This is a genomic window from Methylobacterium sp. DB0501 (assembly GCF_011043735.1).
In the GTDB taxonomy this organism is placed as follows: Bacteria; Pseudomonadota; Alphaproteobacteria; order Rhizobiales; family Beijerinckiaceae; genus Methylobacterium; species Methylobacterium alsaeris.
In genome coordinates this window covers 1-56,340 of sequence record NZ_JAAKGV010000026.1, presented here as the reverse complement: position 1 = coordinate 56,340, position 56,340 = coordinate 1, and the positions used below count along the sequence as shown (strand labels likewise).

At 67.5% G+C, this 56,340-nt stretch carries 50 protein-coding genes and 3 pseudogenes (1 of these 53 only partly in view); 36 read left to right on the top strand and 17 right to left on the bottom strand.

Features of this window, described 5'->3' with window-relative positions; translation table 11 throughout:
• Positions 1-628: pseudogene (locus G4G93_RS29745) on the top strand (HWE histidine kinase domain-containing protein) (it extends 1,919 nt beyond the left edge of the window).
• Positions 629-800: 172 nt separating this feature from the next.
• On the opposite strand, the gene G4G93_RS29740 reads toward G4G93_RS29745, so the two are convergent.
• The 3 genes from G4G93_RS29740 to G4G93_RS29730 are packed head-to-tail and all read right to left on the bottom strand — an operon-like array spanning position 801 to position 2,152.
• Positions 801-1,475, bottom strand: coding sequence for a hypothetical protein (locus tag G4G93_RS29740; RefSeq protein ID WP_165090174.1), 675 nt, complete (start codon positions 1,473-1,475; stop codon positions 801-803).
• Positions 1,476-1,479: 4 nt separating this feature from the next.
• Positions 1,480-1,872, bottom strand: a complete 393-nt coding sequence (locus tag G4G93_RS29735) for a type II toxin-antitoxin system VapC family toxin (protein ID WP_165090171.1) — start codon at positions 1,870-1,872, stop codon at positions 1,480-1,482.
• Positions 1,865-2,152, bottom strand: coding sequence for an AbrB/MazE/SpoVT family DNA-binding domain-containing protein (locus G4G93_RS29730; RefSeq protein WP_165090169.1), 288 nt, complete (start codon positions 2,150-2,152; stop codon positions 1,865-1,867). Before G4G93_RS29730 ends, G4G93_RS29735 begins: the two co-directional genes overlap by 8 nt.
• A gap of 216 nt (positions 2,153-2,368) precedes the next feature.
• On the opposite strand from G4G93_RS29730, the gene G4G93_RS29725 reads away from it, so the two are divergent.
• Entirely contained in the window at positions 2,369-2,929 is a 561-nt protein-coding gene (locus G4G93_RS29725) for a recombinase family protein (protein ID WP_165090166.1), read from the top strand.
• 145 nt (positions 2,930-3,074) lie between these two features.
• Here G4G93_RS29725 and G4G93_RS29720 read toward each other — a convergent pair.
• From G4G93_RS29720 to G4G93_RS29710, 3 genes and pseudogenes are all read right to left on the bottom strand, one after another.
• A pseudogene (locus tag G4G93_RS29720) lies at positions 3,075-4,280 on the bottom strand (MFS transporter); the annotation flags it as partial.
• Between the two features lie 318 nt (positions 4,281-4,598).
• Positions 4,599-5,753, bottom strand: a complete 1,155-nt coding sequence (locus tag G4G93_RS29715) for an acyl-CoA dehydrogenase family protein (RefSeq protein ID WP_165090161.1) — start codon at positions 5,751-5,753, stop codon at positions 4,599-4,601.
• 48 nt (positions 5,754-5,801) lie between these two features.
• Positions 5,802-6,584, bottom strand: coding sequence for an IclR family transcriptional regulator (locus G4G93_RS29710; protein WP_264051544.1), 783 nt, complete (start codon positions 6,582-6,584; stop codon positions 5,802-5,804).
• Between the two features lie 308 nt (positions 6,585-6,892).
• On the opposite strand from G4G93_RS29710, the gene G4G93_RS29705 reads away from it, so the two are divergent.
• From G4G93_RS29705 to G4G93_RS36820, 9 genes are all read left to right on the top strand, one after another.
• Positions 6,893-7,678, top strand: coding sequence for an enoyl-CoA hydratase (locus G4G93_RS29705; protein ID WP_165090155.1), 786 nt, complete (start codon positions 6,893-6,895; stop codon positions 7,676-7,678).
• A 3-nt stretch (positions 7,679-7,681) separates the two neighbouring features.
• Positions 7,682-9,226, top strand: coding sequence for a 3-hydroxyacyl-CoA dehydrogenase (locus tag G4G93_RS29700; protein ID WP_165090152.1), 1,545 nt, complete (start codon positions 7,682-7,684; stop codon positions 9,224-9,226).
• A 165-nt stretch (positions 9,227-9,391) separates the two neighbouring features.
• Entirely contained in the window at positions 9,392-10,630 is a 1,239-nt protein-coding gene (locus G4G93_RS29695; RefSeq protein ID WP_165090150.1) for a CaiB/BaiF CoA-transferase family protein, read from the top strand.
• A gap of 92 nt (positions 10,631-10,722) precedes the next feature.
• Positions 10,723-11,928, top strand: a complete 1,206-nt coding sequence (gene pcaF / locus G4G93_RS29690) for a 3-oxoadipyl-CoA thiolase (protein WP_165090147.1) — start codon at positions 10,723-10,725, stop codon at positions 11,926-11,928.
• Between the two features lie 268 nt (positions 11,929-12,196).
• Positions 12,197-13,870, top strand: a complete 1,674-nt coding sequence (locus G4G93_RS29685; RefSeq protein ID WP_165090144.1) for an electron transfer flavoprotein-ubiquinone oxidoreductase — start codon at positions 12,197-12,199, stop codon at positions 13,868-13,870.
• A 78-nt stretch (positions 13,871-13,948) separates the two neighbouring features.
• Complete coding sequence (locus G4G93_RS29680; RefSeq protein ID WP_165090141.1) at positions 13,949-14,698, top strand: electron transfer flavoprotein subunit beta/FixA family protein; 750 nt, start codon at positions 13,949-13,951, stop codon at positions 14,696-14,698.
• Between the two features lie 70 nt (positions 14,699-14,768).
• Positions 14,769-15,722, top strand: a complete 954-nt coding sequence (locus tag G4G93_RS29675) for an electron transfer flavoprotein subunit alpha/FixB family protein (protein ID WP_165090138.1) — start codon at positions 14,769-14,771, stop codon at positions 15,720-15,722.
• Positions 15,723-16,036: 314 nt separating this feature from the next.
• On the top strand, positions 16,037-16,243 hold the full coding sequence (locus G4G93_RS29670; RefSeq protein WP_165090136.1) for a hypothetical protein: 207 nt from the start codon (positions 16,037-16,039) through the stop codon (positions 16,241-16,243).
• 119 nt (positions 16,244-16,362) lie between these two features.
• Positions 16,363-16,605: an SH3 domain-containing protein gene (locus tag G4G93_RS36820; RefSeq protein ID WP_165090133.1), complete on the top strand. Its 243-nt coding sequence runs from the start codon at positions 16,363-16,365 to the stop codon at positions 16,603-16,605.
• Positions 16,606-16,615: 10 nt separating this feature from the next.
• Here the strand turns inward: G4G93_RS36820 and G4G93_RS29660 are convergent, their stop codons facing one another.
• Positions 16,616-17,047 (bottom strand): hypothetical protein, encoded by a 432-nt coding sequence (locus G4G93_RS29660; protein ID WP_165090130.1) that lies wholly within the window; start codon positions 17,045-17,047, stop codon positions 16,616-16,618.
• Positions 17,048-17,208: 161 nt separating this feature from the next.
• On the opposite strand from G4G93_RS29660, the gene G4G93_RS29655 reads away from it, so the two are divergent.
• The 7 genes from G4G93_RS29655 (at position 17,209) to G4G93_RS29620 (ending at position 22,046) form a co-directional block, all read left to right on the top strand.
• Positions 17,209-17,802, top strand: coding sequence for a hypothetical protein (locus G4G93_RS29655; RefSeq protein WP_165090128.1), 594 nt, complete (start codon positions 17,209-17,211; stop codon positions 17,800-17,802).
• Between the two features lie 459 nt (positions 17,803-18,261).
• Positions 18,262-18,519 (top strand): type II toxin-antitoxin system prevent-host-death family antitoxin, encoded by a 258-nt coding sequence (locus G4G93_RS29645; RefSeq protein WP_165090125.1) that lies wholly within the window; start codon positions 18,262-18,264, stop codon positions 18,517-18,519.
• Position 18,520: 1 nt separating this feature from the next.
• Positions 18,521-18,943 (top strand): hypothetical protein, encoded by a 423-nt coding sequence (locus tag G4G93_RS29640; RefSeq protein ID WP_165090123.1) that lies wholly within the window; start codon positions 18,521-18,523, stop codon positions 18,941-18,943.
• Between the two features lie 243 nt (positions 18,944-19,186).
• Positions 19,187-19,357: a hypothetical protein gene (locus G4G93_RS29635; protein ID WP_165090121.1), complete on the top strand. Its 171-nt coding sequence runs from the start codon at positions 19,187-19,189 to the stop codon at positions 19,355-19,357.
• Between the two features lie 234 nt (positions 19,358-19,591).
• A complete protein-coding gene (locus G4G93_RS29630; protein WP_165090118.1) occupies positions 19,592-20,095 on the top strand; it encodes a MucR family transcriptional regulator in 504 nt (167 codons plus the stop codon).
• Between the two features lie 547 nt (positions 20,096-20,642).
• Positions 20,643-20,963 carry a DUF736 domain-containing protein gene (locus G4G93_RS29625; RefSeq protein WP_165090116.1) on the top strand — a complete coding sequence of 107 codons (321 nt, stop codon included), beginning with the start codon at positions 20,643-20,645 and terminating at the stop codon, positions 20,961-20,963.
• Positions 20,964-21,314: 351 nt separating this feature from the next.
• A complete protein-coding gene (locus G4G93_RS29620) occupies positions 21,315-22,046 on the top strand; it encodes a hypothetical protein (RefSeq protein WP_165090114.1) in 732 nt (243 codons plus the stop codon).
• Here the strand turns inward: G4G93_RS29620 and G4G93_RS29615 are convergent.
• Complete coding sequence (locus G4G93_RS29615) at positions 22,043-22,657, bottom strand: IS630 family transposase (protein WP_246737109.1); 615 nt, start codon at positions 22,655-22,657, stop codon at positions 22,043-22,045. The two genes, G4G93_RS29620 and G4G93_RS29615, sit on opposite strands and share 4 nt — an antisense overlap.
• A complete protein-coding gene (locus G4G93_RS29610) occupies positions 22,654-23,097 on the bottom strand; it encodes a helix-turn-helix domain-containing protein (protein WP_165090112.1) in 444 nt (147 codons plus the stop codon). Before G4G93_RS29610 ends, G4G93_RS29615 begins: the two co-directional genes overlap by 4 nt.
• Before the next feature lie 160 nt (positions 23,098-23,257).
• On the opposite strand from G4G93_RS29610, the gene G4G93_RS29605 reads away from it, so the two are divergent.
• Positions 23,258-23,866 (top strand): class I SAM-dependent methyltransferase, encoded by a 609-nt coding sequence (locus G4G93_RS29605; protein ID WP_165090110.1) that lies wholly within the window; start codon positions 23,258-23,260, stop codon positions 23,864-23,866.
• Positions 23,867-24,242: 376 nt separating this feature from the next.
• On the top strand, positions 24,243-25,586 hold the full coding sequence (locus G4G93_RS29600) for an IS1380 family transposase (RefSeq protein WP_165090108.1): 1,344 nt from the start codon (positions 24,243-24,245) through the stop codon (positions 25,584-25,586).
• Positions 25,587-26,095: 509 nt separating this feature from the next.
• Here the strand turns inward: G4G93_RS29600 and G4G93_RS29595 are convergent.
• The 3 genes from G4G93_RS29595 to G4G93_RS29585 form a co-directional block, all read right to left on the bottom strand.
• Complete coding sequence (locus G4G93_RS29595) at positions 26,096-32,344, bottom strand: SIR2 family protein (protein WP_165090106.1); 6,249 nt, start codon at positions 32,342-32,344, stop codon at positions 26,096-26,098.
• Positions 32,345-32,414: 70 nt separating this feature from the next.
• Complete coding sequence (locus tag G4G93_RS29590; protein ID WP_165090103.1) at positions 32,415-33,023, bottom strand: transposase; 609 nt, start codon at positions 33,021-33,023, stop codon at positions 32,415-32,417.
• Positions 33,024-33,046: 23 nt separating this feature from the next.
• A complete protein-coding gene (locus G4G93_RS29585) occupies positions 33,047-33,490 on the bottom strand; it encodes a helix-turn-helix domain-containing protein (RefSeq protein WP_165090101.1) in 444 nt (147 codons plus the stop codon).
• 250 nt (positions 33,491-33,740) lie between these two features.
• Here G4G93_RS29585 and G4G93_RS29580 point away from each other — a divergent pair, with 250 nt between their 5' ends.
• The 4 genes and pseudogenes from G4G93_RS29580 (at position 33,741) to G4G93_RS29565 (ending at position 39,626) form a co-directional block, all read left to right on the top strand.
• A complete protein-coding gene (locus G4G93_RS29580) occupies positions 33,741-36,473 on the top strand; it encodes a RyR domain-containing protein (protein ID WP_165090098.1) in 2,733 nt (910 codons plus the stop codon).
• Positions 36,474-37,036: 563 nt separating this feature from the next.
• A pseudogene (locus G4G93_RS29575) lies at positions 37,037-37,528 on the top strand (AAA family ATPase).
• Positions 37,529-37,842: 314 nt separating this feature from the next.
• Positions 37,843-38,847, top strand: a complete 1,005-nt coding sequence (locus G4G93_RS29570) for an ArdC family protein (RefSeq protein ID WP_165090096.1) — start codon at positions 37,843-37,845, stop codon at positions 38,845-38,847.
• Positions 38,847-39,626, top strand: a complete 780-nt coding sequence (locus G4G93_RS29565) for a hypothetical protein (RefSeq protein ID WP_165090094.1) — start codon at positions 38,847-38,849, stop codon at positions 39,624-39,626. Before G4G93_RS29570 ends, G4G93_RS29565 begins: the two co-directional genes overlap by 1 nt.
• Before the next feature lie 428 nt (positions 39,627-40,054).
• Here G4G93_RS29565 and G4G93_RS29560 read toward each other — a convergent pair whose 3' ends face one another.
• Both G4G93_RS29560 and G4G93_RS29555 read right to left on the bottom strand, forming a co-directional pair.
• Positions 40,055-40,213 (bottom strand): hypothetical protein, encoded by a 159-nt coding sequence (locus G4G93_RS29560; protein WP_165090091.1) that lies wholly within the window; start codon positions 40,211-40,213, stop codon positions 40,055-40,057.
• Between the two features lie 72 nt (positions 40,214-40,285).
• Positions 40,286-40,516 carry a hypothetical protein gene (locus tag G4G93_RS29555; protein ID WP_165090089.1) on the bottom strand — a complete coding sequence of 77 codons (231 nt, stop codon included), beginning with the start codon at positions 40,514-40,516 and terminating at the stop codon, positions 40,286-40,288.
• Positions 40,517-40,887: 371 nt separating this feature from the next.
• Between G4G93_RS29555 and G4G93_RS29550 the strand changes: the two genes are divergently transcribed.
• The 6 genes from G4G93_RS29550 to G4G93_RS29525 all read left to right on the top strand — a co-directional run bounded on the left by G4G93_RS29550 (position 40,888) and on the right by G4G93_RS29525 (position 45,394).
• Positions 40,888-41,157 (top strand): hypothetical protein, encoded by a 270-nt coding sequence (locus tag G4G93_RS29550; protein ID WP_165090087.1) that lies wholly within the window; start codon positions 40,888-40,890, stop codon positions 41,155-41,157.
• A 96-nt stretch (positions 41,158-41,253) separates the two neighbouring features.
• Entirely contained in the window at positions 41,254-41,733 is a 480-nt protein-coding gene (locus G4G93_RS29545; protein WP_165090084.1) for a hypothetical protein, read from the top strand.
• Positions 41,734-41,952: 219 nt separating this feature from the next.
• Positions 41,953-44,115, top strand: a complete 2,163-nt coding sequence (locus G4G93_RS29540; RefSeq protein WP_165090081.1) for a ParB/RepB/Spo0J family partition protein — start codon at positions 41,953-41,955, stop codon at positions 44,113-44,115.
• A gap of 188 nt (positions 44,116-44,303) precedes the next feature.
• Positions 44,304-44,609: a DUF4326 domain-containing protein gene (locus tag G4G93_RS29535; RefSeq protein WP_165090078.1), complete on the top strand. Its 306-nt coding sequence runs from the start codon at positions 44,304-44,306 to the stop codon at positions 44,607-44,609.
• Positions 44,610-44,744: 135 nt separating this feature from the next.
• Positions 44,745-44,990: a type II toxin-antitoxin system VapB family antitoxin gene (locus G4G93_RS29530; protein WP_165090076.1), complete on the top strand. Its 246-nt coding sequence runs from the start codon at positions 44,745-44,747 to the stop codon at positions 44,988-44,990.
• The gene (locus G4G93_RS29525) at positions 44,990-45,394 is read left to right on the top strand and encodes a type II toxin-antitoxin system VapC family toxin (RefSeq protein ID WP_165090072.1); all 405 of its coding nucleotides are present in this window, start codon (positions 44,990-44,992) and stop codon (positions 45,392-45,394) included. The genes G4G93_RS29530 and G4G93_RS29525 overlap by 1 nt, the downstream gene beginning before the upstream one ends.
• Before the next feature lie 3 nt (positions 45,395-45,397).
• Here G4G93_RS29525 and G4G93_RS29520 read toward each other — a convergent pair whose 3' ends face one another.
• Complete coding sequence (locus G4G93_RS29520) at positions 45,398-45,871, bottom strand: MucR family transcriptional regulator (protein ID WP_165090069.1); 474 nt, start codon at positions 45,869-45,871, stop codon at positions 45,398-45,400.
• 283 nt (positions 45,872-46,154) lie between these two features.
• Between G4G93_RS29520 and G4G93_RS29515 the strand changes: the two genes are divergently transcribed.
• The 3 genes from G4G93_RS29515 to G4G93_RS29505 all read left to right on the top strand — a co-directional run bounded on the left by G4G93_RS29515 (position 46,155) and on the right by G4G93_RS29505 (position 52,886).
• Positions 46,155-50,537 carry a strawberry notch family protein gene (locus G4G93_RS29515; RefSeq protein WP_165090067.1) on the top strand — a complete coding sequence of 1,461 codons (4,383 nt, stop codon included), beginning with the start codon at positions 46,155-46,157 and terminating at the stop codon, positions 50,535-50,537.
• A gap of 26 nt (positions 50,538-50,563) precedes the next feature.
• Positions 50,564-51,622, top strand: a complete 1,059-nt coding sequence (locus tag G4G93_RS29510) for a toprim domain-containing protein (protein WP_165090065.1) — start codon at positions 50,564-50,566, stop codon at positions 51,620-51,622.
• A gap of 337 nt (positions 51,623-51,959) precedes the next feature.
• The gene (locus G4G93_RS29505; RefSeq protein ID WP_165090063.1) at positions 51,960-52,886 is read left to right on the top strand and encodes a DUF2493 domain-containing protein; all 927 of its coding nucleotides are present in this window, start codon (positions 51,960-51,962) and stop codon (positions 52,884-52,886) included.
• A 319-nt stretch (positions 52,887-53,205) separates the two neighbouring features.
• On the opposite strand, the gene G4G93_RS29500 is transcribed toward G4G93_RS29505, so the two are convergent.
• The gene (locus tag G4G93_RS29500) at positions 53,206-53,586 is read right to left on the bottom strand and encodes a DUF4267 domain-containing protein (RefSeq protein WP_165090061.1); all 381 of its coding nucleotides are present in this window, start codon (positions 53,584-53,586) and stop codon (positions 53,206-53,208) included.
• Positions 53,587-53,927: 341 nt separating this feature from the next.
• Between G4G93_RS29500 and G4G93_RS29495 the strand changes: the two genes are divergently transcribed.
• Both G4G93_RS29495 and G4G93_RS29490 read left to right on the top strand, forming a co-directional pair.
• Positions 53,928-54,179, top strand: coding sequence for a type II toxin-antitoxin system Phd/YefM family antitoxin (locus G4G93_RS29495; protein ID WP_165090059.1), 252 nt, complete (start codon positions 53,928-53,930; stop codon positions 54,177-54,179).
• Positions 54,172-54,579: a hypothetical protein gene (locus tag G4G93_RS29490; RefSeq protein WP_165090057.1), complete on the top strand. Its 408-nt coding sequence runs from the start codon at positions 54,172-54,174 to the stop codon at positions 54,577-54,579. The genes G4G93_RS29495 and G4G93_RS29490 overlap by 8 nt, the downstream gene beginning before the upstream one ends.
• A gap of 64 nt (positions 54,580-54,643) precedes the next feature.
• Here the strand turns inward: G4G93_RS29490 and G4G93_RS29485 are convergent, their stop codons facing one another.
• On the bottom strand, positions 54,644-55,048 hold the full coding sequence (locus G4G93_RS29485) for a hypothetical protein (protein ID WP_165090055.1): 405 nt from the start codon (positions 55,046-55,048) through the stop codon (positions 54,644-54,646).
• Between the two features lie 873 nt (positions 55,049-55,921).
• On the opposite strand from G4G93_RS29485, the gene G4G93_RS29480 reads away from it, so the two are divergent.
• Positions 55,922-56,095 (top strand): hypothetical protein, encoded by a 174-nt coding sequence (locus G4G93_RS29480; protein WP_165090053.1) that lies wholly within the window; start codon positions 55,922-55,924, stop codon positions 56,093-56,095.
• Positions 56,096-56,340 lie beyond the last annotated feature (245 nt).

Here is a 56,340-nt window from a genome sequence, read left to right as displayed (position 1 = left end):
GATCGATGCCGGCGGCACCTGCGACATCACCTGGCGCGAGAGCGGCGGTCCGGAGGTCCGTCCCCCGAGCCGCAGCGGCTTCGGGTCCGTTCTGATCGACCGCAGCATCCCCTACGATCTCGGCGGATCGAGCGCCGTCGAGTACCGGCCCGAGGGGCTGCGGGGCCACTTCAGGATCCCGGCAAGGTATCTGACGGTGTCCAAAGCCAGGGACGTCGCGCGGCCCGTACCGTCCGTTCTCCCTCCCGCTCTCGACGTCGAAGACTTGGCCGAGCTGTGCGTGATGATCCTCGAGGACCAACTCGTCATCGCGGTCGGCCTCGAACAGATCCTGGCCAACGCCCGGATCGAGCACGTCGTCACGGCAGGCTCCGAGTCGGAAGCGTTGAAGCTTCTCGCTGCCCGGACGCCGGATGTCGCGGTGCTGGACATCAACCTCGGGGTGGGAACGTCGATCGCCGTCGCGGAGGAGCTGCGGCGGCGCAACGTCCCGTTCCTGTTCGCGACCGGCTATGGCGACAGCGCCAACATCCCTGCCCAACTGAAGGACGTGCCGGTGGTCCGCAAGCCGTACGAGGCTGCCTCGATCCTGGCGAGTCTGCAGGCCCTCGTTCAGCGCTCATCCTGACCGACCGAGAGAGGAGCGCTCCGAGACGCCATCGCCGCGTGGGCCAGCCGGCCGCGCCGCCGGTCGACCGAGCCGGAACTCCTCTGGGGACCGCTGCGGCTACCACCTTGACCAGGACTCAAGGCCCGTGCGCCGCTCACCAGTCGGAACGCGGCGACACGCTCTCGGGATTTCAGGCGAAGGGCTTCCAGTTGGTCTCCTGCGTGACGTCGAGGACCGAGCCGGCCGGGGTGATCCGGAGCCGGGTCGGCGGGTCGCCGGCGAGCAGCCCGCGCTTCACGAGGCCGCGGCAGATCCCGAGGACCACGAGGTAGTCGAGCGGGCACACGCCCCAGGGGGCATGGAAATCGAACGCCTCCTCGGGATGCTGCTGGCCGTAGGCCACCAGGCGCAGCGCCGACAGGGAGAGCGGCTTGGGCTCCATGCTCCGCGGCCGTGTCGGCGGCTCGCCCCGCAGGAGGCGGGCCACCTTCCGGCCGTCGGTCGTCAGCCGCACCATGAGGGACCGGATCGCCCGGCGGCTGCGCGTGTCGATCAGGCCGGTATGCTCGTGTCGCGTGGTCAGCAGGCCGCGCTCGGCCAGCGCCGCCCATGTGGCGCCGGTCCCCTGGCTGACCATGCCGGACTGCGTCAGCTTGGCCCGCAGCAGGCGGGATCCTGGCCCATCGAGCCACTTGTGACCGACAGGCCCGTACTCGATCCAGCGCCAGCGCCGGGCCGGAGGACCGCCCGGCCCGCGATGCGTCGCCTCGCGGGCCTGATCCTCGTCGTAGGTGGCGAGCAGATAGGCCCGCTGCCGCTCGTTGAGCCCTGCGGCGATCACCACGAGGGCCGCGGCGCCCGCCATCGGTTCAGCGCAGCAGCTCGATCGTGACGCCGACGACGGCACCGTCCACCCGCGACCAAGCCCGATCGGTCGTGAACGCAGGGGCATCGAGCTGTCCCGCCACCGCCAGGCAGGCGCGATCGCCGAGCGAGAGGCCGGCCGCCCGGGTGAGCGTCCGCAGGCGCGCGGTCTCGCGCGCATGAGCCATCTCGAAGGGCAGGATCGTGAGCTGCAGCCCCTCGAAGATCGCGTCGACGGTATCCTCCGGCATCCCGAGATCGACGAGCTTGGTCATCACCTCCGCGGCGTTGACCGCGGAGATCCGCGCGCCGGGCAGGTGGGCCGCCACGCGATCGGCACCCGGCTCGTCGAATATGACGGCCAGCACCGCCGAGGCATCCAGAACCGGATCAGTCATGCCCGGCATCCGCTTCCCCGCCCTCCTCACGGGCCGCTTCAGCCCGACGCTCCGCGAGGAATTCGTCGACTACGGACGCTCGTCCTTGGGCAAATGGAGCAGCCAGGGCGCGAATGCGTCTGAGGGCTTGGTCGGCCGTCGTGATACGGATGCCATCCTCATCCTGAGTGAGGATCACACGCCCCGGTCCGGTCAGTCCTAGGCCGCGACGCATCTCGGCAGGGAGGTTCATCCTTCCATTCTCGGCCACCTGTACGGTTCGGCGAATTAGCTCTGCCATCAGCGTTAGCCCTGCCACCTATCCAGGGAGTAAGAATGCATCTCTCCCTAAGCGGCATTCTCGCATCAAGGCGCAGTTATGTCACGGTCTGAATGGAGCAGATGGGTATACCCAAAAGAGTCGTGACCTTGAGACGCAAAACGGCGTCTTATTAGGGTTGTTTTTGGGGTTTTGCGACGCTAAGCATGCAGGGTCTAGATCCATCCGGGACGCTTCATGGCTCGTATCGGCTACGCACGCGTCTCCACCACTGATCAGGACCTCACGATCCAGCTCGACGCCCTCAAGGCGGCCGGGTGCGACCCGATCCGGGCGGAGAAAGTCTCCGGCACCTCGACCACCGGCCGGACCGAGTTGTCGATCGTGCTGGATTTCATCGGCAAGGGCGACACCCTCGTCGTCACCCGCATCGATCGGCTCGCCCGCTCCATCGGCGACCTCCAGGACATCGTGCGCACCCTGAAGGCCAAAGGCGCCCGCCTGCAGGCCACCGAGCAGCCGATCGACACCGGCACGGCCACCGGCAAGGCCTTCCTCGACATGCTCGGGGTCTTCGCCGAGTTCGAGACCAACCTGCGGCGCGAACGCCAGATGGAAGGGATCGCCAAGGCCAAGGCCGCCGGCGTCTACAAGGGCCGGACCCCCTCGATCAATCCCGCCGAGGTATGTGCCCTGAAGGCCGAGGGCTTGGGGCCTGCCGAGATCGCACGGAAGCTCAGCATAGCCCGGGCCAGCGTCTATCGTGCACTCAGAACATCCCAGTCAGGGCTGACATAGATCTAATAGCTTGCCCTATGTATGGCAAGAATGCAGCTTTCGGTTCTTCTTGCGATGCGGACGGGCAATGTTGGTGTCGACGCCTTGAGCGGCGCACCATCATTGTCCGTCCGACTTGAGCCGTTTCTGCCGAGTGCTAACCCACTTATTGGGTCTTCGGATCGAACTGCTTCTCGCGAATGAAGAGGGCGGGGATCAGTCCGCAGACGAGATACGCAGCCCCCATGACCAGGAACCCGAAGCCGATCGAGAACTGGCTCGCGAGAAACCCGATGACGATCGGGGCGAGGGCCGCGCCGATCCGGCCGAGGTTGTAGGCACCGCCCACCGCCGTTCCGCGATAGCGGGCTTGGAAACTCTCGGCCATATAGGTCGCGTTGACACCGTAGGGGACACCATAGAGGAAGCCGAACACCACCAGCATCCAGAGAATGTTGTCTGGAGTGTGCCAGAGCACGATCACGGGAAGAAAGACGGCGGTCCCGAGAGCACCGAGGGCAAAAACAGCACGACGGCCGAGTTTGTCCGCCGCCACGCCGGCGACGATCTTACCCAGGATCATCGCCGTGTAGCTGCCGACGAGATAGGACGTCACTGAACTGAACTTCATGTTCATCTCTGTCTGCAGGTAGGCCGGAAGCCAATTGTTGACCCCATAATAACCGAACTGGAGCAATCCGGCCGTGGCCGCCCAGAACAGGAACATGCTTCGGGTGCGCGGGTCGCCGAAGACAGCCTTGAACGCGCTCTCGCTAGGCTGGGCCTGCGTCTCCACGGTGCCGGCCGTCTCTAGCCGTTCAGCCTTGGCCTTCACCCAACTCTCCGGCTCCGGGACAAGTTTGCGCATGAAAAGCGACAGGATGACGGGAATGATCGCGATGAAGAACAGCCACCGCCAGCCGTGGATGGGCAGGATCCAGCCAGCCAGCAAGGTTGCCACGACATAGCCGACAGACCACCCAGCCTGCAGGGTGCCGAGCACGGTCGTCCGGTACTTGGTCGGTACGTATTCCGCCATCAGCGTGTTGCAGGCTACGTAGAGTGCCCCAAGTCCGAGGGAGGACCCGAACCTTACGACGGCGAACTGCAGGTAGCTTTGCGTGAAGCCGAGCAGGGCGGTGCCGACCGAGAACAGCATGATCGTCCACGCGACGGTCCGGACCCGGCCGAAGCGATCGCACGCCCAGCCGCCATAGATGCCGCCGAGCGCCATGCCGGCGAGGGTGACGCTGCCGAGGCTGCCGGCTTCCACGCTGGTGAGCCCGAACTCGGCCTTGATGCTCGTCAAGGCGTAGGCCAGCAGCATCAGATCGGCGCCATCGATCAACAGCGCGAGAAAACAGAAGACGAAGGCGTACATCCATGTCCTGTCACGCGCGATCTCATCCTTTGCGCGTGCGCTCCCGGCAGTAGTCGTTTGCATCGATATCCTCCCCTTGCATTGATGGTTGCGTTCTGTCTGCAGCGGACATAGGTCTTCCTTCGGACGCACAGTGCGGGTCCGCTACAGCCATTCTCAAATCGAGTTCTGTGATGGGTTGGGAGGCAGCCGCAAAATCCCGACCTGCCCGCCTCCGCTTCTCTGTCGTGTGCGCCTCAGTCGAGGCGTGTCGCACGACGCAGGATCTACAGCCGAACGTGATCGTTCACGCCGTGCTCCGGCATTGTCTTAACTCGTGATCTCTCGGATCATGTTGCGGGCGATGATGATTTGCTGGATTTGTGTCGTTCCTTCATAGATCCGGAACAGCCGGACATCCCGATAGAATCGCTCGATCGAATAGTCGCTCACGTAGCCGGCGCCGCCATGGATCTGAACGCAGCGATCGGCGACACGTCCGCACATCTCAGACGCGAACATCTTCGCGCACGAGGCCTCCGTGCCGACATCGAGGCCTTCGTCGCGGCGTCGCGCCGCATCGCGGACCATGCATTTGGCGGCGTAAATCTCAGCCTTGCTGTCCGCCAGCATCGCCTGGATCAACTGGAACTCGGAGATCGGTTTCCTGAATTGTCGGCGTTCGGTGGCATAGAGCAGGGCATCGGCAAGCATCCGTTCGGCTGCAGCCACGCTCAACGCTGCGATGTGCAGCCGCCCCTTGTCGAGGACCTTCATGGCAGTCTTGAAGCCGATCCCTTCGACGCCCCCGATCAAGTTGCCGACCGGTACGGCGACGTCGTCGAAGATAACGTCGCTGGTGAGGGCGCCCTTCTGCCCCATCTTGCGATCGGCCTTGCCGACGGAGAGGCCAGGACTGTGGCGATCCACGATGAAAGCGCTGATGCCCGCGGCGCCCGCAATCGCCGGCGTCGTCCGAGCCATCACCGTGAACAGGTCGGCGACCGGCGCGTTCGTGATGAAACGCTTCGTGCCGTTCAGAACATAGACGTCGCCGTCGCGGACTGCGGTGCACCTCAGAGAGGCGGCGTCAGAGCCGGAATCGGGCTCGGTTAGGCAGAAAGAACTGAGCAAGTCCCCGTTCGCGAGCCGAGGAAGATAGACATCTTTCTGGGCATCCGTGCCGTCGATCAAGATGCCGAGCGAACCGATCCCGTTATTCGTTCCGATGTATGACCGATAGGCCGGGGAGGCGCGGCCGAGTTCGAACACGACCTCCACCTCCTCTTCCATCGTCAGACCGAGACCGCCATACATCTCCGGAATGGTCAGCCCGAAGAAGCCCAGAGATTTCATCTGCTCGATGATGTCTTCAGGAATGGCGTCGTGTTCCGCGACTTCTTCCTCGCGTGGGATCAGGACCTCCGTCACGAACTGACGGACGGAATTCGTGATCATCTCCAGTGTGTTTTGATCCCTGATCATACGCCTTTCCTCTTCGATTGTCTCTCGAGCGATGGTTTGAGAACTCCGTCACCCTATCGATGAAGGGACAGCGGAGCTGATGTTGCGAACCATTCCGACCAAGCGCGCGCCGATATCGTCTTCGAGCTTCTCGCGTGAAAGCTGAAAACTCGGGCCGCCACAGTTGAAGGCCAAGAGACCATATTGGCTATGGACCAAAGGCACCGCGACCGCATTCACATCCTTGTGCCACTCCCCGATCGACAGGCAGTAGCCGTAGTCCTCATAGTCACGCAGTGCCCGGTCCAAGCCCTTCCGCACGGTTGGCCATCCATCCGGATCGCGTCGGCGGACATGATCGAGCAGGAAATCCCGCTCGCTCTCGGGCATCGCGGCCAGACAGGCGCGACCCAGTGCGCTCTGCGGCAACGGCACGCCGCTCCCGATCTGACGGCGCATCGTCATGTTGCCCTGTCCCTGCACGACGTCGACGTAGATCATCTGCAACCGGTCGCGCGCGGCCATGGCGACGGCAGCCTTCGCGTGCTCGGCAAGTTCCATCATCAGTGGCGCCGCGACGGATCGGATCACAAGATTGGACAGCATTGAGTAGCCGAAGCCGAGGACGCCGATGTCCAGCTGATACCGTCCGGTGCGGGCGTCTTGCCGGAGATAGCCGAGCCGCAGAAGAGTGTATGTCAACCGCGAGACGGTCGGCTTCGGAAGCCCGGTCAGAGCCGCGATATCCTGATTGCCGAGTGCATTTTCCTTCGGCGTGAAGCAGCGCAGAATCTCGAGACCTCTGCCGAGGGCGGTCACGAACTGCCGATCCTCCTCCCATTTCGCCTCCATCGGACCGAGGACAGCCGGTATCGCATCGGTCGGAGCATCGAGACCTTTTTCGGGGCTCCCGGTGTGCGTGTCATTGTTCTTGCGGCGCATTAGAGCCACTCCTTGAGCCTTGTCAATCCGCGAAATCCAATTCCGCATAGCGAAATTAGCAGATTTCTTGGAATGGCGCAAGGAATGCAAAACAGCGCGAGGGTACACTTGAAGGACGGGTGGATTCCTCGCGGCAAAGCCTATTTACAACCGTGCAGACCAGTGCCTATGATCATGTGCGAAACCAAATTTCGCATAGCGAAACTGCTGGATCCGCCATGAGAGAGTCCGAGGATGCGTTCGTCACACTGGAGAGCTCAGGCGACGGCGTCGCCACCATCCGCATCGATCGACCGGAGGCCAAGAACGCTCTGAATCTGAGGATCCGGGAGCAGTTGGCCGCGTGTTTCCGCGCCGCCTCGGCCCATGCGGAAACGCGCACGATCGTCCTGACCGGGACGGACCAGTGCTTCGTCGCGGGTGCCGACATTCGAGAATTCGCCGCCGCCGGCCCGGTCGAGATGTATCTCCGGCATACCGAGCTGCTCTGGGACGCGATCGCACGCTGCCCGAAACCCGTCATCGCCGCGGTCGACGGCTATGCGTTGGGGGGCGGATGCGAGCTTGCCATGCACTGCGACATCATCGTTGCGGGCGAGTCCGCCCGATTCGGACAGCCCGAGGTGAAGCTCGGCCTCATGCCGGGTGCGGGTGGAACCCAGCGGCTCGTCCGAGCGGTCGGAAAATTCCACGCCATGCGGCTTGCCTTGACCGGATGCACGATCCGCGCGCCGGAAGCCTTGGCGATCGGTATGATCAGCGAGGTCGTGCCGGATGGCCGGACCCTGGCCAGAGCGCGTGAGTTGGCGGCAGAGATCGCCGCGCTGCCGGCCCTGGCGGTCGCACAGATCAAGGAGGTCATGCTCACCGGCGCGGACATGTCGCTCGAAGGCGGGCTCGCGCTCGAACGCAAGGCCTTTCAACTCCTCTTCGATTCCAAGGACCAGAAGGAAGGAGCCGACGCGTTCCTGGCGAAGCGCCGGCCGGTCTTCACGGGAGGTTGAGCCATGGCGCATTCCATCCATCGCATGGCGGTCGTCGGCACTGGCGTCATGGGCACCGGGATCGCGCAGATCGCCGCGCAGGCGGGGCTGAGCGTCCATCTCTTCGATGCCCGGGCAGGTGCCGCGGCCTCCTCTCGCGACAACCTGGTCTCGACGCTCGACAGGCTGGCCGACAAGGGAAAGATCGGCGCGGGCGAGGCCACGGACGCCGCCGCGCGCCTCCACGTCGCGGCGACCCTCGGCGACCTGGCGTCTTGCGACCTGATCGTCGAAGCCATCGTCGAGCGGATCGAGCCCAAGCGCGCCCTGCTGGCCGAACTAGAGGACATCGTCGGCGAGACCTGCATCCTGGCTTCGAACACCTCGTCGCTGTCCGTCACCGCCATCGCTCGATGCGCCCGACATCCCGAGCGCATCGCCGGCTTCCATTTCTTCAATCCTGTCCCGTTGATGAAGGTCGTCGAGGTCGTCGATGGCCTGGAGACGTCTCCTGCCGTCGGCGATGCGCTCGTCGCCCTTGCGGAGCGCATGGGCCACCGCGCCGTCCGGGCGAAGGACACGCCGGGTTTCGTCGTCAACCACGCCGGCCGCGCCTACGGGACCGAAGCCCTGATGATGCTCGGCGAATCCGTCGCATCCTGCGGCGACATCGACCGCGTCCTGCGCGAGGCGGCGGGTTTCCGGATGGGTCCCTTCGAGCTGTTCGACCTTACCGGGCTCGACGTGTCCCACCCGGTCATGGAATCGATCTATGCGCAGTTCTATCAGGAGCCTCGCTGCAGGCCGTCGGCCCTGACGCGGCAGATGCTGGAGGGCGGCCGGCTCGGAAGGAAGACCGGCCACGGCTTCTACCGATATCGCGATGGGAAGCCGCTCGATCCGGCACCCAACCAGCGGGTTCCGGATGTCGGCGTTCTGCCGCCGGTCTGGATCGGCGCCGAACGCGAGGCCGACCGCGATGCGCTCCGGACCCTCCTGCACGCCATCGGCGTCACGGTGGAGACGGAGGCGGTGCCTTCCAGGGGAGCGCTCTGCCTCCTCGCGCCCTATGGTCAGGATGCGACGACGGCGTGTCGACTGCACGTGACCGATCCTCGCAGGACCGTGTGCATCGACCTCCTGCCCGGTCTCGATCGGCACAGGACGCTGATGCTGACGCCCGCTACCGACGCCGGGGCCAGGGATGCCGCGCATGCCATTCTGGCGCGTGACGGCGTCGGCGTGACGGTGATCAACGACAGCGTCGGCTTCATCGTGCAGCGGACACTGGCCGCCATCGTGAACCTGGCCTGCGATATTTCGCAGCAAGGCATCGCGAGCGTCGAGGACATCGACGATGCCGTCCGGCTCGGGCTCGGCTATCCGCGCGGCCCGCTGGCCTGGGGCGACGCCTTGGGGGCGGACCGTCTCCACACGATCCTGACGCGCCTGCTCGCGACAACGGGCGATCCCCGCTACCGGCCGAGCCCGTGGCTCCGCCGCCGGGCTGCGCTCGGATTGTCCTTGCGCACCGCGGAACCGTGCGCGGCCTCAGCGGACACGCGCTGACGGGTCAAGCTCCGGAGGCTCGGATCGTTCTGTGGGCCACGGAGGCGGTGCGCGACCCCTTTGGCCGCACGCGCCACCTCCGCTCGACTTCGGGCACTGACCAAGCTCCGTCGTCGCGGACCGACGGCCGAAGCGAAGACATACATCAGAGGGAGGAACGACAGAATGGGCGCTTTGACCGGATTGAGGGTGCTCGACCTGAGCCGTGTGCTGGCCGGCCCCTGGTGCAGCCAGATCCTGGCCGACCTTGGGGCGGAGGTCATCAAGATCGAGCGTCCGCGACGGGGCGACGATACACGCGACTGGGGTCCGCCGTGGATGAAGGACGCTCGGGGAGAGCCGACCCGCGAGTCGTCCTATTATCAGTCGACGAATCGCGGAAAGTATTCCGTTGCGATCGATATCGCCTCTGTCGAAGGACAGGAGCTGCTGCGTATCCTCGCAATGAAATCTGACGTTCTCGTCGAGAATTACAAGGCCGGGTCTCTGGCGAAGTATGGCCTCGATTACGAGACGCTGTCGAAGGCCAACCCGCGTTTGGTCTATTGCTCGGTGACGGGCTTCGGGCAGACCGGCCCACGCGCGGCAGAGCCCGGCTACGACTTCATCATCCAGGGACTCGGCGGGTTGATGAGTATCACCGGCGAGCGGGACGACCTGGCCGGCGGAGGCCCGCAGAAGGTGGGCGTCGCCGTGGCCGATCTGATGACCGGGCTCTACGCGGTCGTGGCGATCGAGGCCGCTCTCCTGAGCCGGCACCTGACCGGCAGAGGCCAGCACGTCGACATGGCGCTCTTCGATGTGCAGATCGCGATGCTCTGCAACCAGAGCCAGAATTTCCTGGCTTCCGGACGGCCGCCCGGACGGTACGGCAATGCCCACGCGAACATCGTTCCCTATCAGGTGTTCCGAGCGTCCGACGCCGACTTCGTCATCGCCTGCGGCAACGATTCGCAATTCGTTTCCCTGTGCAAGGCCATTGGTCTGCCGGACCTTCCGAAGGACCCTCGCTTCGCGCGCAACTCCGACCGCGTGGTGAATCGTGTCGAGGTCGTCGGCATCCTCGCCGCGCATTTTCTCACCGGCACTGCGGAGGAATGGATCGGGCGCATCCATCCCCATGGTGTCCCGATCGGGCCGATCAACGACGTCGCCCAGGCCCTCGACGAGCCGCAGGTCAAGGCGCGCGAGATGCTGGTGGAGATCCCGCACCCCTTGAAGACGGACTTCATGACGGTGGGAAGCCCGATCAAGATGTCCGGCACCCCGGTCGAATATCCCGCGCCGCCGCCGATGCTGGGCGAGCACACCGCTTCCATCCTCCGACGCCTGGCCGGCGTGGATGACGAGCAGCTCGGGCAACTCGAGCGTCGAGGCGCCGTCGGCCTGCCACTCGAGTCTTGAGGACGCGGCAGCCCGAAACCGAGAATTCCCAGGAGGCCAAGCTCCGACGCGGGCAGGCATCCGACATCGATCCGGGAGACGAATCAGCAGCCATGACCGAAGCCTTCATCTGCGACTACATCCGCACGCCCATCGGCCGCTTCGGCGGCGCGCTCTCGTCCGTTCGGACCGACGATCTTGGCGCGATCCCGCTCAGGGCGCTGGCCGACCGCAATCCAGGTCTGGACTGGGCGAGCGTGGATGATGTGATCTTCGGGTGCGCCAATCAGGCGGGCGAGGACAACCGGAACGTCGCCCGGATGTCTCTCTTGCTCGCTGGCCTGCCGGACACCATCCCGGGCACCACGATCAACCGCCTGTGCGGTTCAGGGCTCGACGCCGTCGCCACTGCGGCCCGCGCCATCAAGTCGGGCGAGGCTGAACTCGTGGTCGCCGGCGGGGTCGAGAGCATGAGCCGCGCGCCCTTCGTGTTGCCGAAGGCGGAGGCCGCGTTCTCCCGCTCGGCCGAGGTCCACGACACCACGATCGGCTGGCGCTTCGTGAACCCGCAGATGAAGGCCCGGTATGGGGTCGATTCGATGCCGGGGACGGCGGACAACGTGGCGATCGACTATGAGATCGCCCGCGCCGACCAGGATCTCTTCGCCTTTCGCAGCCAGGAAAAGGCTGCGGCCGCGCAGGCGAATGGTCGCTTGAGCAGCGAGATCGTGGCAGTCCCTGTGCCGCGCAGGAAGGGCGAACCCGTCCAAGTGGCGACCGACGAGCATCCGCGTCTGACGAGTCTGGAGACTCTGGCGAAGCTGGCGCCCGTCAATCGGATAACCGGCGCAACGGTCACAGCGGGCAATGCCTCAGGGGTGAACGACGGTGCCGCGGCGCTGATCATCGCTTCGGAAGCGGCGGCGCGGCGGCACGGTCTCACGCCGGTCGCGCGCATCGTCGGAGGAGCGGCGGCCGGCGTGGCGCCCCGCGTTATGGGAATCGGCCCTGTTCCGGCAACCCGCAGGCTGCTCGGCCGCATCAATTGGACCGTCGAGGCGCTCGATGTGGTCGAACTGAACGAGGCCTTCGCGTCGCAGGGCCTGGCCGTGTTGCGCCAACTGGGCCTCGGCGATGACGAGCCGCGGGTCAATCCAAACGGCGGCTCCATCGCGCTGGGCCACCCTCTCGGCATGAGCGGCGCGAGGCTCGCCGGCACGGCTGCCCTCGAATTGTCCCTCTCCAGCAAGGCGCGAGCCCTGGTCTGCATGTGCGTCGGCGTCGGCCAAGGGATCGCTTTGGCTCTTGAGCGGACGTGAACCGACGATGCCTGTTGAGCATCGATTTGCGATGGACCGTGCCGGCTCTATCAGGACGAGGGACTGTCGAGCCTTCGCCAACCAAGCTGTCACAGCCCGAGAACTTGCATAGGTCGTGGATCAAAAACAGGGTCAATTCCACCCTGACCCTGCGCTAACTTTCGAATCGGATTACCCCGTTGGGGCAGATCAATCGAAATGTAGAGCCGACAGTGCTGCCCGGACTATAGATCCGGCGATAAAGCGGATCAGATCAGGAGAGGCGACGATGGCGCTGCCCGAACGCGAGAGCATGGACTTCGACGTGGTCGTCGTCGGGGCGGGGCCGGCCGGGCTCGCCACCGCGATCCGCCTCAAGCAGCGCGCGGCGGAAGCCGGCGGGGACATCTCGGTCGTCGTGGTCGAGAAGGGCTCGGAGGTCGGCGCCCACATCCTGTCCGGCGCCGTGGTCGACCCGACCGGCCTCGACGCCCTGCTGCCCGACTGGCGCCAGGACCCCGAGCGGCCGCTCAAGACCGAGGTCGCCCGCGACGCGTTCATGATGCTCACCAGGAACAGCGGCGTGACCCTGCCGAACGTGTTTTTTCCGCGTCTGATGTCCAACCACGGCAACTTTGTCGGCTCGCTGTCGAACGTCGCCAAGTACCTCGGCGCCCAGGCCGAGGCGCTCGGCGTCGAGATCTACCCGGGCTTCCCTGCCGCGGAGGTGCTGTTCGACGCGGCCGGCGCGGTCGTGGGCATCGCCACCGGCGATCTCGGGATCGCGAAGTCCGGCGCGCAGCGCGACGACTACACCCGCGGCATGGAGCTGCGCGCCAAGTACACGGTGTTCGGCGAGGGCGCCCGCGGCTCGCTGACCAAGGGGCTGATCCAGCGCTTCGCGCTCAACAAGGAAAGCGACCACTTCAAGTACGGGATCGGCGTGAAGGAGCTGTGGCAGCTCGCTCCCGACCGGTTCGAGCCGGGGCTGGTGCGCCACACGATGGGCTGGCCGCTGCCGAACAAGGCCGGCGGCGGCTCGTGGCTGTACCACTTCGACGACCACCTGGTCTCGGTCGGGTTCGTCACCCACCTGAACTACGAGAACCCGACCCTGTCGCCGTTCGAGGAGTTCCAGCGCTTCAAGACCCACCCGCTGATCCGCGACACGTTCGAGGGCGCCAAGCGCATCGGCTACGGGGCGCGGGCGATCATGGAGGGCGGCTGGCAATCGGTGCCCAAGCTCGTCTTCCCCGGCGGCTGCCTCGTGGGCGATTCCGCGGGCTTCGTGAACGTGCCGCGCATCAAGGGCTCGCACAACGCGATCCTGTCCGGCATCCAGGCGGCGGACGCGATCGCCGAGGCGCTGAAGGCCGGCCGGGCCGGGGACGAGCTCGCCGCCTACGAGGCCGGCTGGCGCGACAGCCCGATCGGGCAGGACCTCAAGGCGGTGCGCAACGTCAAGCCGCTCTGGTCGAAGTACGGCACGCTGGTGGGGGTCGGCCTCGGCGGGATCGACATGTGGGCGACGACCCTGCTCGGCGCCTCGCCGTTCGGCACGCTCGGCCACGGCAAGCCGGACCACGCCTGCCTGAAGCCGCTCTCGGAGGTGACGCCGATCGTCTACCCGAAGCCGGACGGCAAGCTGACCTTCGACCGGCTCTCCTCGGTCTACCTGTCGAACACCAACCACGAGGAGGACCAGCCGGCCCACCTCCAGGTCCGCGACCTGGAGGTGCAGAAGCGCTCCGAGCACGACGTGTTCGGCGGGCCCTCGGCGCGCTACTGCCCGGCGGGCGTCTACGAGTGGGTGGAGGACGCCTCCGCCTCGGACGGGGTGCGCTACCAGATCAACGCGCAGAACTGCGTCCACTGCAAGACGTGCGATATCAAGGACCCGAACCAGAACATCGACTGGGTACCGCCGGAAGGCCCGGGCGGGCCGAACTACCCAAATATGTAGTTGTGTAGATCTTTTATGACAATCTGTTATCGGAATAAATAAAAGTCGTTTTGGGACTATGGAGCTAGGGAGACTGTTATGAAGGTTCTAGTGCCCGTCAAGCGGGTGGTCGACTACAACGTGAAGATCCGCGTGAAGGCCGACGGATTGGGCGTGGAACTCGCCAACGTCAAGATGTCGATGAACCCCTTCGACGAGATCGCCGTCGAGGAGGCGATCCGCCTGAAGGAGAAGGGCAAGGCCACCGAGATCGTCGCGGTATCGATCGGGCCGCAGCAGGCGCAGGAGACCCTGCGCACCGCGCTCGCCATGGGCGCCGACCGCGCGATCCTCGTGAAGACCGACGTGAATTGCGAGCCGCTTGCCGTCGCCAAGATCCTCAAGGCGGTCGTCGAGAAGGAGATGCCCGAGCTCGTCATCCTCGGCAAGCAGGCGATCGACGACGACTGCAACCAGACCGGCCAGATGCTCGGTGCCCTGCTCGGCTGGCCGCAGGGCACCTTCGCCTACAAGATCGAGGCGGGCGAGGGCGGGATCGACGTGACCCGCGAGGTCGATGGCGGCCTCCAGACGGTCGCCCTCAAGCTCCCGGCGATCGTCACCACCGACCTGCGCCTCAACGAGCCGCGCTACGCCTCGCTGCCCAACATCATGAAGGCCAAGAAGAAGCCGCTCGACGAGCTGAACCCCGAGGGTCTCGGCGTCGACGTGACCCCGAAGCTCAAGGTGCTCAAGACCGCCGAGCCGCCGGGCCGTCAGGCGGGCGTCAAGGTCGGCTCGGCTGCCGAGCTCGTTCAGAAACTCAAGGTCGAGGCCGGCGTCATCTGATTCTTCTCGGACTCGGCGTCGCTCCCCCAGAGGTCGAGCGGCGCGAACCGCAACCGGAGTTCACGCGCACATGACCACGCTTCTCTTCGTCGAGCACGGCGACGGCCAGATCAAGGACGGCACGCTGAAGGCGCTCACCGCCGCCAAGGCGATCGGCGCGCCGGTCCACGCCCTGGTCCTGGGCTCCGGCACTAAGGCGGTCGCTGACGCGGTGGCCAAGCTCGACGGGGTCGAGAAGGTGCTCAACAGCGAGGAGGCGGTCTACGACCACGACCTCGCCGAGCCGGTCGCGGCCCTGATCGCGGCGGTCGCCGAGCCCTACGAGACGGTCATCGCCTCGGCCACCACCACCGGCAAGAACGTGCTGCCGCGGGTGGCCGCGCTGCTCGACGTGGCGCAGGTGTCCGATATCATCAGGGTGGTGGCGCCCGACACGTTCGAGCGGCCGATCTACGCCGGCAACGCCATCCAGACGGTGCAGGCGCCCGGCCCGAAGCGGGTGATCACCGTCCGCACGGCGGCCTTCAAGGCGGCGGAGGAGGGCGGATCGGCGGCCCTGGTCGAGGTGGTGTCGGCGGCGGCGCCGGAGGCCGGCGGCTCCACCTTCAAGGGCGAGGAGATCGCCAAGTCCGACCGGCCGGAGCTGGCCTCGGCGCGGATCATCGTGTCCGGGGGGCGCTCGCTCGGCTCGGCCGACAAGTTCCACGAGTTGATCGAGCCGCTGGCCGACGCGCTGGGTGCCGCGGTCGGCGCTTCGCGCGCGGCGGTGGACGCCGGCTACGCGCCGAACGACTGGCAGGTGGGTCAGACCGGCAAGGTGGTGGCGCCGGACCTCTACGTCGCGGTGGGAATCTCCGGCGCCATCCAGCATCTCGCCGGGATGAAGGATTCGAAGACCATCGTTGCGATCAACAAGGACGAGGACGCGCCGATCTTCCAGGTGGCCGATTACGGCGTTGTTGGTGATCTTTTCTCTATAGTTCCAGAACTGTTAGATGAGATCCGCCGCAATATTGGCCAGTAGCTGCATTTGTAAGCGTTGGACTCGCAAAGTCGCCACTAAAGCGTCGTCCTAGAAATTGGACTCGCGGGTTGCGAGGGTGCGGCTGACCTGATTGCCTTGTGCGAGGAGGTGGATCATGTGTGGCTGCTACTCTTTAGGATCTTCGCGAGCGGATCACCGGGTTTGTCGAGAACGGCGGTTCTCGCCGAGCTGCGGCCCGGCAGTTTTCGGTCAGTGCGAGTTGCGCGATCAAGCTGGCGTGGCGTCCCTCTCGGACCAGCTCCGCGGCACCGGCCCGCCAAGGGCGCCCCAAGGGCAGCGGCAAGCTGGAGCCGGTGGCGGATTTCCTGATCGCAGCGGTGGAGGCTACGCCCGACGTCACCATGCCGGAACTGGCCGAGCGGCTTCTGACCGAGCATGGTGTGACGGCGACGCCGGCCATGCTGTCGCGCATCCTCTGCCGTAAGCCCTCGGTGAGGCTTCCTTTTACCCATATCCTGTCGATGTCCGCGCGAGGGCGGCTCCGAGCGCAATGTCGGTGAGCCGTGCAAAGCCGCGCCACATGACGAGATTGCCGGGCGGCGGATCGCGTGAGCGGGCGAGGTAGCCGCCGAGGCGCGCGGGCGGATACGAGCAGGCCTATGTAACGGTAAGAACCGCCGTGCATGCCCGCCCCGGTGACGGCAGCCGGATCGTCAATCGCCTCGCGCGCGGCGACTTCGTCAATGTCGGCGCGTCTCGGGGCACCTGGTGCTACGTCGATGTCTACGGCGGCTCCGGCTGGGTGGCGGGCCGCTTCATCGGACGCGGCGCCAACCCGTACCATGGTCACGGTCCCGCCGGTCCCGGCATTCCCCCGCAGGAACCCGGAACCTATGGCCGTGGTCCGGCCGGACGGTCCTGAGCCGCGCCATTCACGGGAGCGGGTAGGGACCGAGGAACAGATCGCCGAGGGCTCGGCGCCGTAGATAGGTGAGCCGGCGCCGCCGCAGATGCTCGGGCCGGTCGTGCAGCAGGTGGCAGCGCTGGCACCACGCCGCCAGATCCCGGTCGCCGTTCAGGCTGGTGTCGTGCGCCCGATGGCAGGTCGCAAGGATCGGCAGCGTCAGCCGGGCTTCGGCCAGGGCCGCGAGCCCGGGCGGGCGCCGCAGCGGCCGACCCCGGCCGGAGCGCCAATGCCCGGCCTCGGCATCGTACCACGTCCCCTCGTCCAGGCAGACGATGACCTGCCCGTGCGGGCGTCCGCAGGCCTCGCAGCGCCCGCCGGCCCGGCCGAAGCGGATCGCGTCCGAGAGCTGCGGCCAGTCGATCGGGTAGAAGTGGCGGTGTTCGGGGTGGATCGGCACGATGCGGCCACGCTAGCAAGGCCGGCTGAACGGCGAATCCCCCTCGATCGCAGGGCTGCGGGACATCGACGCGTAGAGGCCCGGAGCCAGAGGAGGGGCGAGGCCTCGCGACGGGATGAGTGATCGGAGAGAGGCTCCGGCCCCGTCGCGAAAGCGTCTCCATGGACCGACATCGCTCCGCCGCTGGCCCAGCCGATCTCCCTTTCTCCCGACCTGCCCGCCTCCTCGTCCTCGCCTGCTCGGCGACGAAGCGCCCCGATCCCGACCGCATCCCGGCGCTCGCGCGCTACGACGGCCCGCTCTGGCGCACGCTGCGCGCCGCCGACCCGGACGGCCGAATGGCCAAGGTCGCCTTCCTCTCGGCCCATTACGGCTTTCGCGACGCGGCGACCCCGATCGCCGACTACGACGCGCGGCTGACGCAGGACCTCGCCGAGCGGATGATCGCCGGCGGCGTGACCACGCGCTGGCCACGGCCACCCTCGCCGCGGCGACCCGACACCTATGGGATGCACGCCGGCGCCGAGATTGCCGGGCTGACCCGCTACGGCGACGAACCGGTCGAGGACGTCGCGCTGGTCGGCGGCCAGCTCTACCTGACGGTGATGCACGCCCTCGTGCGCGGCTTCGTCGAGATGGGCTGCGTGCGCCGCGATGCCCGCGTCAGCGTCCTCAACGGGCCGATCGGCCTGATGCGCCGGGACCTGCGGCGCTGGCTGTGCGGAGCCGCTCGGGCGCGGGGAGGGCGGCCATGACCGCCCGGGTCGGGCACAATGGCGGACCGGCCCTGGACGAGCCGGCCGACACCCGCCCCGGCCGGTGCAAGCACTGTCGGCACTGGAACGCGCCCTCGAGGAGCAGCGCGCCTACGAGCTGTTCCACCTCGGCTTGTCGCGCCGCCGCGTCCGGCGGCCGACAGGCGCCTGCGACCGCGTCCTGATCGGCAACAGCCGGACGCCGACCTTCTCGGCCACGACGGGCGAGTTCGGCTTGCCGGAACTTCGAGGCGGCGCCTCCGCCGCCGATGCCGAAGGGCGGCGGCTTCGTCACGATCTGGGAGAACGGCCGCGTCGTCTGGCAGGGCAGGGAGGAGGACATCCCGGCCCGCTTCCTCCAGCAGGACCTCGGCCTGTGACGGCGTGGCCCCGCCACAGAGCGGGATGACGCTAATTCGTGTTATCTGTATAATCCGTGTAACTCAGAGGGGGGAGAGCATGCCCGAAAAATCCGTCACCACCGCCGAGTTCCTCCGCCACTTCGGCCGCTACCACGACGAGGCGCGCCTGGCGCCCCTGACCCTGACCAAGCACGGCCGGCCATCCCTGGTCGTGCTCTCGGCCGACACCTACCGGCAACTGACCGAACAGGCCGACCCGCGCCGGGCCTATGCCGCAGGAGAGACGCCCCCGGAGCTGGCGCACCTCATCCTGGACGAACTCGACCGCCAGTCGGCCGAGCACGGGAGCAACTAGGATGACCGGCGCTTTCCCGTCGGGCACGGTCATCGCCTATCCCTACCTGTGGCGGTGGCAGCGGGAGGAGGGCCGGTTCAACGCGCCCAAGGATCGCCCGACCTGCCTGGCCATCACCGTGCCCGATCAGGCCCAGGGGCTGACCCACCTCGTCCTGCTGGCCATCTCCGGAACCCCGCCGGGCGAGGGACAGATCGCCCTCGAGATCCCGGTGCTCGAACTGCGCCGGGCTGGCCTGTCGACGCTGAAGCGCGGCTGGGTCATGGTCAGCGAGTACAACTACGACGTCGCCGAGCGGTCCTTCCACTTCGACCCGAACCAGACGCCACGCGGCTCGTTCGGACCCGGGTTCATGAACCTGATCCGGACCGCGATCCGTCCGCTCTTCACCGCCGCCCAGGGCCGGATCGACCGGACCCTGTGACCGCATTTCGCTATGAGATCGATGTCCTGTCGATGGCGCGCCCGGCTGGCGGTGGTCGACCCCGCTCTCTCGCAGCAACCCCGATAGGCCGTCGCGGCCTTCCACGATCAACCCTCGAGGGGTCCGCTCCGCAAGCGGGCGGCCGCTCCCGGCTTCGCCTCCCGCGGTGATCGCGGCCGCTCCCGGCCTTCTGGGGCGCTGTCGAGCGGGGATCGCCCCCGCTCCGTCAGGAGCAAGACCCCGATGGCGACCGATCTCACCCTCGCGAACCGCTACGCCCACAGCCTCGCGCTCTCCCTGATGGTCCCGGTCACCGTCTTCCGCTCCGAGGCCGGCTACGCCGTCGTCACCTCGGACGAGTTCGAGGGCGATCCCGCCAGCGTCGTCACCGAGTTCGATCCCCATGAGGGGTGAACCGCGCGCGGGGGCAGTTTCGAGGCTGCCCCTCCCCCGATGCAGACCGGCCGGGCTCGATGTCGGGGATCGCTTCGCCTTTTGCGCGCGCCCCGGCCTGCCGCAGGCCGTTGCGGTTCGAAGGCAACGCTTTTCCGTCGACCGACATTCCGCCTGCTCGAGCGGCTGTCTGGTCATTGACTGACGATACGATTTTTCCAAAATTCGATACAACCTTACGCAGAGGTTGTTGAAATGAGTGTTGTCGGACGACACGCCGGTCAATCGGCTGGTCGGTTGAAACTCACGACGGCTGTCGTGGCGGCGTATGTCATGAACAATTACGTGCGTCCGCGCGAGATCGTCACGCTGATCGGCGCCGTCCATGAAGCATTGGACCAAATCGGCCGAGAGGAATTGATAACGCAGGATGATGCAGCTTCGGAGAAAGCTCAAGCGCTCTCCACGATGCCGACGCCGGAACAGATCCGTCGATCGATTACGCCGGATGCGTTGATCTCCTTCATCAACGGAAAGCGCTACAAGACCCTGAAGCGACATCTGACGGAGCGCGGCCTGACGTTTGCCGCTTATCGAGCCCTCTACGGGCTGCCGGCCGATTACCCGAAGACGGCCGCGAACTACTCGATCAGGCGCGCCGCCATTGCCCGAACCCACAAATTCGTTCCGAGGCATTCTCGGGTCACCAAGCAGGCGCCGATCGCGAACCGGGCGGCGGGGCGTGGCCGCAGGAGCTAGCGGTACGCCCACGCCGTCACCTTGGGATCGGAGAGTCGTCCGTTGCCCTCCGCGCCGTGGGTGGTGGGACGCGATCCCCCGGCCTGTGGCGCCGCCGCGAGCCAGAGGAGCCCTGTTCCGAACCGAGATCCCTACCGGCCGCGCCCGAAGGCCCTGCAAACGTCGGATCATGGGGACGGTGCTGCCCGGTGCGAGATCTCCTTGCGTTGCGTCCGGCAGCCTGGCCCGTGGAGGACGTCGCGGTGCCGTGCCGGCTGATGGTGGATCCGAGAAGGCCAAGGTTCACCTCGCGCGCTGAGCGCAGCCGCAGCCCATGGGCCTCGTGGATGGGCGGTTCTATCCGGGGCGCCCGGGACCACCGCAACGGCGGAGGCCGGGTTTCTTCCCCGCCGCCAAGGCGGCTCCTCGCGGAACAACAAACCCGTCCCTCGCCGTCCTCCGCTGCGCTGCGGCCTGCACGCAGGTGCGGCGCCGGGCAGCCTCCGGCTCGACGACCGCCATCGAGGCCGCAGGGCGCGGCCGAGAGCAACCGGACGAGGAGCACACCATGGCGACCATCGGCACCTTCACCCAGACCCAGACCGGCTTCACCGGCGACATCGCCACCCTGACGATCCAGGCGCGCAAGGTCGCGATCGTGGAGGAGAACCGCGGCGGCGAGAACGCGCCCACCCACCGCATCTACCTCGGCAAGGCCGAGATCGGGGCGGGCTGGGCCAAGGTGTCGAAGGGCGAGCGGGACTACATCTCGATCAAGCTCGACGACCCGAGCCTGCCGGCGCCCCTCTACGCCCGCCTCTTCGCGGAGGAGGATGGCAGGACCCACTCGCTGGTCTGGACCCGCTCCAGCGGTCGCCGCCAGGACTGATCGAGGCCTCCGCCGCCCCGCCCTTCGGGCGGGGCGGGACCGTGCGACACCCGGAGGGCCCAGCAGAGCGCACGGTCTCCGACAGGCCGGACGGACGCCCCAGCAGCGGACCCGGCGCCCGAGGCAGACGGCGGCCGATCACCGTCTGGAACTTCGCCCGTGCGCGCCGGTGCGGGGGATCGGCGACATTCCGCGCGAGGGGATCGAGGGGGGCTCGTCGGTCGAGGTGCCGGCCTCCTCGAACGACGTCGCCCCGCGTCCGTAATTCTCAATATTCCCCGGGCCTTTAAGAGTACTTTATCCCTATCTCGACTAGAGCGAGGGGAGCGTGATCGGTTGGGGGGACGGATCGTGACGACGGTAGCAGCAGCGACGGCGCAAAGGACGAGAGCAGCGTCGTCCGAGCACTCGGTTGGCGGCAAAGCCGCGACCAGGCCATCGTCGACCGCGACCCAGACCGGCGCGAGCCCGACGACGACCTCGTCCGCCAAGGCGGGTGCCGCGGCGGTGGTCGATCTGAGTGCCAACGCGAAGGCTCAGCTCGCCAACCTCGTCAGTGGAGCGCCGTCGACCTCGGGCGCCATCGGCATCAAGTCGTTCGACGAGGTGGTGCAGGATCGCTCCAAAGCCTTGGCCGACACCCTCGTTTCACGGCTGACGAACCTGGGCATCCCGCTCGACGAACCGATCGATCTCAAGTTGGATAGCGCCGGAAACGTCACGACCGACAGTCCCTACAAGAAAAAAATCGAGAAGATGTTCAAGGACGACCCTGAGCTCGCCAAGGAGTTCAGGGAAGTTGCCGGACTCAACGCGATGAAGGCGGCGCAAAAGGCGCTGGAGGCCTTCGACAAGGAAAAGAAGGCGGCCCGGAACGACGAGGAGCGCGACGCCGCCTATGGACGCTACACCGCACGGCTGATGAAGTCGCAGGACCTGTCGGGTACGATGACGCTCGACGACGGGAAGCTGCGGTCGTGGAGCGTCGAGTTCATGAACAGCTCGGTTGGTGAAGTCGCGGCGCCCAAGGCGAGCGCGAAGGCCGAAGCGGCCGCGACGCAGCGGGTCGTGCGCACTGTCTAAGCAGAGATTCGTGGGCTGACCAACGGATCGCGCTGGCGGCGGTGGTTCAGGTTGGCGACGGCGTCATGGATGGTGGTGTCGAGATCATCGAGCTCGGTGAAGGTTCGATGGGCCAGGTGATGCGCCTTGAGATCGCGCCAAACGCCCTCGATGTCGTTGAGTTCGGGGGCATAGCGCGGCAGCCACTCGACGATGAGCCAATGCCGACGTGCGTCGAGGGCGGCCCGGCTGGCCTTGCTGGTGTGGATCGGGCCGTTGTCGAGGACGAGGACGACGGGTTTGGTCGGCTGGCCGGGTCTGGGACCGTAGAGGCCGTCGAGCCGCTCCAGCAGGCCGATGAAGTCGGTGCTGCGCTTCGTGCGCGCCGTGGTCACGACGAGGTCGCGGCGAGCGTGGTCGAGGGCGCCCAGCACGGCGATCTTGCGGGCCGGCGCCGGCACGCGCAAGTCGGCCCCGCGCGGCGCCCAGGCCCGGGCGAGATAGGGATGGGTCAGCGCCTCGCTCTCGTCGACAAACAGCAGCACGATGTCGCCGGCCTGTGCCTGCTGCTTGCGCAAGGACAGGCGCAGGCCGACCCGTGCGACGGCCTCGGCGTCCTGGCGGCCCTTCAGCGTGTGGCGCGGCCGCCGGTAGCGGAGCCCCCTTTGGCCCGCAGCACCTTCGAGAGTTGCGCGCGCGAGATCGTGACGCCTTCCCGGCGCTCGATCTCCTCGGCGAGCCGGACCAGGGTCCAGTTGGTGCGGTCGGCCACCGGCGCGCTCAGCAGAGGCACCGCGACACGCAAAGCCGCCTCGGCCTTAACCGGAGCCGGTCCAGACGCCACACGCGTGCGCAGGGCCGCGATGCCCTCGGCCTGGAAGGCGCTGCGCCACAGCCGCACCGTGTTCTCCTGCACCCCGAAGGCTTCGGCGATCCGCGGGCTGGTCCAACCCGACAGCGTCAGCAGGATCGCCCGCGCCCGGTCCGCCTCCGGCCGGTCCGCGCCGCCAGCCAGAGCCGACAACTCAGCGCGCTGCGCCGCCGTCGCCGACAACCGCGATCGTCCCGCCATGATCCGCCCCGCCTCGCCGTCAGGCCCATCGAATCACGCCAGCCATCCGTTGAGAAGACCGCACCACTCTGCTTAGACACGCCGCAGGAGCGGGCAGCGGCGTCCGCCGTCTCACCACATACGGCGTTCAAGCACCAGTTCACGGTGACGCAGGAGAAACATGACCGACAGCCCGGAAGCTTCCGTGATCGACGTTTATCAGCGCCACGGCGCGGCATGGGCCGAGCTGCGCGGCGATACTTTGGTCGAGAATGCGTGGCTTGATCGCTTCTGCAACCTGCTGCCACCCGGAGCGGCGGTGCTCGACGTTGGCTGCGGCTCGGGCCTGCCGATCGCAGGCGAGCTGATCCGGCGCGGTTTCGACGTAACGGGGGTGGACGGCACCCCGACGATGCTCGCGCTGTTCCGGCGCAATCTGCCAGGCGCCCCGGCGCATCTCGCGGACATGCGCCAACTTGCCTTGGGCCGACGTTTCGCAGGGCTGATCGCCTGGGATAGCTTCTTTCACCTCTCGCCCGACGATCAACGCGCCATGTTCTCCCGTTTCCAAGCCCATGCCGTACCGGATAGCGCTCTGATGTTCACGAGCGGGACTGCCGAAGGTGCCGCCATTGGCGAGTTGGAGGGCGATCCTCTCTATCATGGCAGCCTTGACCCGGACGAGTATCGAACCCTGCTCGATGCCACCGGTTTCGAGGTTGTCGCTCACGTATTGGAAGATCCGGACTGTGGTCATCGCACCGTCTGGTTGGCTCGCCAGTACGGTTGATTGGGCGGCAGCTTTGTCGGACGGAGAATGAAAAGCTGCCAGTCCGGTTTCCACATCAAGCAGTTGTTCCACGCAGTTCGCTAGCCCATCTTATTCACCACGCCGAGATCAAAGTGGGCCAACCGCCTGACCGCATTGGTCTTTTCCTGAAACGGCAGCGGACAGAAATTGTCTCGGCCAAAAAACTCATAAAACGCGCCCTTTTCAACGCGTCGAGACCGATCACGTCCGCCCTCGTGAATAAGACGGGCTAACCCGTCTTATTCACTGGAGTGGTGGATTTGGGGTGGCGAGCGTAGCGTAAGGCATTGATGTGGCTTAGGGATTGGGTGCTGACGCCAACGTCCACCACCGGATCGAGCCCGCCACGCCCGCCATGTCTGATCCTACGGCCGCCGCGTTCGCGTTTCCATCCGTGCGGGGCAGAAAGCTCACAGCCGCCTTCGATGGCGGACGCCTGACCTCGGACGGCGGCGTGCTGCTCCTGGCTCAGGCCGCCCGGCGGCTCGGCATCGCCGAGAAGCTCGCCGCGGTGATCCCTGACGGCCGCGATCCGAGCCGGGTCGTGCATCCGCTGCCGGAGATCGTACTGGCGCGCATCCTGGCCATCGCCTGCGGCTACGCGGACGCCGACGACCTCGACCACCTGCGCGCCGACCCGGCCTTCAAGCTGGCCTGCGGCCGCCTGCCCGAGAGCGGGCGCGACCTGATGAGCCAGCCCACCGTCTCGCGGCTGGAGAACACCCCTGGCCTGCGCGACCTGATCCGCCTCGGGCGGGTGCTGGTCGATCTCTACTGCGCCAGCTACGCCGTGCCGCCCGCGGCCGTCACCCTGGACATCGACGACACCTGCGACGTGGTGCATGGCCAGCAGCAACTCTCGCTGTTCCACGGCCACTATGATGCGCGGTGTTTTCTGCCGATCCACGTCTACGACACCGCCACCGGCTGCCCGGTCGCGGTGATCCTGCGGCCGGGCAAGACGCCCTCGGGCTGCGAGGTGCGCGGCCATCTGCGCCGCCTGATCCGGGCGATCCGCAGGCACTGGCCCGACACCGCCATCACCCTGCGCGGCGACGGCCACTACGGGCGGCCCGAGGTGATGGACTGGTGTGAGGACCACGGCATCGCCTACATCTTCGGTCTCAGCGGCACCAAGGCGCTGGCTGCCAAGGTCGAGCCGACCGCCGACCACATCCGGGTCGTGCGGGCGATCGGCAAGAAGGATGCGGAGCGCGGCTTTGCCGAGACCACGCACGCGGCCAAGTCCTGGCGGCAGAAGCGCCGCGTGACCGCTCGTATCGAAGCCACCCGGCTCGGGCTCGACATCCGCTACATCGTCACGAATATCACGACCGGCACGCCCGAATGGCTCTACGCCGATTTGTACTGCGCCCGCGGGCAGGCCGAGAACCTGATCAAGCTGCACAAGGGCCAGCTTGCCTCCGACCGAACCTCATGCCGCTCGGCCGCCGCCAACCAGATGCGGCTCGTGCTGCACACCGCCGCCTACTGGCTGATGCTCACCGTACGCGATGCCGTCCCGAATGCGCACCGCCTCGCCAAGGCCGAGTTCGCCACGCTCCGCCTGCGGCTGCTCAAGCTCGGCGCCCGCATCCGCGAGACCGCGACCCGCGTCCGCCTCGCCTTCGCTGCCGCCTGCCCCGAGGCCGACCTGTTGCGCCACCTCATAGTCGCGCTCGCCCCGGCACCAGCCTGAACGAGGGGGCTGTGACACCCCGACCAACCCATCACCGTCCCTCCAGCGCCCGCGAGCCAAGCCTGATCCACAAGCGTCGAATCGGACGGACAACCCCGCTCGTCAGGACCCCAAAACTGACAGTCCGCTGCCGCCCGGTGAATAAGACGGGCTAGGGTCAAAACTTAATCGGATTGACTATGCGAGGGGCTGCTTGCGACCCTTCTGAGACCTTCGAAAGGTCCGCTTGCTGGCAGTCTGATTGGCCACGAATGACTGAGTGCGGCCGAAAGCTGCCTAGTCGGTTCTGGAAGGCGGCTTGTCCATCCGGACGTCAAAATCATGCATGAGTGTCCCAATTTCGCCGATCCTATAGACGGCATTGACCACCGCCTAGGGAAGTGGCGTAAAGGCCAGCATTGAAGAGTCAATATTTGTTGTATCATATCGCCAAGTCGTTTAATTTTGTTCCCAATTCAATCCAGATTTACATATTTTAAGCGGTAAGCGACATTCCGCAACTAATAATATTAATCCCCGCGCAGATTTGTTGCGAAGCGTGTGTTTCTGTAATTGCATAGGGTAGCAAACATCCGAGCTCGATCAAATAGCGGCTTGGCTGCATCGTGAAGACCGCGCTTTTGATAGATGCTCGCCAGCAAACCTAGCGTAGACACCTGCCTAAGCTTCAGATCGTTCATCGTCGCCTGCTGCAGGCATCTTCTCGCCAGACTGGCGGCATGCCGTGTTTCGCCGATCTGCAGCAGGAACGAAGCACGCACGTAGAGAACCTCGCAAAGCAACCGCGGCAAGCCCATGACCTCGGCGTAGCGCTCGAGATCGTCGAGTTCCGACTGGACGCCGTCCCTCTGAGGGCTCGTTGAGGATCGGTTGATCTCCAGCCGGACGCGGGCCAAGCGGGCGATCTGTCGGATATCCTCGTGACCGCCCTTCTCCGCGTGCGAGATCGCCTGCTCCACCGCCCGAAAGGCTTGGCCCTGGAAGTCGGGACTCCAGGCCCGGTACAGATCAGCGAGGTGCCGGGAGAAGATCGCGACCCCGCGCGAGTGCCCGGACGCGCGCAGACTCTTGATGGAGCTACGATACTTCGCCTGGGCAGTCTCGAAATCCCCGGCGATGTGGGCGCAGACGCCGATGTAGCCGTTGGCCACGGCCCCGATGACGTGATGCTCGTTCGGACGAGCGGCGACGATCTCGAGTTGACTGCGCGCCGACGACACGCGGCCGCGCTCCATGTCGACGATCGACTTGTTCAGCATCAGCCGCGACCGCAACGGTCCGTGCTCCGACCCCGGCTCGATCCGCTCCGCCGCCGCCAGAGCGCGCCCGAACAGGGCCAGCGCGTCGTTGAGCCGGCCTTCGATCAGGCTCAAGAGCCCGCACTCGTTGTAGAGCCACACGATCTCCTCGGCGAAGAACGGCGTGCCGGGATGGTCGTGCTCGAACTCGGCTCCCTCGAAGACTCGGGTCGTTTTGGGGTCCTCGTAGGACAGGCCGACGGCCTTCTTGAGCAGCCAGCGGATCTGGAGGCGGTGCTCCTCGAAATAGCCGCATCGGGGACCATTCCAGTCGCCGAAATCGTCGAAGCGCGAGACCACGCCGACCGAGTAGACCGACCGCACGACGCCGAAGGCGGCTCGCAGCATCCGTGACGGCAGCCCTTGCGCGGATTGTATCGCCACCTTTTCCGCCGCCGCCTCCGCCGCCTCCTTCCTCGCCGCCTCCACCTCTCGATCCTTCTGCGCCGTCTCCACCGCCGCAGCCGCCTTCTCTGCCGGAGCCGCCACCGCCGCCTTCTTCGCCGCCGCCGCGTTCTCCGCATCAACCGCAACAGCCTTCGCCGCCGCAGCCGCCGTCTTCGCCGCATCCTCTGCCTTCGCCGCCTCCGCCACCGTCTCCGCCACCATCCGTGCCCGATCCGCGTCGTGATAGGATGACGGGGTGGTGATCGCCTCGGAGTCCTTCGGGAACCCGGTCCAGTCAGCGATCAGCGCATCGAGGTCGCGGACCGCCTCGGCCCGCGGCTTGGGCAGGTCGTTCGGCAGGGTCCCGTAGAGCGACAGAGTGTACTGGTCGACCGCCGTGAACTCGACCGCCGGGGCGTGCAGGCGCTGATAGATCGAGCGTTGCAGCAACCTATGCAGCGTGAAGCGCCAAAGGGGTTCGGGGACGGGCGGCTTGTTCTCTTCTCCATCGGACGGCGCATCCGGCCTGACTGGCGTATCCGACCGACCCGGGACATCCTTCGAATCCGTCAGGCCCTCCTGAAGACGGAAGATCAGGCAGCGGTGGACGAGGATGTCGAGCGCCGCCTGGACCAGGACGACGCAGCAGCGCGACCGTTTGCGCTCATCCGTATGCGCTTTTTCTTTATCGGCCTCGTTGACGATGTTCCTGCACAGCTCACGGATCTTGGGCGCCGCAGCGAGGACGTCCGCGGTCAGAGGATTGCCGGTGACACCAAGGTGCCACAGGATCACCTGCTGCAGGCGCCAGCCATCGGGACTCTCCAATCTTTTTTCGAGCTCACGGGCAAGATCTTCGACGATCGTCTCAGCTTTGGTGAATTTGCCGCCCAGACAAGCTTTGTTCGCCTTCGTCATCCTCTGAGCCAGCGTGGGTACGATCTTGCAGGCGTCCGGCAACGGCATTTTGGAATCGTGACGGGTCGCGTAGAACTGGAGCACGTAGCCGATCATCAACTCGGGGCGCGCGGGCAGCGGCGCGCCGTGCATGTGGCCCAGGGCATCGCTGAACCAACGCACGATCCGATCGGCCGCGAAGGCGCCTGATCCCGGCTTCCCGGCCGCCTCGTCCGCCGCCGCGCAGGCGATGGACAGCACGAGGCGATAGCCGCCGCAGAGGCCGAACACCGTCTTGAAGTCCGCGTCGAGGGACGAGAGACGTGGGTCAGAGGGCGGCTGATCCGCAGGTTGTCTGGCAATTTCACGGGCGATCTCATTGAATGTTCGCTCACGAATGCATTCGTTCAAAATATCTTTCGGTATTCTTTGGTTAATTTTCTTTTCTTCGGCACGATCCAGAATGAGAAGCATGGTCTTTCGGACCATCAGGCAGGCGTTCTTCGCGAGATAAGGCTTACCGGCAAGTTCAGCGGCGATGGCCTTCGAGAGCTCCCGCTGGCGATCGTGATCGAGATCGGGCACCGACCGTTCCGGCGCTCCGGCAGCGTCCCTCGAGAGCCTGCCTGGGTTGGCGGCCAGGGCGAGGGCGACCCGTGGAAAGAATGTGCCGATCACCAGCGAGGCCCGCGTCTCGTGAAGCAGGTGGACGAACGCGGTCGGGCTGCCGGGCGACGTCGGTCGCCACCGGAGGTCGCCGGTCGTGGTCCAGCCGCTCTCGTCGCGGATCTCGTGCTGCTGGACGACTTTCGCGAGCTTTCGCCGTCCCTCCTCGTCTACCTTCTCCCGCACGAGATGCTCCAGCGGGATCGGGGCGACGGTACACAATGCGCCAGATGCCTGCTCATAGCGATGGCCGGGTCGGTCCTTGCGGAACATGATCGGCACGCCGCCGGTCACGCCGACCAGCATCAGGTCGATCGGCGCGTGATCCGCGCGCTTCGACAGGACCGCCTCGACGAGGCGGGAGGCCTGCCCCGTCTTGGGCTGACCGTCGCTGTTGAACAGAACCTCGACGGCGTTGATCGCGATGAGGATGCGCGCTCGCGCATGGACGTGGTGTTCGCTGTAGAGCTCGAACAACCGCGTCAGCTTGCCGAGGCGGTTCTTTTCGAGGTCGCGGCCGGCCGCGACGATCGCGCGGGTCGCCGGACTGTCTTTGAGTTCTCCGAAGACCTCTGGCGCGCTGTAGACGAGGATGTTGGCCAAGCGGTCGAAGGCCGAGGTGAATTCGGCGGAGAACCGCAGGTTCAGGGCGACCACCGCGGCGTAGGGCGGCAGATTCTTGTCCTTCGGCCACGACACTTCGATAAACCGCTCGACCTGCTCGGACGAGCGCAGATTCTCGAAGAAGTCGCCCCTCCCGGCCCCGCGCTTTGCGAGAAGGATGAAGATCCGACGCCCGGCCTTGTTATGCGTCTTGTCATGCGTGAAGACTTCGGGTCGTTGATTCGCCCAAGGGCGTTTGAGGGCGGAGTCCGGCTGATCGCGCGCGTATCGCAGCGCGCTGAGAAAGCTGCCGAACATCTGCGACGGGGCGCCGGCGAAGAAGCGGTCACCGTGATTGCCGGGGAGGCTGCCGGCGGGCGCGCCCGGATCGGGCGAGGCGAGGACGGGCAAGGCGAGCGGATGCCGCCCGCAGAAGGGGACATTCTTTCCGCGGAGCAGCAGTTCCTGGAACGGTCCGCCCGTCAGCCGCGGGATCGGCAGCGCGTGCCAATCGCGCTTCCACCGCACCCAGCCCGCCTCGATGCTGAGAAGCTTGGCGCACAGGCTCAGTCCGATCAGCGCGTCGGGCAGGCCGTCGAGGGCCGCGACGTAGGCGAGCGCGACCCGGCGCCAGGCCCTCCGGTGCTGCGCATTCCGGTCGTCCTCGGAGACTCCGAGAACGAGTTCGTATTGTGGATCCGCTTCACCTGATCGATCTTTCGGTAGGCTCTTGATCGCGAACTCGAGTTCTGGAACCAGCTTGATCGACGACGCTATGGCATTCACGTCTCTGGATTGTTCTCCAACATTTCTCTCGAACAGTCTCATGGCAGCAGACAACGCCGCCTTTAGGACTTCCATCTCAAGTGTTGGGTGTAATAATCTGGCCTCAATATGGTCCTGCGAGTCTCCATTTATATAGAAAATGTTTTCGATTATATTTATTTGTTTCAGATTGATCGAAATTTTGTTACATTTATCGCGGTCGGCTTTTTCTATAAGAACATTCCAATCATCGTCGCTGCTTGAGTGGAGTTTTTTATTCAGCTTTTTAAGTTTGTTCAACAGCCTATACGCGTCTGCCGAACCGGAAAGGCACTGGTCGAGCGCCGTGAACACATCCTTGAGGTCGCTGGTCAGGGCGAGCGTATGCGCCAGCCACCGGACGCTCTTGGTCTTCGCCGTCCCCGTCCCCGTCCCGACGTCGGCGTGCCCGAAATGGACCGTGTAGGCGCCGTACCGGCTGTAGATCGCGATGGTCTCCTCGATCTCCTGGGCGGGGCTGCCGAGCGCCGGCAGCAGCGCGATCACCTGCCGGTCGCTGCCGCTGGTCCGCTCCGAGACGAACTGGCGCAGCGGCCGCAGGATGTCGTCCTCGCCCATGCCGTTGCCGACGAACAGCAGCGGGTTCGATCCGAAGCCAATCTCCAGCGCGTCGTTGACGACCTCCCCGTCCGGCCCCCGCGGCAGGTAGAGCTCCAGGTAGTCACGCTCGGTCACGACCATGCCGTCCGTCTCGGTGGCGCGGCCGTGCAGGTGCATGAGCGTGAACGTATTCGTGGCGTCGTTGATCGCGAAGTCGATCAGGTCGGTGGCCTTCTTGGTCTTGAACACCGAATCGGTCGCCGTGGCGCCGAGCGGGCTGATGGTCTCGTTCGACGTGGGCAGCGCCGTGTCGTCCGTGTCGCGGCCGTCCGGGGTGAACCCGCGATCCCTGATCAGCCGCTCGATGTCGAGATCGAAATTGGAGGTGATGAACCGGCCGATCTTCAGCCGGTCGGCCAGGATCGCGAGCGGATCACGCTCGGGGGGAACGAAGTCGGTTCGTTCGAGGATCGATCGATCGGGAGCTGGATCGGGATTGAAGAACGATCTGGTCTCGTCGAATAGCTTCCACAACCTGTCCCCTGAAGGCAACACCTGCTCAAGCTTGTCGATTGCCGGGATGGACAGCCGCGCGACGGCCGTTACGAGGTAACGATGGAGTGGCAATCTACCGAGGCCTGTGTTGTCTTTCGTGCAACACACGGCGTCACCCAAATTCAGGGCCAGATCTCGTACTATGCCTTTTGCGATCTCATCACGTGAAATGTCGTTACCGAAATCGTCACTCAAGCGCAGAATACCATCCGAATTAAATAATTCTCCTTCCGGAGAATGTTTTTCATCTCCTCTTAATTTATGAATAGCAAAGAAATATCGCCAATCTGTCTTCTCATCCTCATTGATTTTTCCATATAGGGCTTTTATCGAGAGGGAATCGTGTAGTTTTTCCAGCCACGTATCCGATTTTTCTTTGTAAAAGTCTCGAGTTTTTGCGATTTTAGTCTTTTCCGCATCTGTGTTTTTCGCGACGCAGGAGATCTCGGCGCAGTCGCGAATCAAGTCATCAATCAGAACCTTTGCATGGCCGGCGTCATGGAACAGCAGGCGCTTCACTTTTTTTCGAAATTCCTTCTGACCGTTTTTTCTCTCGCCGGCGATGCTGAGCTGTTCGCAGAACTGGAAGGCGGCGGGATAGCGACCGCTCTGGAGGTCGCCGCCCAGGGATCGGCCCTTGATGTCGAGGTCATCCAGGGTCTTCTTCGCCCGATCCGCCCAGGCGGACTCCTCCCTGTCATGGTCTCGATGCGCGTCTTCCGCGAGCGCTTGCACCAGCGACTTCCAGCTCAACCGCCCGTAGCTCATCGACACGCCGGAGCCCACGAATGCGACCACGCGCCCGAGGTTGAGCGCGCGTGACAGGATCGCCTCGCCGTGCCGCTCGATCAGTTTCGGGTCGAGCGTCGATTGCAGATGGAAAGACGTGTAGGGCCAATCGTTCAGATACGCGAACCCATCTGTTCCATCTTTCTTGGCTTCACCCGTTGGTTCCGCGTCGGCGTCCTCGCCTGTACCTGAACTCATGATGTCTTCCTATTTGGCAACAAAAAAATAAAGCCGTGTGCCGGCGTCGGCGCCTCAAGCATGGGGCGCGTCAGATCATTATCAAGATAGTCATGATCTGGCAGGGCAGAGTGACGAGATTTGATTGTGCAGTGCAGTAAGTTGGCCTGTAGCGATCCGGGATCGATTGGGCGGAATGCCAGTCGCGGAGGGCCGGCATCGGGCGGAGCAGGGTGCGCGGCATCGGCCGCGGCGCGGGCCCGTCGGGTCCCCCGATGCGTCGCGGATCGGCCACGGGAAGCCGGTGGCCTCCGCATCGAGCTGCCAACGCGGCATGGCTGAGCTTGCTGGTGTGGATCGGGCCGTTATCGAGGACCAGCACCACCGGCTTGGACGGCTGACCGGGCTTGGGCCCGTAGAGGGCATCGAGCCGCTCCAGCAGGGCGATGAAGTCGGTGCTGCGCTTGGTCCGGGCTGTCGTCACGACGAGGGCGCGGCTGACATGATCGAGAACGCCCAGCATAGCGATCTTGCGGGCCTGTCCCGGCGCCGGCACGCGCAGGTCGGCCCCGCGCGGCGCCCAGGCGCGGGCGAGGTAGGGACGGGTGAGCGCCTCGCTCTCGTCGCCGAACAACAGCACCGTGTCGCCGGCTTGCGCCTGCTGCTTGCGCAGGATCAGCCGCAGGCCGACCCGGGCCACGTCATCCGCGTCCTGGCGCCCGTTCAGCGTGTGACGCGGGCGCCGGTAGCGCAGCCCCCTTTTCGGCGCAGCACCTTCGAGAGTTGCGAGCACGAGATCGTGACGCCTTCCTGGCGCTCGATCTCCTCGGTCAACCGGGCCAAGGTCCCGTTGGTCCGGTCGGTCACCGGCGCGCTCAGCAACGGGACCGCCACGCGCAGGGCGGCCTCGGCCTTCACCGGCACAGGCCCGGCGGATACGCGGCTGCGCAACGCCTCCGGGCCACCGCTTTGGAAGGCGCATCGCCAGAGCCGCACCGTGTTCTCCTGTACCCCGAACGCCTCCGCAATGCGCGGGTTGGTCCAGCCCGACACCGTCAGAAGGATCGCCCGGGCGCGATCCGCCTGCGGACGATCCGGGCCGCTCGCCAGAGCCGCCAGTTCCCCGCGTTGCTCGGCTGTCGCCGTCAGTCTGGATCGGCCCGCCATAGTCCGCCTCGCCTCCATCCAGGCCCAAGCGAATCACAGCGCTCATCTGTTGAGAAGATCAAACCAAGCTGCTTAGATTGCGTTTGAGGACCGTATCCGAGGAGACGGGAATGGACATCGCGGCGCTCACGGTCCTGCGATGCGGCGTCGAGCCGACGCGGTGTGGCGGCGGCCCGCCCGCTCGGACGAGCCCGACCCGCCGGCGATCCGGCCAAGGCGCCGGCCTTGCCCCGCGCACAACGCACATCCGATGAGCGGCGCGGCGCCGGACGGCGTGCGGGCAGCGACGGCCCTGGCGCCGCGGCGCGTGGTAGTGACCGGGGATCTCGTCGTCGACCATCATCTCTATGAGGGCGAGGGGGACAGACCCGGCCTCGCCGGCAGCCGCGGCGTGCGCTTCGTGGACGCCTGGGGTGGGGCTGCCGGCCTCGCCCGTCTGATCGCGGCTGCTGCCCCGCATCGGGGTGGCCCGGGAATCTCCGTCCAGCTCAAGCTTTCGGCCGGGCCGGGACCGCGCCAGATCACCCATGCCTACGCGACCTGGGCGCCTCATCCAACCGACGACCGGGAGCCCGAGCGGGAACCCCGCAAGGTTTGGCGGGCGAGGCTGCTGGGCTTCGGCGAGGGGATGGACCGGGCATCCGCGCCCTTCCCTGCCGAGGCGCCGGACCAGGCCGCGGAGGTTGATGCCGCGGAAGTCGACGCGGCAGCGGACGCTCCTCCGGCCGACGTCTTCGTGCTCGATGATGCCAATCTCGGCGCCCGCTACGATTCCGGGCTGTTCCGAGGGCTCGACGGCAGGCCGACCGTCCTACCCGGGCCACCGTCTTGGATCATCCTGAAGACGACGATGCCGGTCGCGCGGGGCGACCTGTGGAGCCGCCTCGAAGAGGAGGGCCTGGACAGGACCGTCTGCTTGGTGTCGGCCGACGACCTGCGGGCGGAGGGCGCGGCGATCAGCCGGGGCCTGTCCTGGGAGAGAACGGTGGCGGACCTGCGGCGGGCGCTCCGGACCGATCCTCAACTGAGGAAGCTCGCGTGCGCGCGCCACCTCGTCGTCGCCCTGTCGCTCGACGGCGTCCTCTGGGTGGACCGCCCGGTCGGCGCGTCGGCGAGGGCAGTCCTGATGTTCGATCCCGGCGGGATCGAGGGCCGCTGGAACGCGAGCCGCGCCGGCACGGTCCCCGGCCGGCTGACCGCCTTCGCGGCCGCGCTCGCGCTCTGGTGCGCCGAAGATGCCGGCTGGGAGGAAGCGGGCTGGAAGGGGGACTCGCAGGACGGGGATCCGGAGAAGATCCGGCGTGCCGGGTTCGAGGCAGCCCTTGCCGCCGGGCTCGCGGCGATGCGCGACTTGGCCGACCTGGGCCACGGCAGCGCCGGGGAGAAACCCGAGGGGTTCCCCGTCGAGCGGGTCGCCAAGGTCGCCGCAAGCCTTCCCGTGAAGGCGTTCGCCCGCGTCGAGGTGCCGTGGGCGGGCGCGGACGACAACTGGACGATCGTCGAGGCTGCCCAGGTGCCGCACGGCGTCGAACCGCGCGCCCCGGTCCCCGGCTTGGCTCGGCTGCTCGTGACGCACGGACCGTCCAAAATCCTCGGGGCGATCCCGTACGCGGTGTTCGGCAAGATGGTCGCTATCGATCCCCAAGAGATCGAGGCACTACGCGGGCTCCACGCCCTGATGAGCGCCTACCGTGCGGACACCAAGCGCACGCGACCGCTATGCCTCGGCGTGTTCGGACCGCCGGGGGCGGGCAAGTCGTTCGGCGTCAAGCAACTCGCCTTCGAGCTGTTCGGCGAGCGTTCGTGGCTGGAGTTCAACCTCTCGCAGTTCGAGAAGCCCTCGGACCTCATGGGCCCGTTCCATCGCGGCCGCGACCGCGCCCTCGAAGGCGTCGTCCCGGTCGTACTCTGGGACGAGTTCGACTCAGAGCACTGGAAATGGCTGCAATACCTGATCGCGCCGATGCAGGACGGCCACTTCCAGGACGGGCAACTCACCCACTCGACCGGGAGAGCCGTCTGGATCTTCGCCGGAGGCACAAGCTGGACTTTCGAACATTTCAAGCGGAACGGGAAGGTGCCCGAGACGGCCAAGACCTTCAAAGCGTGCAAGGGCCCTGACTTCGTCAGCCGCCTGGACGGCTATTTTGACGTACTAGGACCCAATCCGCGCGCGGAAGACGAAGCAGGGACGGCACGCCCGCGCGACGGAACCTTTCCGCTCAGGCGCGCGCAACTCGTGCGGAGCCTGCTCGCTGGTCCCGGGGAAGGCCGCCTGGACATCGACTCGGACCTACTCAACGCGCTCCTGCTCGTCCCCGGGTACCGGCATGGGGCTCGGTCGCTCGATAAACTCGTGGCCTCCTTGCGCAGTCCCGCGGGCGTCCCCGTCCGACGGTCGGCGCTACCGCCGCCGCGGCAGCTCGACATGTTCGTCGATGGGCCGGCCTTCACCCGCATCATCGATGCCAGTGCCTCCTTTCGAACCGACCAAGCCGTGGAGGAGCAGGCGGGCGCCATCCATGACGCCTATCGCCGTCAAGCGGGGAGCTCGATTGATCCGCATATCGACAAGTGTTTCAAGAGCCTTGGCGCAGCGGAAAGAGAGGACAACGTGGCCGCCGCCCGGCGCATCATTGATGTACTATCTCTCATCGGGATGAGTATTGCGCAGAGCGATATCGTCGGCGTCGTACAACAGCAAGATTATGAGATGATGGTAGAGCACAACATCGAGCGACTTGCAGAGGCAGAGCATGACGGGTGGATGGCACACAGGCTGGCGAATGGATGGACTAAAGGCCCAATGCGTGACTTCGCAAGGCGTACCCATCCCTGCCTCGTGGTCTACGACGAGTTGCGCGAGGACGATCGTAAGAAAGACAGAATGATGGTCCGAAATTATTGGCGCCGGATTTGCGAGGCTAATTTTCGAGTTGTTTGGCTTGCTGCTGTCGTATATCAACATTCAAATGCGAAATGATGGAAATATTTTTCATGATGCCTGATGAGAAGTTCAATAATCTGCAACATTGAAGGGTTTTTACGAATTGAATTGTGAGTATTATACGGAATTACGTATTACATAAATCTAGAATTACAGCTAATATAATAGCATATGCAAGGCATTTCCAAAATCTTTTTCCTTGATCTCCGTTCAGTCATTGCTTTTTAAAATTTCTATTGAGAACATTGATGTCGCATGTCCGTCTCTAGGCTGGTCCTGTCGTGCTCTGAACGACCTAATCGGCCGCGAAGCCGAAGGACCGCTTCCGGGCGTCGCGCCAACTACCGCTCCCCACCCTGAGCAGCCATCCCGCTTCCCGACCCATCCTCAACGCTCACGCATCGCCCTTTGAAAGCTGAAACCGGACACGCGAGGCTGGACCGGACATGCATGGGCTGGCATCATCCGAGCATGACCTTCCTTGTTCACATCGCGGTTCTCGCGACCATCGGACGAATTAACCGCCCGGCCTGATGCGTCGGGCCGGGGCTGTCCGTGTGAACATCATGACGTTTTAGCGTCTCGCAAGGTCCTTATGCATGTCTACGAACAAGACTACACTGCACCTCGTGTGCGGGAAGATCGCGGCTGGGAAATCGACTCTCGTTACCGAGTTGGGCCGCCGGTCGAGCACGGTAATTGTGCGAGAGGACCATTGGCTTTCTCGCTTATATCCCGGAGAGCAAAAAACTTTGGACGATTACGTTCGCAACTCGACACGCTTGAGAAGTGCCATCGGGGCGCATTTGGTCGATTTACTCCGCAACGGGCTTTCTGTCGTGCTCGACTTCCCCGCCAATACTCTGAATAGCCGCGCGTGAATGCGGACCCTGTTCGAGGATGCGCGCTGCGCGCACCAGCTTCACTACCTCGATGTGCCAGATCAGGTTTGCAAAGCTCGCCTCCGACGCAGAAATGAAAGCGGGGAGCACGAATTTATCGTCAGCAACGAAGAATTTGACCTATTCACCACTTACTTCATACCACCCTCATTGGACGAGGCTTTTGAAGTCGTCGTGCATCGGCCGTGATGTACCACCGTCCGCTTTCGCCGGCTGGCAGCTCGATAGCGGACGGGCAGAAACCCACCCCGAGCGACCACTCTGCTGTGCCAATCTCCGCTCCGAAGCAAATCGACAGAAATCCATCTCAAGCAGTTATTCCACGCAGTTCACTAAAGGTGTATCTCTATCGGACTGAAACCCCGGCCGCTCGCGACAGGATCGGTCAAACATCACCTCTCGGTTTCTTGGGGAGGGGCGTGCCGGAGTGAGAGGAAGCCGGAACGGCGTGACGGGAGATCAGGCCGGAGAGAGGCTCCGGCGCCCGTCGCGAAAGCCCGCCGATGGCCCGCCGCCCCTCGTCCCGGACAGCCCGCCGCCCCCGCGCCGATGCAGCTCCCGTCCCGCGCGTCGACCTGTACCGGCAGATCACCGACACGATCGTCGCCCAGCTCGAGGCCGGCTGCGTGCCCTGGGTCCAGCCCTGGAGCGCCGGGCCCGGCACCGCCGCGGTGGCCATGCCCCGCAACGCCGCCACGGCCAGAGCCTATTCCGGCATCAACGTCATGCTTCTATGGGCTGCCGGCATCGCGGCCGGCTACGCCACCCAGCGCTGGCTCACGTTTCGCCAGGCCCTCGGCCTCGGAGGCTGCGTGCGCCGGGGCGAGCGCGGCACTCCGGTCGTCTACGCCGACCGCTTCACCCCCGAGCAGGAGCGCGCGCGTGCCGCGCGGGAGGGTGAGGAGGCGCGCTCGATCGCCTTCCTGAAGCAGTACACGGTCTTCAACTGTGCGCAGTGCGACGGCCTGCCGGAGGAGCTCACCGTGCCCCCGCCGCCCCCGCGCGAGGACCTGATCGAGCCGCGCTTCCGCGCGCTGATGGAGGCCTCCGGCGTCACCATCCGCATCGGCGGCGACAGGGCCTTCTACCGCCCGGCCGACGACGTGGTCGTGCTGCCCCCGCCGGAGGCCTTCCACGAGCCGGTGAACTTCCACCGGACCGCGGCCCATGAGCTGGGCCACGCGAGTGGTCATTCCTCGCGCCTGAACCGGGAGATGAAGGGCCGGCACGGCAGCCCCTGCTACGCTCGGGAAGAACTCGTCGCGGAGATTTCCGCGGCCTTCGTCTGCGCCAGCCTCGGCATCGTGCCGACGGTGCGGCACGCCGACTACATCGGCTCCTGGCTCGAGGTCCTGCGCGAGGACGAGCGGGCGATCGTACGCGCCGCCTCGCACGCCAGCAAGGCCGCCGACTGGCTGCTCGCCCGCCTGCCCGACGGGGAGCCGTCCGCCTCGGCCGAGGACGGCGATGCCGCCTTGCCGGTGGCGGCCGTGGCGGAGGCGGCCTGATGCGCTTCCGCCCCTCGCCCCGCTCCGAACCCTACCGAGAGACCACGCGCAAGCGCGCGGCGTTCCTGCGCAAGCAGCGCCTGGAGCGCGAGGCCCTGCCGCTCTTCGCCGAGGCCATCGCGGCCCGCCAGCACGGCGTCGATGCGGAGATGGCCCGCCGCGCCGTCTGGTGGGGCGAGGCCGAGCGCGCGCGCCGCTCCCAGCGCGCCGCCGATTGGCGGCGGATGCGCGCCCGGCTGTTCACCTTCGACCCCGCGCTGCGCCGGACCATCCGCGCCCTGTGGCGGACCTGCCCCTATCCGGCCGATCCCCACAGCTTCGGCGATCTGCTGCACCAGATCGCCATCGGCCGGATCGACCCGCACCGGCCGCCGTGGATCTTCCACGCCCCGACGCAGGCGCGCACCACCCCGAACCCGGCCACCTTCGACGCCGCGTTCCGGCAGATCGGGAAGCGCGCGGTCGGCGGCGGCCCGAAGACCACGCCGGCCGACGAGCTGATCTTCTGCGGCAATCTCGGCGCGGGCATCCTGTTCCTCACCTCGCGCGTGCGGCTCGTCGAGCCGAACGAGAGCTTCTACACCTCCTCGAACCACCGGCTGCGCGACAGCCATGTCGGCCGCTCCGGACACTGGATCGACATCGAGGTGCGCGGGCCGTGCTCGGACGCGGACCTCGCTCTCATCGAGCGCCTGGCCCAGGCCGCCGACACCCGGCCGGTCGCGGTCCGGCGCATCGTCCCGTTCGGGGCTGGGACCGAGGCGAGGGCGGCGTCATGAGCGTCGCCCGCCCGGCTCCTCGTGCTCGCCTGCTCGGCAACCAGGCGATCCGATCCCGGTCTCACGGCAGACGCCCGCCGGCTTTCGTTCGAGCCCTGCTCCCGATGTCGTGTATCCTGTATTCGATCGACGCGGGTGACGCCGATGCGCTCATCATTTTGAACAGTTCCTGCCGCTTTGAGGAGAACGTCAGCAGAACATGGCCGGTATCCACCTATCGCAGGTCGAGATTGTATCGACTGGTCTCGGGTGTTGCGCGGCGGACACAGATTGTGACGGGGAGATTGTCTACGAGCGGCCTTAGTTCTTTCCTGAGACCAAGAACCACCTTGCGGCGCGCCTCTCCGACGAGAGGCGCGCCGATTGTTTTTCGGCCACGTGCCGCAGTCGCTCGCCTGTACCCGGCGGCGATCATCGGACCGAGGCCGTCAGCGCCACCGGTCGCTCGTCCCGACACCGATCTCCCGTCCGTCCAGGCGGGCCAGTTCGACCGCGACGCGCGTCCAGAAGCAGGTCCGCCGCCCGTCCGGACGCCGCGCCCGCTCCCGGGCCAGATAATAGGCATCGCCACCGTAGCGGGCGCGCATGATCCGGGCCCGCGCCCGCACGCGAGCCCAGCGGCGCGGATGACATTGCGGCCACATGGCGGTCCGAGAGGCTCAGGCGTCGAACTTCGGATGCGGCGGCATCCGGACGGTCGCGTCGTCCGGACGCCAGCCCAGGGCGGCGAGGATGGCACCGAGCAGATCCCTCGACCGGAGGAGGTCCCGGTCGATCGCCCGCCAGTCGTCCCAGGCCAGGGAGTCCAGATAGACGCCGCCCAACTCGTCGAGATCGCGCTTGCTGATCGGTCGAAACAGGTCCGCGTCGGGATCGCACGAGGCGCCCATCGGCCATCTCCCCGGAAGGCCCGTGTCTGCGGTACGCCCCCGCAAACGAGCCTCGACCATCCCAAGCCGGGGGGTGAGAAACCGCATCTAAACGGTCCCGTGACCTTTAGCACCGAGGCGCCTGGACATACGTCACAGGCCCCCGGCCGCATGGCCAGAGGATCTCGGCGCCGTCACGGCCGGCACCAAACCGTTAGATGAGAGGTTCTCACACCCCAGGGCAGCGCGTACCGCCCCATGGAGATCATAGGCGCTCGCTCTGCTTCGATCCAGCGTCTCAGCTCAGGAGAGGCAGAGGGTTCGGCGTCTCCGACGAGGGATCAGCAAGCTGAGAGAGAGGCTCTCAGCCCCTCCCGCTGGATTGAGCGCACATGACCGAGAGCCTGTCCTACACCCTGGCCCTCCACCTCGCGGTCCAGGAACCGGCCCGGGTGCTCGAGGCGGCCGCTCGCAAGATCTTCCGGCGCCGCGGCGCTTCGTCGGTCGTCGCAGCTCGGGCCCTGCTCGCCGGTGACGTGCCGAAGGCGCTCACGGTGCTGATCGAACTGCACGATCTCGCCTCGGCCGGTGCGGTGGTGCTGCAGATCCAGTCCGGATCGGGCGAGCCGATCCCGGCCATCCTCCCCCAGCCCGGCGCCTGACGCCGCCCATGCCGGCCCCCCTCGCGCCAGAGGGGGGCCCTTCGCCCGTGCAGGATCGCCGGCTCCCGGCGGATCCGCGGTGAAGGAACGAGCACCATGGGCGAGTACGTGATGACCACCGTGACCGTCGGCGGCCCTCTGCCGGGCCCGGACGCCGTCGCAGCGCTGATCGCGGCGGCGAGCGTGTATTTCGCCGAGGCCGACAGCCTCGTGCACGAGGCCCTGGCCGAGGGGACGAGCGTGACCTTCGAGGACGCGCAGGACTTCGGCCTGACGCCGAACCTCGACCGCTTCTGTCAGGCGCACGGGCTGTCCTACCAGCGCGCCTGGATCGCGCGGCCCGGCGTGTTCGAGGCGGGCGTGAAATTCTGGAAGCCGGACATGGGGAGCCCGGTGGAGGAGGCGGCCGACGACGGCGGCGAGCCGATGATCACCCTGGCGGCCCTCCGGTGCTGCGTGGACGCCGGGCAGACGCTCGCGGACGTCGTGATGCGGCTCGACGAGGCCGTGGCCACGGCCGTGCCGCCGCTGGCCCTGGTCGAGGCCGCCGGCGCCGGCCGGCCGGCCGCTGCCTGATCCGGCGTACTTCGATCCGTCAGCCCCCTTCCAGAGTCGGAGGGGGCTTCGCCTTTGAGGGCTTCGAGGTCGGACAGAGAACCCGGCCGCCCGAACCAGGGATGAATGGACCATGACCATGTGCGGCGCTGCCCTCCAGAGGAAGAGGCGGCGCTGCGCTGCGTGACGGATTTTCCAGTTCGAGAGAGGCTCTCGGCGTCCGTCGCGGAAGACATGACGATGGCCAACGCCCCCCAGAAGATCACCCTCGCCCCGGCCCGGCCGATCCCCTTCAACAAGCTCGTGTTGAGCCAGGCCAACGTCCGGCGCGTCAAGGCCGGCGCCTCGATCGAGGAACTGGCCGAGTCGATCGCCCGGCGTGGCCTGATCCAGAGCCTGCACGTGCGCCCGGTTCTCGACGCCGAGGACCGGGAGACCGGGATGTACGAGGTGCCGGCTGGCGGGCGCCGCTACCGGGCGCTGGAGCTGCTCGTGAAGCAGAAGCGCCTCAACAAGACCAGCCCGGTGCCCTGCATCGTGTCGGACCCGGCCGGCGGGATCCTGATCGACGAGATCTCGCTGGCCGAGAACGTCGAGCGCGCCCCGCTCCACCCGCTCGACCAGTTCCGTGCCTTCCAGGCCATGCGCGACAAGGGCATGAGCGAGGAGGCCACCGCCGCGGCGTTCTTCATCGACGTCAAGGTGGTCAAGCAACGCCTGCGCCTGGCCGAGGTCGCCCCCGCTCTCCTTGACGTCTACGCCGCCGACGGCATGACGCTGGAGATGCTGATGGCCTTCACCGTCACGCCGGATCACGCCCGCCAGGAGCAGGTCTGGGCGGCGGTGCAGAACTCCTGGCAGAAGGAGCCCTACCAGATCCGGCGCCTGCTGACCGAGAAGGCGGTGGCGGCCGGCGACAAGCGCGCCGCGTTCGTGGGCATCGAGGCGTATGAAGAGGCCGGCGGGATCGTCCTGCGCGACCTGTTCGAGGCCGACCGCGGCGGCTGGCTGCAGGACGTGGCGCTCCTCGACCGGCTCGTCGACGACAGGCTCAAGGCCGCGGCCGAGGCGATCGCGGGCGAGGGCTGGAAGTGGATCGAAGTGGCGATTGGCTTCCCCTACGGTCATCAGGCCGGCCTGCGCCTGGTCTACGGGGAGCCCGTCGCGTTGTCGGAGGAGGAGCGCGCGGCGATCGATGCGCTCACCGCCGAGCAGGAGCGCCTGATCGCCGAGCACGAAGCGGACGAGGAACTGCCGGAGGCGGTCGACGACCGGCTCGGCGAGATCGAGGCGGCGCTGGAGGAGCTCGGCGACCGCCCGCTGCGCTACGACCCGGCCGAGATCGCCCGCGCCGGCGCCTTCGTCAGCCTCGGCCATGACGGCCGGCTCCAGGTCCAGCGCGGCTACGTCCGGCCCGAGGACGAGGCGCCGGCCATGCCCGAGCCGCAGGACGGAAACGGCGAGGCGGGCGACGAGAGGGCGCGCGAGCCGGCGGGGCCCGGGCCCACGGCGATGCCGGCGGTGCAGCGGGCGATCATCCAGATCGGCGGAGCACCGGCCGCTCCCGAGCCGGAGGAGGAGGACGGCATCCGCCCGCTGTCCGATCGTCTGCTCTCCGAGCTGACGGCGCATCGCACCCTGGCGCTGCGCGACGCGGTGGCGAACGACCCGCAGGTCGCGCTGACGCTGCTGCTGCACAAGCTCGTGCTCGACACCTTCCACTTCCGCACCGGACAGGGCTGCCTTGAGGCCAGAGTCCGGGAAGTCCACCTCGCCATGCAGGCCGACGACCTGAAGGACAGCGCCTGCGCCCGCGCGGTCGCCGAGCGGCACGCCGCCTGGAAGGAAGAGCTGCCCGAGGACGACAATGCGGTCTGGGACTGGCTCGCGGCGCTCGACGAGGCCAGCCGCATGGCGCTGCTGGCGCACTGCGTCAGCTTCGGCGTGAACGCGCTGCACGAGAAGCCGAACCCCTACGGCGGCATGGGCGTGACCGAGCACGGGCTGCGGATGCGGCTCGCCCAGGCCGACCGGCTGGCACGGGCGACCGGCCTCGACATGGTGGCGGCGGGCTGGCGGCCAACGGTGGGCAACTATCTCGGCCGGGTGACCAAGGCGCGCATCCTGGAGGCGGTGCGCGAGGGCGCAGGCGCGGACAAGGCGCAGCTCGTCGATCATCTCAGGAAGGGCGAGATGGCCCGGGAGGCCGAGCGCCTGCTCGCCGAGACCGGCTGGCTGCCCGAGCCGCTGCGCCCCGCCGCGGACCTCGACGCTGCGGTGGAGGCGCCGGAGCAGGCCGCAGGTCCGGAGGAGGCCGAGGCGCTGCCGGCCTTCCTGTCGGGCGAGACCGGGGAAGCGGATCGCGGCGATGAGGCGGAAGCCTTCCGCATCGCGGCCGAGTGAGTGTCGGGCTCGGATGGGTGCGCGTCTCGGCCCGCACCCGTCCGGCCCCGTTCGCTTCCGCCCTCCCGCATGGCCGCGCCGCGGCCGGGGTCAACGGGCAAGCCGTTTCCGCGTCGCCCGGGGGCTCGCGTGACCCCGGCCGCTCGTTCGCGGTCGCCCGTCCGCTCCAGCGAGCGGGGACCGGGACGATGTGTCGAGTTCTGAACAAACGCCACACCGGCCTGCCGGCCCGGGCCATCTCCATCGGCCGAGGATCGAAGTGGGGGAATCCGTTCGTGATCGGCCGCGACGGCGACCGCGCGACGGTGATCGCGAGGTACGAGCGTTGGCTGGCTGACCAGCATCATCTGCTGCGGGCGCTCGACGAGCTGCGCGGGTGCGATCTCGTGTGCTGGTGCGCGCCGCTACCCTGCCACGGCGATCTCCTGATGCGCCTCGCCAACGCCAGCCGCGACGAACGCATCGCGTGGTGGCGCGACGTCAAGGCGGCCTGAACGCTGCGGTTCCTGGCGGGCGACGCCGACGGCGAGCCCGACCCGGCGCACGCGGCTCCGCTTCACCCCCGACCGTTGCTCATGTAGATTTTGCAATCTACATGTCTACATCAGGATTTCCAGCCGGAGGCCGGGATGCCGATCAACGTCAACAACCCCGAGGCCGATGCGCTGACGCGCAGGTTCGCCGAGCTTGCGGGGGTCGGGATCACCGAGGCGATCGTCATTGCCATGAGAGAGGCGATCGAGCGCCGACGCAACACCGAAACGCCGCGCGAGACGGCGGCGCGCCTTCGCGAGAAGCACGGTGTGGCGCTCGCCGAGGCTGCACGCGCGCCGCTGCCGCGCGAGGCCTTCGACGAGATGTGGGGGGAGCGCTGATGTTCGTCGATGCCTCGGCGATCGTCGCGCTCCTCTCGGACGAACCGGAGGCGGAGCGCGTGTCCGACGCCATCGCCGGCGCGGCCAAGCGGATGACCTCGCCGGTCGCCGTGCTCGAGGCGGCGCTGCCGCTGGCGCGTCAGGACAAGTTCGCGCTGCCGCTCGAGGCCGTCCAGCCGATCATCCTGGAGTTCCTCGAGGCACGTGGGATCGAGATCCGCGACCTGCCACCGGCCAAGCGCGCCACGACGCTCGCCCTGTCCGCCGCGCATCGCTACCGAGCCGGGCGCCGGGGCCTCAATCTCGGCGACTGCCTGCATTACGCCTCGGCGAAATACTACCGCGTGCCGATCCTGGCGACCGCCGACGAGTTTCGGCAGACCGACCTTGACACTGTTCCGTGACCATCAGGCCCCGTAAGCCGCTTCGGTCGCGCGCGGATCGGCGCCCTGGGCCGCAGCTTTGGCCGCGGCCCTGAGGGCATGATCCGACCGAGGCTTGGCCGTGCTGCGATCGTACTGCCCGAGCTTCGTCCGCCTGGCGAGGGCGGCGCGCTTGCGCGTGTAGAAGGCCGGGACCATCGGATAGTCCTTCGGCAGGCCCCACTTCTCCCGGTACGCCTCGGGCGTGAGGCCGCACTTCGTCAGATGGCGCTTGAGCATCCGATAGCGCTGGCCGTCCTCGAAGCTGACCAGGAAGTCGTCCCCGATCGAGTCGCGGATCTGCTGTCGCGTCGGCCGGCGGATCGCGCTCGGATCGTTCTCATGCCGGTGGAGCTGCCCGATCGCCTCCGCCACCGCGCGCAGGACCGCGACCAGGGCCTGCGGAGTCAGGGCGTTGCCGGCCAGATAGGCCTTCACGATCCTGGCCGTGAGGGTCACGACCCGATCGCCGTCGCTCGCCTGCGGCCGTTCCAACCGTCGAATCCTCCCGCCTCTTGCCGGGCCTTCCATGACTGAGATGACAGAGACCTTCGCTATGTCAATCGTCATAAGGTCTAAAACAGAACTCTCCCACGGGACCTGCGATGGCGCAGGGTCTGGCACGGCGCGTGCCAGTACATCCGTCCGCGGATAGAGAGGAAGAGGAGGCCGGCCGGCGGGCGAGCCGGCGGCAGGGCAGAGAGAACTTGCGGTCCGGCGTGAGCCCGACAGGAGGCCGCGCGTGAACATCTCCATCCTCGCCCAGCACGTCCAGGACAGCACCGCCCTCAGCCCAAGCCCGGCCCCGGCCGCGATCCTGCAGGCCGCCTCGCGCCTCGCCGATCAATTCGCGCAGGGCAGGGCGCTCGAGACGGGCGCCCTGCGCGGCGCCATGGAGGCCGCCTGCGGCGGCAGCGACGCCGACGGCCTCTGGCTGTGGAAGGACGCCTACGAGGCCGGCGAGGTCGCCCAGACCCTGTTCCTGCGCCGGTTCTGGCCGGCGATCCGGGCCAAGGCCGGGTCTCCGGCCGCGCGGCTGGCCATGCTCGGCCGGATCGCCGGCCTGCTGCCGACCCAGACCCGCCGCTCCGAGGAGAGCGAGGCGTTCCAGCAATTCTCGACCCCGCTGGAGATCGGCTACGTCGCCGCGCTCGCGGCCGGCCTGCGGCCGGGCGAGGCGCTGCTGGAGCCCTCGGCCGGCACCGGCCTGCTCGCGGTCCACGCCGAGCTCGCCGGCGCACGCCTCCACCTCAACGAACTGGCCCAGACCCGCGCGGGCCTGCTGCGGGCGCTGTACCCGGCCGGCGCCGTCACGCAGCTCGACGCGGCCCAGATCCACGACCGGCTCGACCCGGACGTGGTCCCCGACGTGGTGCTGATGAACCCGCCCTTCTCGGTCGCGGCGCATGTCGAGGGCCGCTACCGCGACGCCACCGCCGACCACCTGCGCGCGGCGCTGTCGCGCCTTGCCCCCGGAGGACGCCTGGTCGCCATCACCGGCGAGAGTTTCCGCCCCGATCGCCCGTCCAGCGCCGCCGCCTTCGCGGCGCTGGCTGAGCGGGGCGGGCGGCTGGTGTTCTCCGCCGGCCTGTCGGGCCGCGCCTATGCGAAGCACGGCACCACCGTCGACGTGCGCCTGTCGGTATTCGACCGTGCCCCGGCCGGTGAGGTGAGTGAGCCCACGGCGCCGCTCGGGCTGAGCCAGGATCCTGCCGCGCTGCTGGACGCGGTCCTGGCCGGTGTCCCGCCGCGCTTCGCGCCGGCCCCAGCTCCGGACCCCCGCCGCATCATCCCCGGCCTGTCCCGCCGTGTCGGACTCGCACCGCGCATGGTTGCCGTCCGCCCGTCCGCACCGCGATCAGCGCCCGCTGCGGCGGTGGCGGCCAAGAGCGCCGAGCCGATCGCCTACACGGTGATCGAGGCGCTGCCCGCCACGCTCGCGGCGGAGGCGGCGCTGTACGAGGACTATGCGCTGGAGACGCTGCGCATCGACGGCGGCCAGCCGCACCCGACCCCGCTCGTCCAGTCGACCGCGATGGCCTCGGTGCGCCTGCCCCGGCCGAGCCACGCCCCCCGCCTGCCGGCGTCGGTCGTCGAGACCGGCCTGCTCTCGGACTGCCAGATCGAGACGGTGATCTACGCCGGCGCCGCCCATGCTCGCCACCTGCCCGGCCACTGGACCGTCGACGAGACCGGCACCGTCCTCGCGGCCGCGGCCGCGGCCGCGGGTGCGGAGGGTGCGGTGCGCTTCCGCCAGGGCTTCTTCCTCGGCGACGGCACCGGCGCCGGCAAGGGCCGCCAGGTCGCCGGGATCATCCTCGACAACTGGCTCTCCGGCCGGCGCCGGGCGCTGTGGGTGTCGAAATCCGACGCGCTGCTGGAGGACGCCCAGCGCGACTGGCGCCATCTCGGCCGCGAGCCGCTCCAGATCGTGCCGCTCTCCCGCTTCGCCCCCGGCAAGCCGGTGACGCTCTCGGAAGGCATCCTGTTCACGACCTTCGCCACCCTGCGCGGGGCGGGCCGCAACGGTGCCGGCTCGCGCCTCGACCAGGTCTGCGATTGGCTCGGGCCGGACTTCGACGGCGTGATCGCCCTCGACGAGGCCCACCAGCTCGCCAACGCCGCCGCCGGCTCCGGGGACCGCGGCGTGGTCGAGGCCTCGCAGCAGGGCAAGGCGGGGCTGGCGCTCCAGTACCGCCTGCCCGACGCCCGGGTGCTCTACGTCAGCGCCACCGGAGCCGTCACGGTCGAGAAGCTGGCCTACGCCCACCGCCTCGGCCTGTGGGGCGGGGGCAGCTTCCCGTTCCCGACCCGTTCCGATTTCGTGACCGCCATGCAGCAGGGCGGGCTCGCGGCGATGGAGGTTCTGGCCCGCGACCTGAAGGCGCTCGGCCTCTACACCGCCCGCTCGCTGTCCTATGCCGGCGTCGAGGTCGAGATGCTCGAGCACAGGCTGACCCCCGAGCAGACGGCGATCTATGATGCCTACGCCGACGCCTTCCAGGTGATCCACACCAACCTCGATGCGGCGCTCAAGGCCTCGGGCGTCACCGGCGCGTCCGGAACGCTGAACCGGGCGGCCAAGTCCGCGGCGCGCTCGGCCTTCGAGTCGAGCAAGCAGCGCTTCTTCAACCACCTGCTCACGGCGATGAAGTGCCCCTCCCTGATCGCGGCGGTCGAGGCCGGGATCGCGGAAGGCCACGCCGCCGTCGTCCAGATCGTCTCGACCGGCGAGGCGCTGATGGAGCGGCGCCTGGCCCAGATCCCCTCGGACGAATGGGGCGACCTTCAGGTCGACGTCACGCCGCGCGAGTACGTCATGGAGTACCTCGCCAGCGCCTTCCCGACCCAGCTCTACGAGCCCTACACCGACGAGGGCGGCACGATCCTGTCCCGGCCGGTCATCGACGCCGAGGGTCGGCCCGTGCAATGCCGCGAGGCGGTCGAGCGCCGCGACGCCCTGATCGAGCACCTGTGCGCCCTCGCCCCCGTGCAATCGGCGCTCGATCAGTTGGTGCAGCACTTCGGCACCGACGCCGTCGCCGAGGTGACCGGCCGCTCGCGCCGGATCGTGCGCCGGACGGGCAAGGACGGGGTCGACCGCCTCGTGCTCCAGAACCGGCCGGGTGCGGCCAATCTCAGCGAGACCCAGGCCTTCCAGGACGACGAGAAGCGGATCCTGGTGTTCTCCGATGCCGGCGGCACCGGGCGCAGCTACCATGCCGACCGGGGCGCGAAGAACCAGCGCCTGCGCGTCCACTACCTGCTGGAGGCCGGCTGGAAGGCCGACGCCGCGGTGCAGGGGTTGGGCCGCACCAACCGCACGAACCAGGCGCAGGCCCCGCTGTTCCGGCCGGTCACCACCGACGTGAAGGGCGAGAAGCGCTTCCTCTCCACCATCGCGCGCCGCCTCGACACGCTCGGGGCGATCACGCGGGGCCAGCGCCAGACCGGCGGCCAGGGCCTGTTCCGGCCCGAGGACAACCTGGAGGGACCCTACGCCGCCACGGCCCTGCGCCAGCTCTACTGGGCGATCGTGCGGGGCGAGATCGCCGGCTGCCCGCTCAAGGAATTCGAGGCGATGACCGGGCTGGCGCTCACCAGCGAGACCGGGGGCCTGCTCGACGAGCTGCCGCCGATCGGCCGCTTCCTCAACCGCGTCCTGGCGCTGCGCATCGCCGTCCAGAACCGCCTGTTCGAGGCGTTCGAGGAGCGCCTGGCCCTGGTGATCGAGGGCGCGATCAGCGCCGGGGTCTACGATGTCGGGGTCGAGGTGCTCACCGCCGAGTCGTTCACGGTCACCGACCGCGCGGTGGCCTACACCCATCCCCGCAGCGGCGCCCGCACACATCTCCTCACCATTGCCGAGCGGCGCCGGCTCAAGCCGCTCGACCTCGATGCCGCCCTCGACCTGATCGCGGAGGGCTATCAGCCGGTGGTCAACGCCAAGTCCGGCCGCCCGGCGCTCGCCGGTCGCGCGGCGAGCGAGACCCGGGAGGACGGCTCGGTGGTGGCGCGGGTGCGCCTGGTGCGTCCGCTCCAGCGCCAGATCCTCGACCGGGACCAGTTCGACCGCTCGCAGTTCAGGGAGGCCGGCGCGGCCGCGTTCCGGGCCGCCTGGAGCGGCGAACTCGCCAGCCTGCCCGAATTCGAGGAGCGCACCCTGCACGTCGTCACCGGCCTGCTCCTGCCGATCTGGGACCGGCTGCCGGGCATCGACATGCGTGTGTTCCGCCTCGTGACCGACGCGGGCGAGCGCATCGTCGGCCGCGTCGTCGAGCCCGAGGACCTGCCCGTCACCCGCGAGCGGCTCGGCCTCGGCGCCGGCACCGCCATGGCTCCGGCCGAGGCCTTCGCCGCCCTGCTCTCCGGCCGGGCCGGCCTGGAACTCACCGGCGGCCTGCAGGTCCGGCGCGTGCGGGTGATGGGCGAGGACCGGGTCGAGCTGATCGGGGCGAGCGACAGCGCCCGGGCTGGCCTGAAGGCGCTCGGGCTGTTCGCCGAGGTGATCGCTTGGCGCACCCGCCTGTTCATCCCCGCCGGGGAGCGCGGGCCGGCGATCCTGACGGCTCTGCTCGACCGTCATCCGCTGCTGCGTTGCACAAACGCCAAAGGCCACGCTTAATACCGCGACCGGACCGGGAGGCCACCATGTCGACCCTACCCCCCGCCGCGGAGATCGCCCGCCAGCTCGCCGAGAACGTCGAGGCTTTCTGCCGCCGCTACCTCTCCAACGGACATCGCTCCGGCCGGTACTGGTGCGTCGGCGACGTCCACAACACGCAAGGCGGGTCGCTCTACGTGCGCCTGACCGGTCCGGCCAGCGGCAAGGGCGCCCGCGGGCGGTGGCAGGATGCGGCCACGGCCGAGCACGGCGACCTGCTCGACCTGATCCGGATCCAGCGCGGCGACGGCTGGAAGGATGCTCTTGCCGAGGCGCGGGCGTTCCTGCGCCTGCCCCTGCCACCCGAGCCGGAGCGGACCCGCCCGCTTCCGGAGGCGCGCGATACGACCGAGTCGGCCCGGCGCCTGCTGCGCCACGGCCGGCTGCTCGCCGGCACGCCGGCGGCGGCCTACCTGCGCTCGCGCGGGCTCGAGCACGCGCTCAGTCTGGCTGCGCTCCGCTTCCACCCGCGCTGCCTGTACCGGGCGTCCCGCAAGGCCCCGGGCCCGGACACGTGGCATCCGGCCCTGCTGGCGACCGTCACCGACCTGTCGGGCGCCGTCACCGGCGTCGGCCGGACCTGGCTCGCCCCGGACGGGCGCGGCAAGGCGGATCTCCCCAAGCCCCGGCGGTCGCTCGGGAACCTGCTCGGCCACGGCGTGCGCTTTGGCGGAACCGTGCCTCACCTGCTGGTCGCGGGCGAGGGCACCGAGTCGGTGCTGTCGGTCCACAGGCTGATGCCGGACGTGCCGCACGTCGCGGCTCTTTCGGCCGGGCACCTCGGCGCCCTGATCCTTCCGCCCGGCCTGCGCCACCTCTACATCGCCCGCGACGCCGACGAGGCCGGCGGGCGAGGGGCGGGGATCCTGCGCCGCCGCGCCGAGGCCGAGGGGATCCTGGTGACCGAACTGATCCCGCGCGAGGACGACTTCAACCGCGACCTGTGCCACCTCGGCCCGCGCGATCTCGCCCTGCATCTGGCGCCGCAGCTCGACCCGAACGATGCGGTGGCGCACCTGCGCTTCGAGGAGGCGGCGGCGGCCTGAGCGGTCATGAGCCTTGGGGGCGAGCGGCGGGCTGCCCCGGGCCGTGAGAGGACCTGCGTCCACGGCCTTCTTCAGAGGGCGACTTGTGCCGGGCCGGGGACCTTGGGCGCAATGGCCCCGGCCGACGATTTTCCGCCGCCGCCTGACGGCGGCTTTGCATCGCGAGGCAAAATCGACGGCCAGGGGCCGTCCTCCGCTTTGCTCCGGCCCGCGCGAGCCGCATCGCTTGGCGTGCGATGCGGATGCCGCGCAGGTGCGCCAGGCCCCCGGGCCCGGCCTTGGGTCGCCAGGAAGGCCGCGATGGACGCGGTCACCCCGGACCCGAAGGAGCCTTCAGATGCTCGACCACGCGATCCACGACCGCGACGAGGACCTGCCCGCCGATCCCACCCTGCTGGAGGAGCTGGCGGTCACCGGCTACCGCCCGTTCGAGGAGCATGACGATCCCCGGCCGCTCCCGGCCAAGGGCGCGATGGATCAGGCCCTGCGCGGGGCGATGTCCGGGCTCGAGCAGGCCTTTGCCGGCACCCGCCTGGAGGACGACCTCGAGGACGTGTTGTGGGCCTTCGTCAACGTCTTCCACCGCCGCGTCGAGCAGGTCGAGCGCAAGCTCGACGAGAACGAGCAGGCGCAGAGGGCGAGCCAGCGCGAGCAGGACGGCAGCGAGGTGCTCTCCGTCGAGCTCGAACGCCTGACCGCCCTCGGGCTGACGCTGTCGGAGCGCCGCAACGCCTTCGAGTACGCCCGCGACGCCGCCGCCCATCTCTTCACTCGCACCACCAAGTCGCTGTGGCGCCCGCACTCGGGCTCGCGGGTCAACCACGCCACCATGACCGCGGCAATGATCGACTCGCGCGACTACATCAGCGCCCGGCGCCGGGCGGAGACCGAGATCCACCTTCCTCAGGGCACCCGGATCGCGTTCACGGGCGGCAAGCAGTACCAGGACGTCACGGTGATCTGGGATACCCTCGACCGGGTGCGCGCCAAGCACCCCGACATGGTCCTGCTGCACGGTGGTGGCGAGGGCGCCGAGCTGATCGCGGCGAAATGGGCTGCGAACCGCAAGGTCGCCCAGGTGGTGTTCCGCCCCGACTGGAAGCGCCACAGCAAGGCGGCGCCGTTCCGCCGCAACGACGCGATCCTGGAGCAGATGCCGATCGGGGTCGTCCACTTCCCCGGCGGTGGCATCTCCGACAACCTCGCCGACAAGGCGCTGACCAAGGGCATTCCCGTGCGGCGGGGCGTGAAGGCCAGCGCTTAGGCGCCGGCTTCCTCAACGTCCCGACGCGAGGGGCCGATGTCGACCCCGTGTGGACCTTCACGAAGTCCGCTTCACGGCATTCGCAATGCCGGTCCTCTATAGATGGTGCGCTTGAAAAAGTTCGTTTTGGATGGTCCTTGTTGACACCCAAAACAGACTGCATGCCATGGTGCACTAGGGGTGCGCCCCATTCAGATCGGTGCTCCCGGCCGCTTGTGAGCCTGCCGGGCCGTCGTCGGCTCAGTCTTGGCAGTTCGACGGCGACCGTTCCGTTGGTCGAACACGGCGCCGAGGGGCCGGACCGAGAGGGTGCAGCACTTCAGGCCGTTTGCATGAACAGGGGGATGGCGGCCACGATCATCAGCACCGCCGTGAGGCCGTGTATGCCGAAAGCTCTCCAGGTCGAGCCTTTCGCGGCTAATATCAGTGACATGTCGCCGACAGGGATCAGTGCCTCGATCAGCAGGGCGAGGCCGACCACGCGCGGCGGCCCCCACGCCATCAAGGCCAGCACGACCAGTCCTGAAGAGATGTCGCGCACGCCCTTGAGGCGAAGCCACCATGCGACATTCGCCCCTTCTTCGGGAAGCGGGAGGCCGAAACTCCGCGTCGCTGCTCTTGGGTTTGCAAGGTACAGGATGCCGAGCGCGATGATCCCCAGTGCCACCAGCAGCGCCACTGCCATCGAGAACCAGTACATTTGCATCTCTCGGTTGGCCAAAGCTGGGTACGATACGATCCTCCCTGATTGATGGTCGTTCCGGGAAAGCCGACGCCACCTCATCGATGGCAGCTATCGCGAGTTGTCATCCTAGCATCGGCCGGACCGCTCATCCACCCACCGCGGACACGATCCGGGATTGGATGCCGATCGGATCGTGCACTGACCCGACGGCCGCATCAGCCACAACCTCGTCGGCAAGGCGTGGGCATTCTCGTCCGGCGGGGCGTTGAGCCCGGCGCTCAGGCGTCGGACCTCCCCTGCCCTCATTGCCTGAAACAGCTAATTCAGCTACTTCATGGAGAGCGGAGGAGGCAGCGATGGCGAGTTTCACCCTGACGGATCTCGGCAACAAATCCGGCGAGGTGGTCGAGGCGGCGTTCCGCGGCCCCGTGGACATCACCAAGCGCGGAAAGCGCAAGTTCGTTCTGCTGACGGCCGAGCAGTTCGACCGTCTCACCGGCGGCGGCACCCAGCGCGCGCACCGTGCCGAGGACCTGACGGGTCCGGAGCGCGACGAGATCCTGGCCGGGCTCGATGCCGTCGCGCAGGACGACGGGCGGGATGACTGAGCCGCAGCACGGCGAGATCATCCTCTACTCCTACCTGTGGGCGCGGGAGTACGATCGGGGCGAGGAGGCCGGGCGCAAGGCACGTCCGACCTGCGTCATGCTCATCGTCGCCGGCAAGGACGGGCGCCAGAAGCCCCTCCTGTTTCCGATCACCAGCCAGCCACCGGGCTCGTCCGCCCACGTCGTCGAGGTGCCGGAGACCGAGGCCCGCCGTGCGAAGCTCTACACCCCGGCCTGGGTCATCGTGGACGAGTTCAACACCGACGACCTCGCCGCGTCCTGGGCGCTCGAGGACGCCAAGCCGCTCGGCCGGTTCTCGCGGAAATTCATGTCCCGGATCGCAGCGGCTGCCGCTGCGGCCATCAGAGCCGGCAAGGCTCGCAGCGTACCGAGACGGTAGCAAGCGCCATCGCACCGCTCACGCTTGGATAATCGTGACCGTCGGCTTCCCCATTGCCAAGGCGTTACGCCTCTCCGGGACCAGGGTGCCAGGCGGCCTCCCACGAGGCGGCAGCGTGCCGCCTGTAGGCCTGCTGGAACGCCGCCTGGACGCGTGGATCCGCGATCAGATCCGCCACGACGCCGGCGATCCGATCGTAGTCGCTGCGGAGGATCCGGACCTCGACCGCCTTGTCGCGATAGACGACGCGCCGATCGGCGTCCTCCCCGACCTCATCCAGTGCGAAGCCGTAACGGTGGCAGGACACCCGCTCCATATCCTGCAACTGGAAGGCCGCCACCAGGTCGGCCACGTCCTCGACCCCGTTGGCGACGATCGTCGCGAAGCCGACATCGAGCGAGAGGCGGAAGTCGATCGGTTCGGACACCTCGAAGCGGAGCGTGGTGCCGGCCTCGAACACGAGCCTCATCGGGGTTCGCGCCCCGTCGGACGCCGACGGGGGGCTGAGTTCCGTGGCGACCATGGGGGGCCTCCATGCAGATCCGGAGCGCGGTGTGAAGGGCGACCTGGCATCGCGGGACGGTTGAACCCCCTGGCCCGGCCGGGAGGCACGTCGCGCTGCTCCCACAGACCCGGAAGGGCATTCGTCCCGAGGCCCTCGGCGGCCCCAGGGTTCGGATCGAGGTAAGTAGAGGCTGGAACCCCGAGCAGCGCGGCGATCCGGTCGAGGGTGCCGGTGCTGATCGTGTCGGGGCTGGCGAGGGGCCGGCGCGGCCGAAGAGACATGGCTGCCCCGGAGTTGGGCCGATTGTCCTTGGGGTAGCATACCCGTTCAGGTCGGTCAGCACGGAAGCGGTGCCGACCGGCGCCAGGACGAGGCGGCCCTCCCCATGAGGAGGTGCCCCACGTGGCCAGGGGTGAGGCTGGAACCGCCCCGCGTGGGCGCCATCGGGAGGAGGCGGCGCGCGTTGGGGGGCGTCCTCCCGAGCCATTCTGGAGCAGCGGCGAGCGTGGGAAGCGGCCACCTCGCCAAGTCCGGCAAGCACGGTGGCCGGCCGACCCGACCATGCGGAAACGTCGGTGAGCCGCGGCGCCGACGTTCGCCACAGCGTCGGACCGTCCCAACACGATGGCGACAAGGGAACAGACGCCGTCACCGCCCGCAACCGTCCGGCCAGACGATTTTCCCCTGGCGCTGCGCGCCATTCCTCGCGGGACAAAATCGCCCGTCCGGCCGGTCCTCCGCTGCGCTCCGGCCCCTTCGGGGTGCGGGCGGCGCCGTCGCCTGTTTGGGGGGTCGCATCGCGCCGGGACGGTCCCGAGCGCCAGGGACACCCCACCGATGCCGCGCCCCACCTCGAGCCTCCCCGCCCACGCCCGCTTCGCCCTCATGACCCACGTCGCGGAACTCCAGGCCGAGCTGGCCTCGGTCTCCTGCCCGCGCGAGCGGCGCACCATCGCGGCCGAGCTGAAGGCCGCCCAGGCCGAGGTCGCCAAGCTCTCCACGGAGGGCTGAGCCCCCTCCCCCAGGGCCGCCACCGGCGGTCCTCGATCCCGTCGATCGGGGCGGGGCATCACCCTGGTTCGTGCCGCGCGGCGCGACCTTCAATTCCAGGTTTCCCGATCGGTCTCCAGCCTGCGGCAACCACCCGTGCGGGCGGCCGCCGAACCTGCGCGACGGACGGGCTTCGCCGCAGCTCACGCGGCGGCGAGCGGCCGTCAGGCCGCCTCCCTTTCTTTCGCCCCGTCCTCGCTTTCGGC

Excerpts from the sequence above, each read along its gene's own strand:
- G4G93_RS29555 (WP_165090089.1), bottom strand. The coding sequence starts at position 40,516 with ATGGGCGCCTCGTGCGATCCCGACGCGGACCTGTTTCGACCGATCAGC.
- G4G93_RS29510 (WP_165090065.1), top strand. The coding sequence starts at position 50,564 with ATGTCGACCCTACCCCCCGCCGCGGAGATCGCCCGCCAGCTCGCCGAG.
- G4G93_RS29645 (WP_165090125.1), top strand. The coding sequence starts at position 18,262 with ATGCCCGAAAAATCCGTCACCACCGCCGAGTTCCTCCGCCACTTCGGC.
- G4G93_RS29630 (WP_165090118.1), top strand. The coding sequence starts at position 19,592 with ATGAGTGTTGTCGGACGACACGCCGGTCAATCGGCTGGTCGGTTGAAA.
- G4G93_RS29490 (WP_165090057.1), top strand. The coding sequence starts at position 54,172 with ATGACTGAGCCGCAGCACGGCGAGATCATCCTCTACTCCTACCTGTGG.
- G4G93_RS29565 (WP_165090094.1), top strand. The coding sequence starts at position 38,847 with ATGCGCTTCCGCCCCTCGCCCCGCTCCGAACCCTACCGAGAGACCACG.
- G4G93_RS29480 (WP_165090053.1), top strand. The coding sequence starts at position 55,922 with ATGCCGCGCCCCACCTCGAGCCTCCCCGCCCACGCCCGCTTCGCCCTC.
- G4G93_RS29715 (WP_165090161.1), bottom strand. The coding sequence starts at position 5,753 with ATGATCAGGGATCAAAACACACTGGAGATGATCACGAATTCCGTCCGT.
- G4G93_RS29485 (WP_165090055.1), bottom strand. The coding sequence starts at position 55,048 with ATGAGGCTCGTGTTCGAGGCCGGCACCACGCTCCGCTTCGAGGTGTCC.
- G4G93_RS29580 (WP_165090098.1), top strand. The coding sequence starts at position 33,741 with ATGAGCGGCGCGGCGCCGGACGGCGTGCGGGCAGCGACGGCCCTGGCG.
- G4G93_RS29705 (WP_165090155.1), top strand. The coding sequence starts at position 6,893 with ATGAGAGAGTCCGAGGATGCGTTCGTCACACTGGAGAGCTCAGGCGAC.
- G4G93_RS29540 (WP_165090081.1), top strand. The coding sequence starts at position 41,953 with ATGGCCAACGCCCCCCAGAAGATCACCCTCGCCCCGGCCCGGCCGATC.
- G4G93_RS29680 (WP_165090141.1), top strand. The coding sequence starts at position 13,949 with ATGAAGGTTCTAGTGCCCGTCAAGCGGGTGGTCGACTACAACGTGAAG.
- G4G93_RS29730 (WP_165090169.1), bottom strand. The coding sequence starts at position 2,152 with ATGGCAGAGCTAATTCGCCGAACCGTACAGGTGGCCGAGAATGGAAGG.
- G4G93_RS29685 (WP_165090144.1), top strand. The coding sequence starts at position 12,197 with ATGGCGCTGCCCGAACGCGAGAGCATGGACTTCGACGTGGTCGTCGTC.
- G4G93_RS29640 (WP_165090123.1), top strand. The coding sequence starts at position 18,521 with ATGACCGGCGCTTTCCCGTCGGGCACGGTCATCGCCTATCCCTACCTG.
- G4G93_RS29595 (WP_165090106.1), bottom strand. The coding sequence starts at position 32,344 with ATGAGTTCAGGTACAGGCGAGGACGCCGACGCGGAACCAACGGGTGAA.
- G4G93_RS29545 (WP_165090084.1), top strand. The coding sequence starts at position 41,254 with ATGGGCGAGTACGTGATGACCACCGTGACCGTCGGCGGCCCTCTGCCG.
- G4G93_RS29695 (WP_165090150.1), top strand. The coding sequence starts at position 9,392 with ATGGGCGCTTTGACCGGATTGAGGGTGCTCGACCTGAGCCGTGTGCTG.
- G4G93_RS29585 (WP_165090101.1), bottom strand. The coding sequence starts at position 33,490 with ATGGCGGGCCGATCCAGACTGACGGCGACAGCCGAGCAACGCGGGGAA.
- G4G93_RS29675 (WP_165090138.1), top strand. The coding sequence starts at position 14,769 with ATGACCACGCTTCTCTTCGTCGAGCACGGCGACGGCCAGATCAAGGAC.
- G4G93_RS29570 (WP_165090096.1), top strand. The coding sequence starts at position 37,843 with ATGGCCCGCCGCCCCTCGTCCCGGACAGCCCGCCGCCCCCGCGCCGAT.
- G4G93_RS29525 (WP_165090072.1), top strand. The coding sequence starts at position 44,990 with ATGTTCGTCGATGCCTCGGCGATCGTCGCGCTCCTCTCGGACGAACCG.
- G4G93_RS29610 (WP_165090112.1), bottom strand. The coding sequence starts at position 23,097 with ATGGCGGGACGATCGCGGTTGTCGGCGACGGCGGCGCAGCGCGCTGAG.
- G4G93_RS29710 (WP_264051544.1), bottom strand. The coding sequence starts at position 6,584 with ATGGAGGCGAAATGGGAGGAGGATCGGCAGTTCGTGACCGCCCTCGGC.
- G4G93_RS29495 (WP_165090059.1), top strand. The coding sequence starts at position 53,928 with ATGGCGAGTTTCACCCTGACGGATCTCGGCAACAAATCCGGCGAGGTG.
- G4G93_RS29605 (WP_165090110.1), top strand. The coding sequence starts at position 23,258 with ATGACCGACAGCCCGGAAGCTTCCGTGATCGACGTTTATCAGCGCCAC.
- G4G93_RS29530 (WP_165090076.1), top strand. The coding sequence starts at position 44,745 with ATGCCGATCAACGTCAACAACCCCGAGGCCGATGCGCTGACGCGCAGG.
- G4G93_RS29505 (WP_165090063.1), top strand. The coding sequence starts at position 51,960 with ATGCTCGACCACGCGATCCACGACCGCGACGAGGACCTGCCCGCCGAT.
- G4G93_RS29625 (WP_165090116.1), top strand. The coding sequence starts at position 20,643 with ATGGCGACCATCGGCACCTTCACCCAGACCCAGACCGGCTTCACCGGC.
- G4G93_RS29500 (WP_165090061.1), bottom strand. The coding sequence starts at position 53,586 with ATGTACTGGTTCTCGATGGCAGTGGCGCTGCTGGTGGCACTGGGGATC.
- G4G93_RS29735 (WP_165090171.1), bottom strand. The coding sequence starts at position 1,872 with ATGACTGATCCGGTTCTGGATGCCTCGGCGGTGCTGGCCGTCATATTC.
- G4G93_RS29655 (WP_165090128.1), top strand. The coding sequence starts at position 17,209 with ATGGACCGACATCGCTCCGCCGCTGGCCCAGCCGATCTCCCTTTCTCC.
- pcaF (WP_165090147.1), top strand. The coding sequence starts at position 10,723 with ATGACCGAAGCCTTCATCTGCGACTACATCCGCACGCCCATCGGCCGC.
- G4G93_RS29635 (WP_165090121.1), top strand. The coding sequence starts at position 19,187 with ATGGCGACCGATCTCACCCTCGCGAACCGCTACGCCCACAGCCTCGCG.
- G4G93_RS29560 (WP_165090091.1), bottom strand. The coding sequence starts at position 40,213 with ATGCGCGCCCGCTACGGTGGCGATGCCTATTATCTGGCCCGGGAGCGG.
- G4G93_RS29550 (WP_165090087.1), top strand. The coding sequence starts at position 40,888 with ATGACCGAGAGCCTGTCCTACACCCTGGCCCTCCACCTCGCGGTCCAG.
- G4G93_RS29535 (WP_165090078.1), top strand. The coding sequence starts at position 44,304 with ATGTGTCGAGTTCTGAACAAACGCCACACCGGCCTGCCGGCCCGGGCC.
- G4G93_RS29700 (WP_165090152.1), top strand. The coding sequence starts at position 7,682 with ATGGCGCATTCCATCCATCGCATGGCGGTCGTCGGCACTGGCGTCATG.
- G4G93_RS29725 (WP_165090166.1), top strand. The coding sequence starts at position 2,369 with ATGGCTCGTATCGGCTACGCACGCGTCTCCACCACTGATCAGGACCTC.
- G4G93_RS29740 (WP_165090174.1), bottom strand. The coding sequence starts at position 1,475 with ATGGCGGGCGCCGCGGCCCTCGTGGTGATCGCCGCAGGGCTCAACGAG.
- G4G93_RS29600 (WP_165090108.1), top strand. The coding sequence starts at position 24,243 with ATGTCTGATCCTACGGCCGCCGCGTTCGCGTTTCCATCCGTGCGGGGC.